Raw genomic sequence first — 56,912 nt, 5'->3', positions numbered from 1 at the left:
GAGGATTAAGGGGTTCAACTTTAGCTTTTCCTTTATAGAATATCTTAAACTTTACAGTGACCTTTGCCGTTGGATACAAAATGAACCATTTATGAAAAAGAAGATCTTAACCCTGACCCTGGCGTTTTCGGCCGGCTTGCTTGCCGTTACCGAAGCACAGGCGCAAAATGGCAAAGCTTTTTACAAAACGCCGTATAAAAGCCGTAACAGCGGCTCTTTCGACCGCAGTGCCAGTCTGCTGTCCTTTGGCATTGGCTTTCCGAACAACTCGGGTACCGGTTTCGATTATTGGGGGGGAAATGAGAAACGCCTGGGCATTGGTCCCGGCTATATCAAATATGAGCATGGCATTACCGATGAGATCGGTATCGGCGGCTATGTGGCCGGTGCGGCAGCCCGCTATAAATATGGCCCCGACAGGCGCTACACCGATCACATCTTCTCGGTTAGCATCGGCGCTATGGGCTATTATCACTTTAACAAGCTGATCCCTGTGCGCAAGCTCGATGTGTATGCCGGCGCCGGCGTGGGTTTCCGCAACATCAGCTATAGCTATGATGATGATTACAACGGCAAATTCAGCGACGACCGTTCCGATTTTGATGTGATGCCGCTGTTCAAGGTAGGCGCCCGATATTATTTTACCCGCATGTTCGGTGTGTATGCTGAAGGCGGTTACGATAATATGAGCGATGTGAACCTGGGCATTACGCTGCGGTTCTGAATATCCTGTACATCAAGTCGGGCAAAATAGCCGGCCGGAAATCCCGGCCGGCTATTTTGCTCTGCTATGGTGTAATATCCGGTCAGTGCTGACTTTGGATATGACATAAAGTGGCATACATCTTCACTATATTCACCAATAAGATCAAGTTGGGATCAAGCGGCAAATCCGGGGAATTACAGAGACATATAGAGTGATGTTATGAGAACTTCCATCAGGAAATGGGAAGCACAGTCGGAGGCAGCATCACTTGTACGCAAGCTTTCCTGGTCAGACAGTGACCGGGAAGGTTGCAGATTCCCATAGCTATCCGCGCTACAGGGCTCCGTAGGAGTCGAACGTTTGTAGGACCCACCAGAGAACAAACAGAACTTTGCTCCGTAGGAGCAAAACGCAATTCTCTGGGTGCCGGGCCGATGCTTCACCAGAACACACATAATTGCGTCCCCAACTTTACCGCTTGACCAAAGTCTATTAGTGGCTGGCAATGAAAAAGAGCGACCCCTGGCGGCCGCTCTTTATAGGAAACGCATAGCGTTTAGATGCTGGGGAAAGTCGTCTGTGCTTTTTCTCCGATCAGTGGTATCGGCTTCTTCTGGCCGTTAATGGCTCCGATCAGGCCGATCAGCCAGAGAATAAAGAATGCGAGGTTGACCAGGCCGCTAACATAGAACATCGCGCCAATGGCCATAGAATAGTATAGGATATTCAGTATAATGCCAATAACAAAAGAGCTGATATGCAGAAGCAGGGTTTGCCTGAGCTGGTAACTGCCGATGTCGGTCTTTTTGTCTTTGTGCATGGCAAAATAAGCGACCAGCCAGCCGATAATGGTCAGGTAACTGACGATGCCAGCCGTCTTACCTTCCGCTTCGGAAGCCGTTTGTTGTACAGGGTTGTAGTTTTCCATAAGATGAACGTTTTGAAAGAGGTTTGTTGATATTTCAAAAATAACAATTATTGGGAAATAAGCACCTCTTCAGCCGCGAATTACGTTTTTTATCGTAAACTTAACGTTCCCCGAAATGCCTCCTTTACAGGCTCTTCTTCGTACACGTGGATCTCGTTGTACAGCGTATCCCGCTCTACGGGCAGCCTTTTTACAGAACGGATCAGCTCGCACAGTTGCTCCGTGCTCATAGAGGGAACCTGCTCTTCGCTGCCGGCCATCGAGTAGATCTTGGTCGTGTCGTCGATGGTACCATCCAGGTCGTTTACGCCATAATCCAGCGTCAGCTGAGCCGTTTGGCGACCCAGCATAGGCCAGTAAGCTTTAAGGTTGGCGATATTGTCCATGAAGATACGGGCTACGGCATACAGCTTGAGGTCCTCTACAATGGAGGACTCGGGCAGGTGAGCCATATCATTATCCTTGTTGCGGAATTTGAGCGGGATGAAGCAGTTGAAGCCGCCGGTCTTGTCCTGCAGGGTACGCAGGCGGCTCATATGGTCGATGCGCTGTGCATAGTTCTCTATATGGCCATACAGCATGGTAGCATTGCTGTGCATGCCCAGGTTGTGAGCCGTTTCATGTATGTGCAGCCAGCCATCGGCATCTACTTTATCGGGGCATATTTCATCACGTATCGCTTGGTCGAAAATCTCGGCGCCACCACCGGGCAGCGACTGCAGGCCGGCCTCTTTCAGTTTGGCCATGCCTTCTTCTATGCTCAGCTTTGCTTTCCTGATCATATAATCCAGCTCTACGGCGGTAAAGCCTTTCCGGTGCAGCTCGGGACGATGGGCTTTGATGCGTTCCAGCAGGTCGCAGAAGAACTGCAGGTTCATTTTGGGATGCACACCCCCTACGATATGGACTTCGGTAACCGGTTCCCCATCATACTTCCGCACGATATCCATCATCTGTTCCAGGCTTAGTTCCCAGCCGTCCTCTTTGTTCTTGTACGTGCGGGAATAAGAGCAAAAGCCGCAGGTAAAGATGCAGACGTTGGTGGGCTCGATATGGAAATTACGGTTGAAATAGGTTTTGTTGCCGTGCAGACGCTCTCTTACAAAATTAGCCAGGGCGCCCAGGAAATTCAGCTCTCCGCGTTCAAACAAGGCCAGGCCTTCTGCTTCTGTGATGCGTTCCCTGCGGATCACTTTTTCTGCTATCTGCTGTAGTTCCGGGTCGTGCTTTACCTGTGCGATAAGGCTTTCCGGGAATTGCTGGTTGGATTCCATATGGGTATCGTTTTTGGAGTATCGCCCGGCGGCAATACCGTTGGCAAATGTACACCTGTTTGGGCTAAACCCGCAGGGAAGACTATAGTTTTTTCCTATCCGACGAAGACCTTGCAGCGAAGCCGGAATTGCATTAAAAAATAAAGCCCGCTGAGAACAGCGGGCTCTTTCCTCTAAAACTTACAGCCATGAAAAAGCTATTTTTGAACGGCCTTCAGGTTGATGTCCAGTTCAAAATCTTTGCTGATGAGCCAATTGGCAGGATCGCCCTCAGCTTTATAGTTTAAGCCCCATGAAGTCCTGTCTACAGTGAATTTGGCTTCAACGGTAACACCGTTGTCAGCAACAGTGATCTTAGCGGGGAATTTAATGTTCAGAGTGCTGTCTTTGAGTGTCAGGTTGCCGCTAACGATATTGGTAGCGCCTTCCAGCAGGCTCTTGTCTTTTGCAGCGTCGAAAGCCTCTACGCCGGTAATGGCAAATTTAGCAGTAGGATACTTGGCAGCATCGAAGAAGTCGGGACTCTTCAGATGGCCTTCCAGATCGGCAGGTTTTTTGCCCTCGCCGGAGCCTACAGACGCACTGTCTACTTTAAGCGTGTTCAGGTCCACTACAAAAGAACCGCCGGTTACTTTGCCGTTGTCTACGGAAACAGTGCCGTTGGTAATGTTGAGGGTACCGTAGCGGGGATTCATACCGCCTTTGTGTACGCCGCGCCATTTGATCACGGTGGCAGCAACATCGGCAGTATATTCTTTACCGGTGGCTACAGCCTCCGTTTTCGCGGTATCCGTCTGAGCCGTGTCAGAGGAAGAAGAGTTGTTGCAGGACGTAGCTGCAAATAACAAGGCAGCGGCTGCTGCGGTCAAAGTCAATTTTCTCATGTTTCGATGATGCTTTGATTTTTTTGCAAAGTTAGAAAATAAATGTAGATACAATAATTGGATATTAAATCTATTCATAAGAAAAACCAATCAGCGTCTCTTATACTTGCACCAGGCCTGCTTTGGGGCTGAGGTTTACCTTGTTGTCCGATACTTCCAGCACATACCGCGTGCCCAGCGCCAGGCTGTAATTAACATCCTGGTGACCTGCCGGAAAATCGAAGCATACCGGGTAATCATATTCGGCTACTTTCTCCTTTATGATCTCATAAATGTCTTGTCCGAAAGGTCTTTCTGTATCCTTCATGTCGGTAAAACCGCCGCAGATCAGCCCTTTGAGCCCGGCCAGCAGCCCGGCCCGTTTCAGGTTGAGCAGCATGCGGTCTATATTGTACAGGTATTCGCCAATGTCTTCGATAAACAGGATCTTGCCCTGGGTGTCCATTTGCGAGACAGAGCCCGAGAGATGCGCCAGTATCGCCAGGTTGCCGCCCACCACAATGCCTTCGGCTGTTCCGCTGCGGTTGTGCTCGTTGGGCGCTACCGGGTAGCTGAAAGGCTGGCCCGTCCAGGAACGCAGTACAGAAAGGATATCCGGGCTGCCGGCATTGTCTTCCTTAAAGGCGCCGCACATAGGACCATGCAGGGTGGCGATCCCGTAACGGGCCTGTATATGGCTGTGCAGCACGGTGATGTCGCTGAAACCGCAGATCCATTTAGGCTGCCGGCAGAAGGCGGTAAAATCGACCTGGTCGATAATGCGGCTGAGGCCATAGCCGCCGCGCCCCATCAATATGGCCTTAATGTCCGGGTTGTCCAGCATGCTTTGCAAATCGAAGAGCCTGCGGTCGTCGTTGTCGGAAAAATAATAATGGCCGCTGCCCACGGTGCTGCCCACAATCACCTTAAAGCCCCAGGCCTCGAGGGTCTTGCGGGCAAATACAGTACGTGCCGCCGGAAGGTATCCCGAAGGGCAGGTGATGCCGATTGTGTCGCCGGGCTGAAGATAGGGCGGAATGATCTCCTGGTTCATATCAATGTAAAAGGTAGCGCTTTTTGGTACGGTAAAAATAATTTTCTTTTGCAGAATAATCCGCGTTTGCCTTTTATGAGCTATCGTACCTTCCTGTTTTGCTGTCTGCTATCGCTGGCAGCTTGTTCCGGCACTGCAACTGATCCCGCTTCACCAAAGACAACTATGGCCACGGCTCCCTGGCAGCCACCCGCTGCGGGAGCTGAGGTCGCCCGCTACAAAGAACGCGTGAAGGAGGATCAGCTGAACGAAAAATATTTCCGCGTTACGGTGATCGCTACGGAAGCCAGCGCAGAAGGGCTTTTTCGCGTCAAACTGGAATATGGCTTTAATATTAACGAAACGGACGTTCAGCTGCCCGAATGGACGCCGGGCGTAGTGCTGAAACCAGTGTTGCAGAAGGCTGCCGGCGATTACCACTGCCTGCTGGGCTTCGATGCCGGCGATGGCATTTTCCACGAGCTTTACGAGATCCGGGCAGAGAATGGCAATGTGCGCCTGAAGCAGACCAAAGGCTACTTCAAAGCCCGATAGCCGAAACCGGTAAGATCATCATTAGCTGATACGGGTGATGATCAATTCGATGGGGATCACCGGCGTTTCCAGGTAGGCGTACTGCAGCCAGGTGCTATCGTGGCACAGCAGGGAATCCAGGTTTGTTTCTTTTACCTTGCGGCTTTGCAGCACCTTCTTTTTATCGTTCAGGCTCCACGTTTTGATCTTACTGAGATCGACATCGTACCGGTCCCCGTTCAGGCCCGGGTCCAGTGTCGTATCGATGCAAAACCCGATCAGCTGTTGTATGCTCTGGTCCCGGGCAGACTGCTGATCAGCCGGAACCTGCACATTGCAAGCCCCGGCGACCAAGAAGCTTATCGTTAACATCAGCAGCCTCATAACATAAGGTATTGCGCCGTCGTTTATTTTCCTGTGAACACCGGCTGGCGCTTTTCCAGGAAAGCGGCGATGCCTTCGTTGAAATCGGCGGTAGCGCCGCAGATAGCCTGGTATTCTTCTTCCTGCTGCAACTGCTCCGTAAGGGAATGGCTGAAGCTGAGGTTCAGGGCGGCCTTGGTATAAGCCAGGGCTTTGGTCGGCATCTTCGCAAGGCTCTCTGCTATCTTTTGGCTCTCCGTTTCAAAGCTGTCGTCGGCAAAAGCTTTATAGATCATGCCCAGGCGCTCGGCCTCGGCGGCGCTTACCTTATCGCCCAGCATCATCAGCGCAGAGGCCTTCTGGAAGCCGACCAGGCGGGGCAGGAACCAGGTGCCGCCGCTATCGGGAATAAGACCGATTTTGCTGAAGGCCTGGATGAAAGCGGCGCTTTCTTTGGCCAACACGATATCGCAGGCCAGGGCAATATTGGCGCCGGCGCCGGCAGCTACGCCGTTTACAGCAGCAACCACAGGCTTTTCAATATTGCGGATGCGTTCGATGATGGGGTTATAATGATCGCGTACGATTGCACGCAGCTCGGGGCCGGCGGGATCTACTGCTTCGCCCAGGTCCTGGCCGGCGCAGAAAGCTTTGCCTTCGCCGCTGAGATGAATGGCGCGCACCGAATCATCGTCGGCGCAGCGGTCCAGCTCTTGTTGCAGGGCCAGCGCCATTTCGCGGTTAAAGCTGTTGAATTTATCCGGCCGGTTCATGACGATATAGGCAACGCCGTTTTCTGTGCGGGCAGTGATTGTGCTCATCTATTCTTTTTTTTGAGGGGGTAAAAGTACAAATTTAGCAGTAGGTAAAAGCGGCTGTCCTGAAAGGTCTCAAGCCTGTCACATTGAGCATAGTCGAAATGTAAACAGGCTGAGATGTTGTTCCTGTTGTATTCGGACTCGCTGCCGACGACAACAATATAGGAACAGTTTTTCGCGGCCTGACAAAAATTTTGATCACAATCCTAAATGGACGACCCTACAAACCAGGAGCTTTATGACCGGCGTCACCCTGAGCATAGTCGAAGGGTGGAAAGCCTGGTCTATCTCATGACCGCTTCTTCTGCTTTACAGACTGGCAATAAAAGGTGCAGTCCTCAGGTATTGTTCCTGTTCCAATAGCCCGGCCAGGAAGCCGGCCAGGTCGCAGGCATGCACCTGTTGTCCCGGGCAATCGTTGAGGCTTACCTTGATATCCTTTCGCTCATGGGTGAGGACAATGCGCGGAAGGCGTACCAGGGTCCAGTGCAGCGGCGAACTTTGCAATAGCTCATACTCTGCTTGCTTATCCGCTGTGGTCGCGGGATAATGGGCATGCATCCAGCCGCTGGCTTCCTGCACCCAGGGGCTTTTATGGTCCTGGGGACTGTCGACACTAAGGCCTGTAGCCACGATATAGCGGCTGAGCCCCTGCAGGTTCATGGCCCGGAGTACATGGCCTGTGGCTGTACTGAAGATCGGCGGTTCGCCGGCCGGTTGGCCCAGTGTGCTGATCACTGCGCTGCAGCCTTCCAGCAATTGAAGTATCGCGGCCTCATCGCGGGCGTCGCCTTTGATCACCCTTACGGCGGGTGGAAAATGGAGAAGGTTTTCCGGGTGACGATGCAGCAGGCGCAGGGAATAGCCGCGCTGTAATAAAGCCTGCACGAGGTATTGCCCGGACTTGCCGGTGCCGCCGATAATGGCAATAAGATTGTTGTTCATTATAAATGCTCTTTCAGAGAATGGAAAATAAAATAACCTGCCGGGCAAATAGGCCGGCTTTGAAGGGCAGGGGAGCGCTTCGTTTAAGGATCACTGTTATTTAATCAGGAGCGTTTAATGCTACGAAAATAGCTAATTTTAGCCGATGCAAGTGGATAAAAAAGAAGCAGAGCTGATTGAAAAGGCCATCGCACATTGGCAAGAGCAGGGTATCGTGGACGAGTCCACGGCTTCAAAAATGAAGAACAGCTATAACCTTGAAGATACAGATACCGGAATCTTGTCGACCTACGCCCTCATCGCTTGCGTGTCCTGTGGCCTGCTCGCATTTGGCGCCCTGGTAATGGATGAGAAATGGATCGAGCTGATGCGCCGGCGTTTCGGCTTTTCGGAGATCGTGGTAGGTATCGGTTTTATCCTGCTCAGTGCGGGTCTTGTTTATCTCAGCTACCGGCGCAAGCGGCGCACACCAGGCTTGTATGCAGCCAACGAAGCCTTTAATATTACCATTGTGCTGGGCCTGGCAGTAGGGATGGCCTATATCGGCCGCAGCATCGGCTACCAGAACGGCAATTACGCTCCTGTTCTTTTTATAGCGGCGGTGCTGTACGGCACTATAGCGGTATTCCTGCGCTCTCAATTATTATGGGTAACCCAGCTGCTCGCGCTGGCCGGCTGGTGGGGAGCGCAGACCTATTACTGGAGCCATGGCAATGATTATTTTCTGCATATGAATTACGCCATGAGGATGTCCTTGTTCGGGGTGCTCATATTGCTGTTGCAGCAACTTACGCTGAGAGTAGCTGTACTGGCGACCTTTGCCCGTATTACACGCATTATGGGCTGGGTCTTTTTCCTGGTAGCGGCATGGAGCCTGTCGATCCTGGGCAACAGCAGTAATTTTGATGTCTGGCTGCAGATACGGCAGGGCCGGCTCTGGTTCTGGGCGCTGGCCTTTTCGCTGATGCTGCTCGGGCTTATCGTTTATGCTTTCCGTAAGAAAGATGCTTTTCTCCGGGATATCTGCCTGGTCTTCTTCCTGATCAATATTTATACGCGCTATTTCGAATACTTCTGGGACAAGACGAACAAAGGATTGTTCTTCGTGATCCTGGCCTTCTCTTTCTGGTGGATTGGCCGGGCGGCCGAGCGCTGGCGGAAGAAACGGGCGTTGCAGGGGAAGGAATAGAGAATCCTGCGCCGGTGCATTGGAAATATAAGCTGCGTTAATTATCTTTGGAAAATCTCTTGTAAACTTTACAGCAATGAAGCAACGTTTTACTTCTTTTTTATTGGCATCGGCAGTGTTGGTATTATTGGCCGGAACAACTTCCTGTACCCGGAAGTACACCTGCCAGTGCAAAATGACCTATACCGGCGTTCCGGGCCTGCCCCAAGGCCAGACACGGGAATACCCGATTACCGATACGAAGAAAAATGCGGAGAATACCTGCAGGGCTGCTTCCGGTACCTACGACAACGGCGGTATCCATACTGTAGAGACCTGCGACCTGTTTTAGACCCTTTTCCTCTCTTAATATAAAAGCTTTTATCGAAGCGTGGACCTCCTGGTGCACGCTTCTTTTTATGCTGCTGCTTTAGCGGAACAGATCGGAGGCGATACGGTCGGCAAAGAGCTTACCTGCAGTTGTCAGGATCATTTTCCCCTCTTCGATCTGCATCCAGCCTTTGTCTGTAAAGGTTTCGCTTTCGGCCAGCAGCCGAGTCCGCGCATCAGCGCCGAAAACGGAGGCGATATGATCCAGATCGGCGCCCCACATGGTGCGCAGCGATGTCATCAGATACTCATTGAACTGGTCTTCTGGCGTAAGCACTTCTTTTTCAAAGGGCACTTTGCCTTCGGTCAGGATGCTTTTGAGATAGGTAGTATTGTTGGCAATATTCCACTGGCGGCTTCCCGTATTGAAGGAATGCGCCGATGGGCCCAGGCCAAGGTAATGTCTGCCCTTCCAGTAATTGGTATTGTGTACTGCGTATTTGCCCGGCAGGGCAAAATTGGAAATCTCGTAATGTTCGTAGCCGGCCGCACCGAGTCGTTCCACCAGCTGCTCAAACTGCGCCGCGGTCTGGCTGTTATCGGGTTCCCTGCTGCTGCCTTTGGCAATGGCATGTGCCAGGGCCGTACGGGGTTCTACGGTAAGCGCATAGGAGGAAATGTGGTACACCTGCAAAGTCACGGCAGCCGCTATATTTTCCAGCCATTCTTTGTCCGTCATGGTAGGTGTGCCGTAGATCAGGTCGATGCTGATGTTATCCAGCCCTGTATCCTGGGCCGCTTTGACCGCGTAGTCGGCTTCAGCGGCATTATGCGCCCGGTTCATATAGCGCAGGTCCTTATCGTGGAAAGACTGGATGCCGATGCTGAGGCGATTGACCGGCGTGTTTTTCAACGCGCGCAGGTAGGCCGGGCTCAGGTCGTCGGGATTGGCTTCCAGCGTAATTTCCTTCAGGTCCTGCTGCGGGAAATAATTTTCCAGCTTTTCCCAGAGCTGCATCAATTCCGTAGCGGAGAGCAGGGACGGGGTGCCGCCACCGAAATAAATGGTCTCGATCGTCTGTCCTTCCAGGTAATGCCGCTGCAATGCGATCTCCTTACCCAGGGCATCGATCATTTCCGCCTTCAGCCGCAGGGAGGTGGAAAAGTGAAAATTGCAGTAATTACAAGCTTGCTTGCAGAATGGGATGTGAAGGTAGATACCCGCCATGCTGCAAAGGTATTTGATCCCGCTCATTTTAACAGGATGACCTATACCCCTGAGAGGGGTAAATATAGTTATAGCACAGCGTGTTCTTCATTTTTTCCTTACTTTGCCGCTTATTCACAACGAATTTTATGAAGTACGAGCCCATTAATCCCGATTTATACCGGCACAACCGCGAACGGTTTGCCAAGCATATGAAATCCAACGCCATCGCTATCTTCCAGGCTAATCCTGTGGTGGCTGAAAATGGTGATGCCGTCTACACCTATAAAGCCAATTCCGATGTGGTATGGCTTTGCGGCGTGGTGCAGGAAAAGACCATGGTGATCCTGTATCCCGATAATCCCGATCCGAAAGCGAAGGAAGTGCTGGTGATCCAGCGGCCCAATGAGCTGCTGGAAAAATGGAACGGCCACCTGCTGCGTAAAGAAGAAGCGACTGCCATCAGCGGTATCGCCAATGTACAATATGTGGACAGCATCGAGGACCAGATCCAGCTGTGGATGCACCATGCAGATACCGTTTATCTTGACACCAACGAGAACGACCGCCGGGGCGCGGTATTGCGCACCGATCTGCTGTTTGTGCACGACTTCATGCGCCAGTTCCCCCTGCACCGTTACGAGCGTGCTGCACGCATTATTAAGGAAGTAAGAGCGATCAAGACTAAAGAGGAAGTAGCAGTATTGCAGCAGGCGGTGGACATTACCCACAAAGCTTTCCTGAGGGTATGCCGGTTTGTGCAGCCAGGTGTAATGGAATACGAGATCGAAGCGGAGATCACGCATGAGTTCCTGCGCAACAGGGCCACCCGTCATGCTTATGGCGCCATTATCGCCAGTGGCGACCGTGCGCGCACCCTGCACTACGTCGACAATAACCAGGAGTGCAAAAGCGGCGAGCTGCTGCTGATGGACTTCGGCGCGGAGTATGGCAATTATAATGCCGATCTTACCCGCACCATACCGGTGAACGGTAAATTTACCAAGCGCCAGAAAGAGGTGTACAATGCCTGCCTGAACGTGCACAATTTCTGCAAGGCGATCCTGAAGCCGGGCATGAACTATGCCGAATATATCGATAAGGTAAATAAGGAAATGGAAAAGCAGCTGGTAGACATCGGCCTGATCTCCAAATCGGATCTGAAGAACCAGGACCCGGCCAATCCCGCTTACCGTAAGTATTTTTATCATGGCATCGGCCACCACCTGGGACTTGACGTGCACGATGTAGGCACACGCAACCAGCCGGTAAAAGAAGGCATGCTCTTTACCATTGAGCCGGGCATCTATATTGAAGAAGAGCAGATCGGTATCCGCATCGAGAACAATTACTGGCTGACGAAAAACGGCAATAAGGACCTGTTCAAGGGTATACCCATCACCGTGGAAGAGATCGAGAAAGCCATGAAACCATAAGCCGAAGCCGCTTATCTGTAAATGAAATCAATCTTATGAGTCTATCCCCTAATCCCCATACCGGCTCACGGCCCTATAAAAAGAAAATAGGTCCCGACGCCGCGGCTTTCGGCCTGGTCATTGGCCTGCTGTTCCCTGCACTGGGGCTTATTGTGCTTTATTTCCTGTGGTCCCGCGACATCAGCTTCGGAAAATACCTGCAGATGTTCACCATGCTCAACAGCCCGATCATGATGAGCACGGCATCCAAGGCCTTGTCATTGTCGATGATTGCCAACCTAATCCCGTTTTATTTCTTCCTTAACCGGAAGCAATACCTTACTGTAAGAGGCATCCTGATCGCCATGGTGCTGATCGGCTTGATGGTGGTTTTGTACAAGTTTGTATGGCAGTAAAATTCTTCGATTTTTTACGGCAAAATTTTTTGCAGTTAAAAATTATTGATTACTTTTGCACCCCGCAAGGGAGTTAGTTCTATGGTGTAAAGGTAGCACAACTGATTTTGGTTCAGTTAGTCTAGGTTCGAATCCTGGTAGAACTACAAAGCAAAGTCCGCTCTCAGAGCGGGCTTTGTTGTTTTTACTCCCTCGGATAAGAGATCTGCATCCGGCCGCTGTTCAGGCCGTTGCACATTCCGCTCCATAAGTACTGATCCATCCTATAGCTATCCGCGCTATAGGGCTCCGTAGGAGCCTAACGTTTGTAGCACCAATAGGAACAAACACAAATTGCTCCGTAGGAGCAAAACCTGGGTTGCTAAGAAAGATACGGATTCAGCCCGCCGTTTAGGCCGGTGCATGTCCCGATCGGCCTGCCTGTGCAGCTGCGGTACAAACTCACCCATAAGTACTGAAGCATTCCATCCTCTGGAGGGCTGAACCGGTGTCCCGGATTTTCAACAGGGCATACCTAAATTGTACCCTCCAGCTTCTACGCTTGATCCTTAAATATTGCTGTTGGTGAAAACACCAACAGTGGCGGGAGAACCACTTTGAAAAGCTCTTCAGGCTGCTTTTAGCGGCATTTTCATACCTATGCTGTGCGTTAGCAGCAGGAACGGCAGCTGAAGTACCTTAATAAATCAAGCTAAAATAAATGCAATCATGAGGTCTAAGAAGTAAACGGGAACGCACGTCTGAATAGGCATACACCTCTTATTTACCATCCAAGCCGAATTGTATTTATGAAACGTAGACTCCTGCTCCTGCTTTCCTTCCCTGCACTTATTCATGCGCAGCCTGTATCTTTAGACCCCGGCTTTGGTCATAACGGCGCCGCCGTCAGCCAAACGGAAGGATGGGGTAAAGAAGCCTCTAATATCATACGTCAGCCCGACGGCAAGCTCGTAGTAGCAGGAGTAGAATGGAAAAAGGGTGACATGATCATCCAGCAGTCGATCATTACCCGCTTCCTGCCCGACGGACAGCTCGACAACAGCTTCGGCGCCCAGGGTACAGCAAAGCTCATTACCGGCAATAAAAACGGCGCGCAGGCGATCAGCCTGCAAACCGATGGGAAGATCGTGGTCGCGGCTAACGAGACCATTATTCAGCAGCAAGGCAATTCCGTCACCCTACTTTCCCGGCCTTTCATAGCCCGGCTCAATGCCGACGGCAGCCCCGACGCTGGCTTCGGCACTAACGGTATCCTTAGCCTGGAACTGCTGGATGCCCATTTTATGGATAAAGACCTGGCGGCTATTGCTGTGTTACCCAACGGGAAGATCCTTGCAGGCGGCAGCGGCCTTACAGCCGCAGGATCAAAAATGATCGTGCTCCGCCTGAATGCCGACGGCAGCTACGACAATAGCTTTGGGGTATCGGGCCTGGGTCAGTATACAATTGAAAATGGCATGAATGCCGGGTTGTGGGATATGGCAGTGCAGGATGACGGTAAGGTAATACTGGCCGGAACTTCCGGCAGCAGCAGCCTGCCCACACACGACGACCTGAGCTTTGCCCTGGCCCGGATCCATGCGGATGGAACGCCCGACGTTACTTTCGGCACGCAGGGTATGGTGACCACCCGGCTATCCGGGCCCTTCGGCCTTGAGATCCTTGATATTGCCCATAGGGTGCTTGTACAGGCAGATGGCAGGATTTACCTGGCCGGCGCCGCCGGCAGGGTATTGGGCCTGGCCCGCTACCTGCCCGACGGTTCACCTGATCCCACCTTTGGTCAGAACGGCAAAATAGTGCATCCTGCGCATCCTGCGGCTACTGGTATCGCCTTGCGCAATGGCAAGCTGTATGCCTGCGGAATGCTGCCTGTAGCAGATTACGTGCTCGACATCAGCCTTTCGGCATTCAATGCCGATGGCAGCGCCGACAATACATTTGCGCCTGATGGCCTGCTTACTACTCATATTTACGATGAGAACTATGCTCACGCCTTACTCATCCAGCCGGATGGCAAGCTGGTAACGGCAGGCGCGTTAAGTCATGGCCCCGGAAGCGGGGAAGGCGGCCTGTTGCTTACCCGTCTCATGTCAGGCGCCACTACCGGTATCGTCTCCCAGACAGGTAAGCAGGCGTCCATAACGCTATATCCCAATCCGGCCGATGAAGAGCTGACGCTTGCCTTCAATACTTCATCGGGCATGCCGCAGTGTGATATTATAATCACCAGTGCTACGGGCCAGATCGTATATACCGGCAGCTTCACGGCAGCTAAGATAAAGATACCGGTAGATCACCTGGCTGCCGGCATTTATGCCGTACGCGTCAATACCGGCACCGGCGTACAAACGCTGCGCTTTACCAAAAAATAAGCGCTGACCGAACTTGATAAAGCAGAGACGGAAAAGTCAGGTTTTTAAAAACTTGACTTTTCCGTCTCTGTCGTCTTGTTCACATCAGCCGGGATAGCACTCAGGGTAAGTCAGCGGGCAGCAATGCGTATTCTTCGCTACCACAGTGGCATTACAGCAAATGGGCGTCGTGTAAGGTGCAGTGATGCAAGCTGAAGGGTCAGCTGTAGGGCCGGCGCCACCGGCAAGCTGTTGCTGTGCGCCGCCGTCAAGCAAGCTCACCTGCTGCTTGGCAAGCAGCAATTTCTTTTTCAATGCCAGGTTCTTCTTTTTCATACGAATTGGTTTTAAAAAGAAAGTTTACCCTCAAATTTAAGCGCTCCCACTGCAGCAGTGGTGCAGTGGGAGCGTCTTTTGCATTAAATAAAAAGGGAACCTGGAAAGGCTCCCTCCAAAAACATGATTGCGGAAGAAACATCCGGCGCCACGGCAGGGGCTATAGCTCCTGCCCGAAAGGCTTGATGCCGATGAAGCTTGCTCTTCGAAGTTAATCAGGATACCGGTGCGGTTTCCGGCTTTTATACCAAGGGCCGCAGCCATTATATCAGCTCCGGGTTTCCTTCTACAGGAAAGAAAGGTCATCCGAAGCGTTGGCTAACGGGCGCCGGTGTCGGCAGGAACCGGTTGCGTATCGGCGATCGGCGGCTGAACAGGGACAGACTGTGTATCGGCGCCGCTCATCGGGATGCCCTCAGGGTTGCCTTCCTTACCTTCACAGGAATAGAGCGCTACCGAGGCGAGGAGTATCGTTGTATACAATAGCTTGGTCATACTATCGGGCTTTAAGGACCACAACAGCAGGAATGTGATAAAGTTCACCGGCAGCGGGATGAAATAGTAGAAAAAATTGCCCGGGTGTGGCCACACCCTTGACCGTCAATAGCGCTGTTCGAATGAATACCAGGCATTTCTTAAGATGCCTTCAGGAGTTGCGGTCGAACCAACAGGTATTGTTGCGGCGGCAATCGTATATAGAGAAACGGGCCTCATTTGTTACACAAAGATAGAAGAGCGCTACGCCGGCAGGAGGCGTAGGCATAAAACAGTTCTTTTCAGAAAAACTTCACTCATAGCTTCACCTGGCGGATAACCCGCTTCAGGTTCAGCTCGAGGATATCGGCCATATTGCGGCAGCGGAGATAATGCGGGTCTTTGTAGTGCGCTGCGAGGCCTTCGCGCAGCTCGGCGGTCTTTTCGGGAGAAGAGATGTTATCCCGCTGCAGCACATCGCGCAGATCGGTAATGCGATGGCGTTCGCTGCGCAGGCGATGTACTATGGAAGAAGACTCTTCCTGCTGGTATTGGGTAAAGGTCTTTTCGGTAAGATAAGCAATGCCCAGCTTGACAAAGGGATAGTTCTCCTTGAAAAACTGCGGCAGGTAAACCTTTTTGTTGCCTTCGTAAAACTGCTGATCGAAGTCGATACAACGGATGCGGAACTGGAAGTCGTCAAAGTCGGGCGTGATCTGCATCACGAAGTTATAGGCCCGCATATCGCCCAGGAGGGTAATAAAGCAACGTTCGTTGAACTTGACAAATTCTTTTGCTATGCGTTTGGGGTTATATTCAGGATGGTCCAGGTAATGCTGAACAAATACATCGCCCGGGATACCGGGGATATGCTCTTCCACCAGGGTTGTATTGTCGACCAGGTAGTTGAGCTGGTTGGGAGAAAGCAGGTGCTCCACCTCCATACCATAGACACGTGAAGCGTCTGCAATTTTAATATAGAAGTAATCGTAGACATCGTTAAGCCGGTTGACGATCCTTATCCTGAAGGGATGTGTATTTCCGAAAGTGCAATAGTCAACGCGGTCGATGTATTTATGCTCGACAATACGCAGGTTGCCTGACGCCTTCAGCATGGCGTAGACTTTTTTCAACCCGGTATGCAGCCTTTCGATCTCGTTCGGCGGATAAATAGGGCATTCCCAAAGGGTGTCCCTGCCTTTCTTATCCATAAGCGGAACTGCTTCCCTGAACTGGCGCAGGTCGGCATACGAGACCGGCAGCCGGGCTTCCCGCTGGTAATGCTTCAGGTACTTATACAAGGGGTCGCTGATAGGATAAACAGGCTTCTTGCGCGATATTTTTACATCTTCTGCCATAATACGGATACAGGACATAAAAATAAGAAAAGGAGGATTGTCCATCCTCCTTTTTTAAAAATCGTAATGATAGCTTACAGATCCTGGTTGTACAAGGTTTCGTCAGTGCTACGCTTGATACCATAGTACTGGAATGTCTTCCGGCGGTAGCCTTTTTTGTAGTAGGCATCGGTTTCTCCTTCTTCCGGAACGGTAACCCAGTCGCGGGTTTTAGGCACATACCAACGGTATACCGCCACACGGTTTTCACCACGACGGATGGGCGCATAGAACTGGATGTGCTTTTCCTTGTAGCCCATTTTCAGCAGCGCATCATCGGTATACTCATCTTCAGCTACGCTGATAATATCTTTTGTTGTGGGATTGAACCAGCGATACACCGCGATACGGTTTGGTCCGGGTTCACGAAATGCGTAAAAGATCAGGGTCTTATTATTGTATTTCCAATTAAGCAGCTGACCTTCCTGGTATTCACCTTCGGCCACTGTTACGTAATTTCTATCAACCTGGCTGAACCAGCGATAAACGGGGACCATTTCATCGCTATCTTGTGCCTGTGCAGTGGTTTGGTTTCCCAGGAACATGCCCGCTACAATTGCAGACACAAATAATAATTTTTTGTTCATAGTTAAATGCTATTTTTACGAAATCGCTTCCAAAATACATAAAAATTTTTCGGACTTGCAACAGTTTGGAAATATTTTTTTTGAAGGCCGTTTTCCATGCCCGCCGGCTCATTTTTTCGTGCCGGCTTCTTTTTTATCTTCGCAAATAATATTTTAGCTAAAAATCAGTTATTCAATTATAATATTGTGCCTAAAGGAAAGGAAAATTTGAAACGGGTTAATAATTTTTTATCAGGGTTATTTGTATTATTAATAATATTAGTAAGTCACCTGCCGGCCTTCTCCCAAACCAGGGCCGACAGCCTGAAGGCCGCGCAAAAAAGACAAACAGACAGCATACAAGCCGAACGCAGGCACAGGGCCGACAGCCTTAACTTTATGCGCAACTACCGGCAAAGCAAACATTACCTTGACAGCGTTGAAAATGCCCGGCAGGAAAGGATGACCCGGCAGAAAGAAGAGCAAAAAGCGGCAGCTGCCGCCCAGATCGCCGAGCGAAAACGTATTGCAGATAGTGTGATGAGCTATCGCCGCCGGCACAGCGACAGCATCCGGCTTTACAACGACAGCATCCGACAGGCCCAGCAAAGGGAGCTGGAAAGAGTTAAGCTGGAACGCAAACGGGTTAGCGACAGCCTGGCGGCCCTGCGTGCCTATAAAGAAAGCAAGCATTATAAAGACAGTGTTATCAATGCCAGGGAAACCCGGAAAACGGCACAGATCGCGGCGCGCAAACGCACCACGGACAGTCTCAGGGCTATTACCAAAGCCCGGACAGACAGCCTGACGGCCATCAGGAAGGCTTACTCCGATAGCATGAAGACAGCTTTGGCTGAAGCAAAGGCCATACGAATGCAGCTGATGGATAGCCTGAAAACGGTAAGAGCTGCAAGAGCCGATAGCCTGGCCAAGGTACGCGAGGCCAGGGCTGCCCTGCGAAAACAGAAGGCAGAAGAGAAAGAAAAGGCTAAGGAAGACAAGAAAAAGCTTGCCCTGGAGATCAAGATCAAGAAGAAGCAGGATAAGTATACCAACGAGGACATGCGGAAAAAGAAATGGACCCTGCCCAGGAAAGTTGTCCAGAATACCTTTACGCGATACAACTACTATTTTAACGCGAACAAGAAGATGGAAGAGGCCATTGGCAATATGGTCCGATCGCATACCGACAACTTCGACAGCCTCATTACCCTGTTCCCTTTCAATCCCGACAAAGATTCGACGAAGCTGCTTTCGGATATGGACACCATTATCCGCAAAGCCTCCGTAGGCATACAGATCCACGATCCGCGCGCCAAATGGCAGGATGACCTCTACCTGCTTGTCGGAGAAGCTTACTATTATAAAGGCGATTACCAGAATGCCGGTGCGGCCTTCAAGCAGATCGTCAGCCAGGCCGAGATCGCCAAGAAGGATGAAGCCAAGAAAAAAGGAACAACCAAACAGGATAAAAATAAACCGACCACTTACAGTGAGCCGGAAAAGACCGGCCTGGCCGGCGCTTTAGAGCACAAGTCGGCCAAGAACGACGCCATGCTCTGGCTTTCCCGCACACTCGCACAATCGGGTAAGGAAGGCCATGCCCAGACCCTGCTCGACATGCTGCGTAATGACGCGCTCTTTCCCGAACGGCTGAAAGGCAAGCTGGCCCTGGAGCAGGCTTTTATCGATCTTAACCGGAACGATGAAAGCAAAGCGGCGCAATCCCTTACCGTGGTATCGGCTGATAAAGAACTTCCGAAATGGCTGCGCCTGCGCGCCAATTACCTGAACGGGCAGATCATGCAGCAGCAGCTGCACTATATTGAATCGGACCAGTATTTCAAAGAAGTGCTGCGCCTGAATCCCGACCTGGAAATGGAATTTTATGCCCGGAAAAATATCGTGTCCAACAGCATCAATTATGGAAGCAATACCCTGAACGCTTCGGATATGCTGGACAAAATGGCGACAGATGGTAAGTTCAGGCCCTACTACGACCAGATCTATTACGCCATGGGCAAAACGGCCTTAAAGAACAAACAGAATGACAAAGCCCTGGAACATTTCCGCAAGAGCGTGAGCGTGAGCCAGAGCAATAAAAAGCAAAAAGGACTATCCTTTGCCGCGCTGGGTGATGAATACTACGCCCGCAGCGATTATAACAATGCCAAGCGTTCTTACGACAGCGCGTCGATGTTCCTTACTGCAGCGCAGGACCCGGTATACAGCCTGGCGCGGCAGCGCGCCGCAGCGCTCGACCGTGTGGCCATACCCGGCGTCGAGGTGAAAGAGCAGGATAGCCTGATCCGGCTGGCTGCGATGAGTGAGAAAGAGCAGCGCAATGTGATCCGCGATTATGTCCGCGACCTCGAGCGCAAAATGCGTGATAGCGCCTTCCGTGCAGAGAACGGCAATACGGCATCGATGGCCAATACCAATATGTCGAATAACCAGGGCAACCAGGCCTGGTACTTTGCCAACCCCAACCTGATGCGGCAGGGCGAGAATGACTTCAAGCAAAAATGGGGTAACCGTACCCTGAAGGACAACTGGCGCCGCAGCAGCGCCTCCAGCGATTTCGCCTCCGGTGATAACGACCAGCAGGAAACCCAGGCCGGTGACAATCTTCCTGATGAAGACAGCCTGTATGCCGCTATTCCGCATAGTCCCGAAGCCCTGAAGAAAACGAACGACCGGCTGAAAGAGGGCCTCTTTAACCTCGGCAAAGCTTACTACACTCACCTTGAAGACTATGGTAAAGCTACTGCCACCTTCGATACCCTCGACCGTCGCTTCCCCGGCCATGACCACCAGGCCGAAGTGCTGTATACCCGCTACCTCATGAGCCTGCGCCAGAACCAGCCTTCGGTAGCGGCGCAATACAATGCGCAGCTGCAAAGCAAATATCCAGATTCGGAATGGGCCAGGCTGCTGAAAGGCGCCGCAGCTGCCTCGAACGACGTCGATCCTTTTGCCCACGTGAGCAACCTGCCGAAAGAAAACCTGTCCAATTTTTACGATGAAACTTATGGTCTGCTGATCCAGCGCCAGTATACCGATGTGTTGCAACGTGTGAGGGAAGCGGATGAGACCTTTAAGAACCAGGGCGGCTTCCGTAAAAAATTTGACCTCATGAAAGCCATTGCCACTGCGGGTAACGGCAACTATCCTGAAGCGGACACGCTGCTGAAACAGTTCGTTTCGGCCAATCCGCTCGATTCGCTCACCAGCTGGGCCAATGCCGTGCTCGAATACATCCACAAGAACCCTCAGCCCGGCGGCATGAGCAACCTGCAGGCCGGCAACAGCAGCAAACCCGATACCAGCACGCTTAGCGGCGGCAACCTGCAGTACGACTATAAGCCGGCAACTCCGCACTATGTTATCTTCTCGGCGCAGCAGGATGCCAAATTCTCGGGCTTCCGCTCGGGCTTGTCCGATTACAACCTGATGAAGCAAGGCAATGAGCACATAACCGTAACCATGTCTACCCTCGATGCCGGCAGGAGCCTGATCGTATGCAAAGAGTTTCCCAATGCGGCGGCAGCGAAGAAGTATATGAACGAGATCAGGGGTATCAATATCCTGTTCCGCGAGTTTAAGCCGGGAGAGTACGATCTGCTGCTGATCTCGGCCGACAATTTCCCCAAGCTTTTCCTGAAAAAGGATTACGCTGCTTATAAAGCATTTTACAATAAAAATTATAAATAAGATAACGCTTCCGCTTCCTGCGATAAAGTAAGCGGAAACGTTATCCGATTATCCTGCAGGTTCGCCCTGCAGGATTTTTTTGCCCGGTATACAGGAAGGGTGGAGCGGTTCGGTCTGTCCTTGATCTCTCGCCCGGCTTCCGCCCTATCCGTACATACTTTTTTTTATTTATCTTCAACCCGCTTTTTATATTACGGCGCCATGATGGAGACTCCCCGATACCTGCAACTGAAAGAGAAATACAACCAGGCCACCACCGAAAAGGAAAAGATCGACCTGCTGGTCGACATGACGCTGGAAGTGCGTAACGACAACCCTGAAGAAGCCATGCTGATGGCCGAGGATATCATAGAGCGTTCCGAAGCGATCCACTACGCCGCTGGTATCGGCAACGGCCTCAACCACAAAGGCGCCTGCTACTGGCTGATGGGCGAATATGAAGACGGGCTTGACGAGCTTACCGAAGCCTACATCATTGCCCGTGAGATCAAAGACAAGACCCTAGAGGCCAAGGTGCTCAACAACTTCGGCCGCATCTACCGTAACCTCGGCGATCTTGACAGCGCCCTCAGGGACTTCGAGGCCGCGCTGGATATTAATGAAAGGCTGGGCAATGAGCTCAACCTTACCATTAACCTGACCAATATCTCCAACCTGTATTATGACCTGGGCGATTACGACACAGCATTGGAGTATGCTTTGAAATGCCAGCCTATATTCGAAAAATACAACGACAACAGCCGGCTGGTCAGCATTTACAATACCCTGGGCGATATTTATTTTAAAAAAGAATACTTCGCCGAAGCGCTGAAATATTTTCAGAAATGCCAGGAGCTCACGGAAGAGGAGACCCAGGGCCGTTCGCTGGCCGACAGCGGCGTCGGAAAGGTGTACTATCGTCTGAACGACTTTGATAACGCCAAGAAATACCTAGACCGCGCGCTGGTCCAGGCCAAGGAGTTGAACAACCCCGAAGCCGAGATCGTGGCCGAATTCTATAAAGGCCGGCTATACCTGCACCAGGGCAATTTCAGAAAGGCGCTGGAATTCCTGGAGCATGCCTATGACCTTGCTAAAGATTCGTTGCGCCGCCACGACCTGATGAGCATTCATGAGTTTCTCAGCGACCTGTACGATAAGATGGGCAATATCCCTAAAGCCTTCTACCATCTTAAAGCCTATGAAAAGCTGAAGGAAGAGATTTTCCAGCAAGCGACGCTGAACAAACTGCGCAACCTGCAGATCAAAAACCAGATAGAGGTAGCCAAGAAAGAAAAAGAGGTAGCCGAACGCACCGCGGAGCTGAAGCAGCAATTCATGGCCAATATGAGCCACGAGATCCGTACGCCGATGAACGCCATCGTGGGCATTACCCGCCTCCTGCTGGAAAAGGACCCGCGGCCGGAGCAGCTGAAATACCTGAACGTAATCAGGCAATCGGCCGACAACCTCCTGGTCATCATCAACGACATTCTTGATCTTTCCAAGATCGAGGCGGGCAAGATCATGATCGAAAAGATCGACTTTTCGATCAGGGATATGCTCCAGAGCATACAGGAAATTATGCAGCTGAAGGCTGAACAGAAAGGCCTTGAGCTGCGCATCAAAGTAGACGACAATATCCCCGACCGGCTGATCGGTGATCCTACCCGCCTCAACCAGATACTGATCAACCTGGTAGGCAATGCCGTGAAATTTACCGACAAAGGCTATATCGCGCTCCAGTGCGAAGCAAAGCAACAGTGGGAGAAAGAAGTGGTTATCCAGTTCCGGATCGCCGATACGGGCATCGGCATTTCCAGGGATTATGTTGATAAGATATTTGAGAGCTTCACGCAGGCGGGTACCGATACCGCGCGTAAATTCGGCGGCACGGGCCTGGGGCTCACCATCTCCAAGCAGCTGGTGGAGCTGATGCAGGGCACGATAACGGTCGAAAGCGAAGAAGGCCAGGGTACTGTATTTACCGTAACCATTACGCTGCAGGTGGCCAGCGAGCAGGTAGCGAAGATCAAGCCCAGCCAGGTAACGGAAGAGGTATATGACCGCCTGAAGCACCTGTCGCTGCTGCTGGTGGAAGACAATGAGTTTAACCGGCTGGTGGCTGAGGATACCCTCAAGGAGCTGCTGCCCGATGTCCATATCGCCATTGCCGATAACGGAGCCATTGCGGTAGATAAAGTACGCAACAACGACTACGACCTCGTTCTGATGGACATACAGATGCCGGTAATGAACGGTCTCGACGCTACAAGGACCATCCGCAGCGAGCTTTCTGAAGACAAGCGGCACATTCCTATTATTGCCATGACGGCCAATGTGCTGCAGGAAGATGTGCAACGCTACCTGGGAGCAGGCATGAATGCTTATATCAGCAAACCTTTTCAAACGGATGATCTTTTACTGAAGATGTCTTCGGTGCTGGGCCCCAAAAACCGTCAGGCCGCTACTGTAGAAACAGCTTCGCCGTCGGGTGTGGGTAACCTTCAGGCCCTGCCCGAAAAAGTGACCGACATGAGTTTTCTCAACCAGTTTACCGGTGGCAACCCTGAGAAAAAGAAGAAGTACATCGGCATGTTCCTCGACAATGGTCCCAAGCTGCTGGAAAAGATCAGACAGGCCCTGCAGGAGCAGGATTACGAAGGCCTGAAAGTGGCCGCGCATTCAATGAAACCCCAGCTTTCCTATATGGGTGTTAAAGAGGAGGTCAGCAATATTTTCCTTATCGAGCAATCGGCCGGCCAGACAGCCCACAGGGAGAATCTGCCCCAGCTGGTCGACCACCTGGAACGCCTTTGTCTTAAAGCATTTGAAGAATTGGGACAAGTAATTGTTTAGCCCGGCTTTGACGAATCGAAAACAATCATTATCTTTCGCCATCCATACTAAAATCTTATTCTTTCTATGGCAAATGCTACCAAACGCTATCTGTTCCTCGTTGACGACGAGCCCATTCAGAACGAAATGTTGAAAGACTACCTGAATGAGCGCTTCCTGTATGAGATCAAAATCTTTGATAACGGAGAAGAAGCGTTACAGAATATGCATCTGAACCCCGAGATTGTGATCCTCGACTATCACCTGAATGCCCACAATGCTACAGCCAGGAATGGTGTTGAGATCCTGAAAGCCATGAAAGACCAGTATCCTGCCGCCCAGATCATCGTGCTTTCGGGCCAGGATAAAATAGATGTGGCGATCGATACCATGAAATATGGCGCCTACGACTACGTGGTAAAAGGGGAAAGCGCCTTTTCCCGCATCGAGAATGTGATCAACAATGCCAGCGAGCTGCATAAGATGCGGGCTATCAACAAAGGTTACCGCAATACCATCACTATGCTGAGTGTGGTGATCGGCCTTATTATCCTGGGCGCCATTTACTTCCTGGTGATCAAGCCCCGTATGTAACCGCTGCTTATCTTTTTATGATCCCGGCTGCTCCTGTAAAGAGCAGCTTTTTTTATCTCATAGTATAGCCTCCTGTTTTGAAACTGTACTGGTATAAATAAACGAAATTGTATCTGTATTGGTATTGGTTTTCTGCTCAACTTTGTTGTCAGCTGCGCCGGAACAGCTGCATCAGCAATCTCCGCAAAAGCGCAGCGCTATGGACATATGCCTACAGTAACAACCATACCGGTTACCCGTACCAGGAACAGCCGGCTCCCGGATTTCGATCCCGACCATATCGTTTTCGGCAACAATCCCACCGATCATATGTTTATCGCCAGCTACCGGGATGGCAGCTGGAACGATGCGCGTGTAGAACCGTTGCAGCAGCTTACGCTAAGCCCCCTGGCGCTATGCCTGCACTATGGCCAAACGGTATTCGAAGGCCTGAAAGCTTACCGGCTGGAAAATGGCGATATCAGCATTTTCCGTCCTTACAAGCACCACAGCAGGCTGAACAGATCGCTGGAGCGCCTTTGCATGCCGGAAGTGCCCGAGGAATTGTTTATGGAAGCGCTGCATACCCTGGTATCGCTCGACAGGGACTGGATACCGGCCCGTGCCGACAGCTCACTGTACCTGCGCCCCTTTGTCATTGCTACCGAACCCAGGATAGGCGTTAAGGTTTCTGACGACTATCTTTTTATCATCCTGGCCCTGCCCATGTCCAGCTACTATGCCGGTAACCTGAAAGTGAAAGTGGAAACGGAATTTGTACGGGCTGTGGAAGGCGGCACCGGCGCGGCCAAGTGCGGTGGTAACTATGGCGCGGCTTTTTATCCCACACAAAAAGCCAAGGAGCAGGGCTACGACCAGATCCTGTGGACCGATGGCAAGCACAATGAGTTCCTTGAAGAATCGGGTACGATGAACCTGATGTTCCTTATCGACGATGTGCTCATCACGCCACCCCTGGCGGGCTCCATTCTTGACGGTGTTACCCGCGACTCACTGATCGCGATTGCCCGCGAGATGGGTATCGTGGTGGCAGAAAGGTCTTTCAGCTATCATGAGCTCGAAGCTGCCCTCCTGACCGGCAAAAAGGTAGAAGCTTTCGGGGTGGGTACCGCCGCGGTGATCTCTCCTATTGAGCTGATCGGCATCGGCGCCAATCAATACAAGCTGCCGGTTACGGACAATGCTGTTTTATTCCAATTGAAAAAAAGGCTGCAGGATATCCGCCTGGGCAAGGTACCCGATACCTTCGGCTGGAACGATATTATCCAGTCGGAAGCATAGTCTAAACAAGTTTCCGATAAATAAAAAGCAAATCCCCGGCCATTCCGCCGGGGGATTTGCTTTTTAACGCGACACACACTGCAGCTTTCTTTGAGCGCAGAGTCAGGTGTGTGTCTTAAAATTCAGCTATTGTACAATGCACTTCGGGCGAAGTAGGACACATATTGCTGGTTGTCGGACAACCATCCGTATTCTTGATGAAACAGATGCCCAGCGTGCATTGTGGCTGAAAAGTAGGACTCGTGGTGGCGCATCCTACCGCAATGGACTCGCAGGTGGCTGATCCTCCTTTAATGTTACCGGCGCTGTCCGCAACCAGGGAGGTAATAATCTTTTTCTTCAGGTGCAGTTTTGCTGAAAGGTTTTTCTTCTTCATATAAAGCGTGTTTTAATGAATGAAGTTATCGTTTCCCGGCAGCACAAAGAATAGATGTAAACCATGATTGTTGCCTGTGCCGCCTCTCAATCCCGGAAGGGATATCGGGCAGGAGCAGCACCGGCATGCCATAGCAAAGCATGAAAAAAGCCGCTAAGAGCGGTTTGAAGAGACTTCCCGCCGCTGTTGGTGTTTTCACCAACAGCAAAATGATGAATCCCCCAACATTATTGCTCGATCCTTGATCCCGTGCAAGGGCTCGGGCCGATCACAAAAAGCAAAACGCCCGGAAAACCGGGCGTTTTTGTAGCGAGGCTAGGGATCGAACCTAGGACCTTCGGGTTATGAGCCCGACGAGCTACCGCTGCTCTACCTCGCGATGAGGGTGCGAAATTATAACCTTTATTTCAACTGGCAAAATTTTTTTCAAAAAAAATGAAAGCCCCCGATTGTTTACCTTTGTTGCCCTATGGAAACAGCGCATAAAGCCGGTTTTGTCAATATTTTCGGCCCGCCCAATGCGGGTAAGTCTACTTTAATGAATGCCTTGCTGGGCGAGCGCCTGGCTATTGTTTCACCGAAAGTGCAAACGACAAGGCACCGTATATTGGGTATTCTTACGGAAGAGAACTACCAGATCATTTTTTCGGATACGCCGGGTATTATCGATCCGCAATATAAGCTGCACAGCCGCATGATGCAGCAGGTGCGCAGCGCGGTCGAAGATGCCGATGTTGCCCTGCTGATGACGGATATTACAGATGATCCTGCTGAATTTGCTACGCTGATTGGCGCCCTGGACCTGAAGACACCGAAGATACTCCTGCTCAATAAGGTCGACCTGGTGACCGATAAAGAGCGGCAGGCAGAGCTGGTCAAAGGTTTTGAAGAAAAGATCAGGCCAGAAAAAACCATGCTGATCTCCGCGCTGAAAAAGATCAATACGAAGAAGATCGTTCCCGCCATATTAAAGCTTTTGCCCGAGGCGCCTGCCTTTTACCCCGATGAAGATATTTCGGACAGGCCTATGCGCTTCTTTGTTTCCGAAATGATCCGCGAAAAGATCTATGCGCTCTACGAGCAGGAGATTCCCTACCATACCGCTGTGCTGGTGCAAACTTACGAAGAGCTGCCGCATGTAACCAGGATCCGGGCCGACATCATCGCCACCCGTGAAACCCAGAAAATGATCCTCCTGGGGCAGGGCGGCAGCATGATCAAAAAGCTGGGCATGCAGGCCCGGGAAAGCATTGAGACCTTCCTGGGTAAAAAGGTATACCTGGAACTTTTTATCAAGGTTCGGCCCAAATGGCGCGAAAACGATAATTACCTTAAGGAGTATGGCTATTGAGCTGCGGGAGCAGCTGCGTATAGATTACCTGGAGGATGAACGGCTCCGGCAGGCCGGAGTTGCTTTAGGCATACTGCGCCTGGATGAGTTGCATCCCCTGGTATCGGGCAATAAATGGTTCAAGCTGAAAGAGAACCTGAAAGCTGCCAGGGACGCAGGTTGCAATCGCTTGCTGACTTTTGGCGGGGCTTATTCCAATCACTTGCTGGCTACGGCTGCTGCAGCAAAATATTTTTCCTTTGCGGCAACGGGTATCGTGCGGGGCCTGCATGCCCAGGCATTGCTTAGCGATACTTTACAGGAATGCATGACGTTGGGCATGGACCTGGTTTTCGTTAGCCGTGAAGTATACAGCCGAAAGGGAGATGACGTATACCTGGATGCTTTGCAGCAGCGCTATCCCGACGCCTGGATCGTCCCGGAAGGAGGGAGCAACGCAGCAGGGCTTAGCGGGGCCGCGGGTATTGCTGCCTATATACCATCCGATAGCAGCCACGTGGCCCTGGCCCTGGGTACCGGCACAACCTTTGCAGGCATACGCACTGCGCTGGACAATCGTATTGCTATGACCGGTTTTCCTGTGATGAAAGGCGGCGCTTACCTGGAAACCCCGCTGGGCGTGCTGATCCCACCGGCGCAGAACAATTGGCTTTTAAGCAACGATTATCATTTTGGCGGCTTCGGGCGGCATACGGACACGTTGATTACCTTTATGAATGATTTTTACGAGCAGCATAGTATCCCGCTGGATTTTGTCTATACCGGTAAGATGATGTATGGTATCTTCGACAGGATACGTACAGGCCAGATCCCTGCCGGCAGCCGCGTGATCTGCGTTCATACCGGGGGCTTGCAGGGCAATCGTTCCATCGCGCAACGATTGTGCTACGGGCCTTCCTATAGCTAAATTTTCACATCCGGGTGCTCCCGGATTTTCGCATTATTAACGTAAGTTTGAGGCATGAATGTTATGAAAAGAATCGTTGCTGTTATTTTCCTTTTGTGTTCCTTCAATGCTTACCTCCGGGCCCAGCCCGAATTGCCCGCGATCGCGGTGGCGACACAAGGCGGCATTAGTGTTATCAGCTGGACAAATCCTTACGAAAGCGGTTTGAAGTCCATTGCAGTGCAACGTTCGGCCGACAGCAATTATAATTTTGCAACCCTGGGTTATGTTACCAATCTGAAGAAAGGTGTACAAAGCTTTGTCGATGCGCATCCCGCAGTAGGCAAAAACTGGTATCGGCTTGTTATCCTGTTCAGCTCCGATATGGAATGGAAAAGCAGCCTGGGCAAAGTGATCGTGGACAGCTCAGCCATTGCCAACCGTAAGCCGTTGCCGCCCAGTGATTCCCTGCAGAAGCTGATCAGCCAGTCGGGTAATGCTGCGGCCCTCAATAGCGTCAATACGGTTTCTTACCCCAAATCGCAATATGTATTTACCAATCCCTTTACGGGGAACATCAATATTGAAATACAGGATGCGCTGAAGGAAAACTATTCGCTCATCTTTTACGACCAGCAGGACCGTGTAGTGCTGCAGGTACCCCGGATCAACGATAAGGTGGTGATCCTGGATAAACGCAACTTCCAGGCTACCGGCCTTTTCAAGTTCAAGCTCCTCAAGAATAAAGAAGAATTTGACAAGGGTTATGTTACGATCTATTAGCGGCCCGGTGGCTGACAACTTATCTCATAATAAAAAATATCCGCGCCTTATAAGCGCGGATATTTTTTATAGCCGAAGCTGCCGTATACTATAATGGTATATTATCATGCTTCTTCCTGGGCATACGTGCAACCTTGTTCTCCAGCATGCGGAAGCCGCGGATCAGCTTCTCTCTTGTGGTGTCGGGTACGATGACCTCGTCAATAAAGCCACGGGCAGCGGCTCCGTAAGGATTGGCAAACTTTTCGGTGTACTCCAGCTCTTTTTCTTTCCATTTGGCATCATGGTCTTCGGCTTCGGCGATCTCTTTCTTGAAGATGATCTCCGCCGCACCTTTTGCACCCATAACGGCAATTTCAGCTGTAGGCCAGGCGTAGTTAAGGTCGGCGCCGATATGCTTGGAGTTCATGACGTCGTAAGCACCGCCGTAAGCTTTGCGGGTAATTACCGTTACTTTGGGTACTGTAGCTTCGCTCAGGGCAAACAACAGTTTTGCACCATTGGTAATGATACCGTTCCATTCCTGGTCGGTTCCCGGCAGGAACCCCGGAACGTCTACCAGCACCAGTAAGGGGATATTGAAGGCATCGCAGAAGCGCACGAAACGAGCGCCTTTTTTGGAGGAATTAATGTCCAGCACACCGGCCATAGCGGCGGGTTGGTTGGCTACGATGCCAATGCTGCGGCCAGCCAGGCGGGCAAAGCCGACCACGATATTTTCGGCATAATCCTTATGCACTTCGAGGAAGCTGTCGCTGTCGGCCACTGCTTCGATCACTTCTTTGATATCGTAAGGCTGGTTGGGATTTTCAGGGATGATATCATTCAGGCCCGGGCGGCTTTCGTTGCCCACCTCGTAAGGATATACCGGCGCATCTTCTTCGCAGTTCTGCGGCATATAGCTCAGCAGCTGCTTCAGGTGCTCGATGCAGGCGACTTCGTTCTCGCAGGAAAAATGAGTAACCCCCGATTTCTGGGCATGGGTCTGCGCACCGCCCAGTTCTTCGCTGGTAACGGTTTCGTGGGTCACGGTCTTCACTACATTGGGCCCCGTAACGAACATATAGGAGCTATGCTCGACCATCAGAATGAAATCGGTAATGGCAGGAGAATATACGGCGCCGCCGGCGCAGGGGCCCATAACGGCGCTCAGCTGAGGGATCACGCCGCTGGCCTGTACGTTGCGGTAAAAGATGTCGGCATAGCCGCCCAACGATACCACGCCCTCCTGTATACGGGCGCCGCCGCTGTCATTAAGGCCGATCACCGGCGCCCCGTTCTGCATCGCCAGGTCCATGATCTTGCAGATTTTTTCGGCATGCGTTTCAGAAAGGCTGCCACCGAATACCGTGAAATCCTGTGAAAAAACATAGACCAGCCGGCCGTTTACCGTGCCATAGCCCGTAACGACGCCGTCACCCGGGTATTGCTCCTTTTCCATGCCGAAATCGCGGCTGCGGTGCGTGACCAGCATCCCGATCTCTTCAAAGGAACCTTCGTCCATCAGCAGCTGTATCCTTTCCCTGGCGGTAAGCTTGCCTTTGCTGTGCTGGCTGTCGATCCGTTTCTGTCCGCCGCCCAGCTGGGCCTGCGCCATTTTTTCCTTAAGTATATGCAGTTTGTCCATTGTATTGTTTTGCGTCAAAAACGGGGCAAGATACAAAATGAACAGGAATTAAGCCTGCTGGATGAATGGGATGGAATAAGGAAGAAGGAAAAAGCGCTGTTTGATCTTTCAAACAGCGCTTTGGATGATAAAGGTCCCAGTCCTACTTTTTCAGAAAAGTTTGTCGCCAGGCAGGGCCGACCTCTGTGCTGCAATTAAGGATGTAGGTCCCCGGCGCCAGTAAGGACAAGTCGATCTCTTCCCGGAAGGGCATTGCAGCGATTTGCCTTCCCCGGATATCGTAGAGTGTTGATCGCGCGAAGACCGCATTGGTCTTTATCCGTAGCCGATCGGCTACTGGGTTGGGATAAAGGGTGGCCTGGAAGCCTTGTTTCCCTGTCGATGGAATATTTGTGCCGGTATTGCTGCTGATCCGGATGTTGTCAAACCGCACATCGAGCCAGTTCGCCATGGTCCTGTACTGGAGGGCAATATAGCAGGTGCCGCTTGTGGCAGGTATATTGATATCGGTAAGGTTGCTCCAGACATTGTCATTACTGTAGTTGGGACCCCTAAAGTCGTACAGCAAGGTACGGGAAGTGGCCGCAGCCGGGTCGGGGCCGCCTTTTAATAAATACACTGCAATAGTATCGCCCGCGCCAGGCACACCGAAGCCGGTAAAGGCATAGCGAAGCGAGTCCAGCTTACCGCCGGCGCTCAGGTTAAATGGCGGAGAGACAAACCAATCATTGGTGGTGTCGGTTCCGCCGACAGGGTAGCCGTGGGCGAGACAACCTGGTGCTGAAAAAGCGTCTGTCATGGCATAGCTCCATTGGGAAGGAGAAGAAACCCCTTTGCGGAACTGTTGCCAGCCATTCTTCTGGGCATCGTTATCGAATCCGCTGAAATAAGGCAAGGTGGTCTGGGCCTTGCTCTGCGCGGCAAGCAGGAGGAAAACGCTGCATAGTGCAGCTGCAGGTAGCTTTTTGTGCATATGGTATCGTTTTATTGGTTACGGACGTGTTGCTTCGCCCGGCACGGGAAATGGAGATGCCCTGCCGGCGCTGGAAAAGAGGTCTTCGCTACTCATGCATGCCATGGAAGACCAATCTGTATTGATCATTGTAGCCGATATCCAGCACCTGGCTGAAAGAAGGTCCATCGGTAATCCTGATCTCGGATTGCGGCGGGTAGGTTTCAATGCCATTGTAGTGCAAAACACTGGCCCCAAAGCCACATTGGCTGCTCAACCGGCCGGCCAGCACATGAAGGTTGTCCTGCTGCCCGATCTGATCGGCGGTCGTGGGCGAGGGGGCCAGGTCAGCGGCCAGGCTGTTGATTTCCTGGGCTACTATACTGTGGTCCTGTGCCTGTAAGCCGCTGCGCAGCAGTACACAATCGCAGGCTGAGGCCTGCTCTTTCTTTTGACAGCCGGTAGTAAGAATGCCCAGTGTCAGGCAGGTAGTGAGTATGCTTGTAATGCAGTACCCGCGCGCTTTTGCGGGGGTGAATGTTTTTCTCATGGTCATCTTGTCGATTAGTCCTTTTCTATATCAGACGTTGCCCGGCTGGCAGTTCTTAGAGGAAAATACGAGGCGCTAAACTTAATTTTCATTGCCGGGAAAAATACCCGACTTTTGCGCAAAATTTAAATATTTACCAGCAAATACAGACTGCTCCTCTATTATGGAAAGGAATATCGAAACCATTATCGAAGAAACCGAACTGCTGATCGGGCGTAATGACGATCAGGCGCTCCACGATCTCCTGGAGGAGCTGAACATTTCGGAAGTTAAGGACCTGATCGACGAATTGCCCGAGTATGGTCCGAAGTTCATCGAATTGCTGTCGCTCAGCCGATCGGTCCATGTGTTTCGTATATTGGATTTCCCCGTACAGGAGCGGATCATAAAAAAGCTGTCGGGTGTTAAGATCACCGAGCTGATCAATGAGCTGCCTCCCGATGACCGTACCTCTTTCTTCAGCGAGCTGCATGGCGACGTGGTGAAGAAGCTGATCATACTGTTGCCTGCCGAAGACCGTAAAGAAGCGCTGGCCCTGCTGGGCTATAAAGAAGATAGCGTAGGCCGCCTGATGACCCCGGATTATGTTGCGGTGAAGAAGCATTGGAATGTTGCCCGCGTACTGGAGCATATCCGTCGCTATGGGGTCAACTCGGAGACGATCGATGTGATCTACGTGATCGACGATAAGGGGGCGCTGCTCGATGACCTTCGTATCCGGAAGGTGCTCCTGGCTTCGCCCGAGGCTATGGTAAGCGACCTTACCGACGACCGGCTGATCTCGCTCAATGCCTATGATCCCCAGGAAGAAGCTATCGAAGTATTCCGTATGAACAACCGCGTGGCCTTGCCGGTGGTCGATCATGACAATATCCTTTTAGGTATTGTTACGGTCGATGATATCCTGTGGCTGGCGAAAGAAGAGTACACCGAGGATATCCAGAAGATCGGTGGTACGGAAGCCCTGGACGAGCCTTATCTTGATACTTCCATTTTTGAGCTGGTCAAGAAGAGGGTGGGCTGGCTGGCCGTCCTGATGGTAGGCGAAATGCTGACGGCCACAGCCATGGGCTTTTTTGAAGATCAGATCCACAAAGCTACCGTGCTGGCGTTGTTTATTCCGCTCATTATTTCCTGTGGTGGCAACAGCGGTTCCCAGGCTTCAACGCTCATTATCCAGGCCATGGCCCTGGGTGAGGTAACAATACGTGACTGGTGGCGGGTTATGCGCCGCGAGATCATTTCCGGTTTTATGCTGGGAGTTTGCCTGGCCGTGGTGGGTTTTCTGCGCATCTTTATCTGGCACCTGATCGCACCGAATATTTATGGCGAGCATTGGTTGCTGATCGCCGGCACCATCAGCGTTTCGCTGATCTTTGTTGTGCTGTGGGGATCCCTGAGCGGGTCTATGCTACCGATCCTGCTGAAGCGGCTGGGGGCCGACCCTGCCACGTCTTCGGCACCCTTCGTGGCTACCCTGGTGGATGTGACCGGCCTGCTGATCTACTTCATCTGTGCGGTACTTTTCCTTAGTGGTACTTTGCTTTAAGTGCCGAGCTTTTTCAGCACCTTCTCAATACGCTTTCTTTTACTTTCTTGTTCCATATCGTCCAGGCGGGTGTGTAGCACCTGCCTGAATTTTTCTTTATCTGCAGGTCCGATAACCGGCAAAGCCTGCTCGGCATAAGAAGGCGCCTGGTTCGCCGGCGCCTGCAATAGCTGCTCCAGCAATAAGGGAACGGCATCGGCGGCATAGGCAGTCTTGCCTGCAAGGCTGACCAGGATCCGCACCAGGTGATCGCGCGTGATCACCGAGCCGGCATCAGCTACAGCAACGAGGCGGGGTAAGGCTTCATATAATAAGGGCAGTACCAGTGGTGCGATAGCCGAAAGGACCGTCATGGCCCCCCATTGCAGGCGATTGTCCTTATTGTCCAGCAGCTGCAGGAACTGTTGCGTATAGGGGCTGATGAGCTCCGGTGCGAGCGCGGCAGTTTCATAGAGCGTTTTGATACAGTCGTGGCGCAGCGCTTTGGTCTTGTGCTCCAGGCCTTCGATCAACGTTTTCACTGCTTTTTTATCCTTTGCTGCAGCGATCTGCTGCGCCATTGCTATATTCCTGTCCTGCTCTCTTTGGCCGGAAGCGGCAGCCAGCTGTTCCAGTATATTGCTCATATCATCGCTTTGTTTAGATGGCCAAAGATAAATATTTGCCGGTGCAGCCCGTTTGCGCCGGCCGATTATTCACCGAAAGCGCCCGGACAATAGCGAAATGGGTAGTACCTTTGCCTCAATTTTTGAGCTTATGGATAACAGATTGCTGAATCGTTTCTGCTTTATCGCCTTGCTGGAGGGTATATCTTACCTGCTGCTGCTGGGTGTGGCGATGCCCCTGAAGTATGGATTGAAGCTGTCTTGGGCGGTGGAGTTCAGTCTTTATGCCGGTTGGGCGCATGGCCTGCTGTTTGTGCTGTACGGCGTTTTCCTCGTGGCTTGCTGGGCTAAGTATAAATGGAGCTTTGGCCGCGCTGCGCTGGTATTCTTTGCCTCCCTTCTGCCCTTCGCTCCTTTTTTTGTTGAAAGGAAGCTGAAGCGTGAAGCGGCTGCTAAAGCGGCCTTAGCCTGATTTCTCTGCTCTTTAAACCTGTTTCATGCGTTATTTCCTGGAAGTAAGCTACGAAGGCACGGCTTTTCATGGTTCACAGGTACAGGGCGATCTGCTTACCGTTCAGGGTACGCTCAATAAAGCCTTGTCTACCTTGCTGCGCCGGCCGGTGGAGACCTTCGGGGCCAGCCGCACCGATGAAGGGGTGCATGCCCATTGTAATTTTTATCATTTCGACGAAGCGGAGCCCTTGCATCCGCAGTTCCGTTATAAGCTCAACGCTATCCTGCCTTTCAGCATGGCGGTGCGGGCCATTTATACCAGCAGCAAGTCCGGGGCCAATGCCCGCTTTGACGCGGTCAGCAGGCTTTACCGCTACCGCATTTATACCCGTAAAGATCCGTTCCGTCACCAACGTGCGCTTTATTATCCTTTTACCCTCAATCGGGAATTGCTGGAACGTACGGCCCCGATGCTGATGGAATACCGCAATTTTGAGACCTTTTCAAAGCGCAATACACAATCGCATACTTTCCTCTGCACGATCTTTCAATCCCGCTGGGAGACGGTAGGAGAGGAGCTGCATTACGTGGTCGAGGCCAATCGCTTTCTGAGGGGTATGGTGCGCGGCCTGGTAGGCACCCAGCTACAGGTTGCCCGCGGCAGGCACAGCCTGGAAAATTTCCGCCGTATTATCGAAGCGCAGGATTGTACCCTGGCTGATTTCAGCGTGGCCGGCCACGGACTGTACCTCGAAGCCGTCAACTATCCCGAAGGTTATTTGCAGGAGCTGTCTTTAAGGTAGCTGGTGATACATAGTGTTCCGGGACAGATAAGCTGGGAAGTGCCGGTCAGCGGCATGCTACCTTTTCCACGCGGAGGATACGCCTCTGTCTGTCACTGATAATAAGGATCGCCATAGCGACCCTTGGCAGCCTGACGGTCATCTCCTTTTGTGTTAAACTTTGTGCGCCTAATGTCCTGCCGGTATAATCCGTTATTTTTAGCTGCAGACCATCTGTAGGGTCAATATTTTCGATCCGGATCTCCTGGTTCATCGCCGGGTTGGGATATATCCTGAACCGGCTGAGGCTTATGGGTGAGATCGCGTTGGGCTGGGCAGGCCGGCCTTCGCAATTCTCGTAAAGAGGATTGAGATAAAGCATGTTCCCGTTTTGCCTGAAGCAAACGGCGCGCATCTGTTGCGAGACGCATTCGACCGTGGGCGTAAGGTTTAAGAGAGAGATCAGGCCGGTACCCATGCTGCCGATACCCTCTATCCAATCATCTGTAGTATTGAGCGGGGAGCTTACGCGGATTCTTTTCCTGTAGCTGCCGCCTATTAGTACCGTGTCTGTACTGGTAACCTGCGATGAAGTAACACCGGGCCAGGAAGCGGAAGTATCATGATAGACGATCTGGCCGGCCCCGCTAACACCGAAATCATACAGCAGAAATTCTTTCTCCGGAGCCAGCCTCGGGCCCAGGGGGTGGGTATTAGGCGTATACCGGTAATAGATCTTTTTACCGTCTTCCCGCAGGCCACCGATAAACACCGGAGGCAGGGCAGGGCCTTCTTGTACGGTCAGCTTGTGGTAGGTATTCCCGGCCAGGGTGGTGTCGCCATCCAGCCGGTATTGGTATCGAAAAGTATCTACCGGGGCATTGTCGCAAGGGAAATAATAATAAGCTACGGTCCATTCGGCGCCGGTCGAAGGAAAAGGGAAATAAGTCTGGGCCTGCGAAGAGCATGCGGCGAACAGGAGTAATGTGCGGAGAAAAGCTTTTTTCATAGCAGGGAACATTATACCGTCTAATACAAAAAGACGGTATAACGCGCTCCGGCATTTGGTAGCGTAGTATACAAACTCTTATTGCTAATAAAAGCTATTCAGGTAAGGGTAGCGTTCTTCATACAGGCGCTTCACCCTTTCCAGTATGGTTTCGCGCAGCAGGTCGATATTGGAGCGTTCGGTAGCAGAAACAAAAATGGCATTGCCATGTGTTTCGTTGTCCCAGCGGCGGTGCAATTGCTTCAGCAGGTCCTGCTTCACACTTTCTTCGAGCCACTCATCAAAAGTGCGCTGTTCGTACTGGTCCATTTTATTGAAGATCATCAGGATGGGCTTTTCGAAAGCGCCGATATCCTGCAGGGTGCTGTTCACGACAGCGATCTGGTCTTCATATTGCGGATGCGACACGTCGATCACATGGAGCAGGATGTCGGCCTCGCGCACCTCGTCCAGCGTGGATTTGAAGCTTTCTACCAGGTGGTGGGGCAGCTTTCGGATGAACCCGACCGTGTCGCTCAGCAGGAAGGGCGTACGTTCGAACACCACTTTGCGCGTGGTGGTTTCCAGTGTGGCAAAGAGCTTGTTCTCCGCAAATACATCCGACTTGCTCAGCACCTGCATCAGCGTGCTTTTGCCCACATTGGTATAGCCCACCAGCGCCACACGGATAAAGGTGCCGCGTTCTTTTCTTTGTGTGGAGGATTGCTTGTCTATCTCGCTCAGCCGTTTGCGCAGCAAGGTGATCTTGTCCTTGACGATACGCCTGTCGGTCTCGATCTCGGTTTCACCGGGACCGCGCGAGCCGATGCCGCCTCCCTGCCGTTCCAGGTGGCTCCACATGCCTTTCAGGCGGGGCAGGATGTATTGGTATTGTGCCAGCTCTACCTGGGTTTTGGCCTGCGCGGTCTTGGCCCTGCGGGCAAAGATGTCCAGGATCAGGTCAGAGCGGTCGATGGTCTTTATACCCACCTCTTTTTCAATATTGCTGATCTGCGAACCGGTCAGCTCATCGTCGAAAATGATGAGCGTGGCATTGTGCCGGATCGCATATTGCTTAATCTCCTCCAGCTTGCCTTTGCCTACGAAAGTGCGGCTGTCGGGATGCGGTAATTTTTGAAAAAAACTTTTGATGGCTGTAGCTCCGGCCGTCTCGGCCAGGAATGCCAGCTCATCCAGATACTCCAATACCTGCGCCTCGGTGGTGGTCTTCTGGATCAGGCCTACCAGCACTGCACGTTCCTCGTTGGAGATAATATTCTTGTTATCGATCATATGGTTACTGCACAAAAACCTGCAAATATACCAATGTGTTGCCGAATAAACGCCGAATGCCTGTAACCGGCTGTAAGACAATAAACCAGGGCTTTTCGGATTTATTTTGTTTCTTTTGCAGAAGAAACCCGCGACCTGATCTGCCCTACGGATGATAAGAAAGATAAAACTTACGGATTTTGTACGTAATGTGCTCACATTGACTACAGGAACCACTGTTGCGCAGGCCATTCCGGTATTGATCACGCCTATACTGACCCGGCTCTATACACCGGATGATTTCGGGTTGCTGACCCTCTTCGTTTCCCTGTGCTCCTTGTTGACCCTTATCGCTACGGGCCAATACGAAATGTCGGTCGTGCTGCCCGGCGCCGACAGGGACGCCCGCAAGCTGGTGCGCTTTGCCCTGATGCTGACGCTAGGCGTCTCGGTACTGCTGCTGCTGCTCATCCTGACGCTGCATGGACCGCTTGTAAGCCTGCTCAAAGACGGGCGCATCGGCTTCTGGCTGTACCTGCTGCCCCTGGCCGTATTGTTTTCCGGAGCTTTTGAGATATTGCGTTATTACAGTGTGCGGCAGAAGGCTTACAGGGGCATAGCTGCGGCTTCTGTAATACGGTCGGGTATTGCAGGCGGTGTACAAGTAGGTGCGGGCGCAGCGGGCGGACAAGCCGCCGGTTTATTATGGGGCAACCTGGTTTCCTTGCTGGGCGGCAACCTGGGCGTGATCAGCGTTTACCTGAAAAACAGGCAGGAGGGAGAGACTTTCCGGCTTACACCCGGTATGAAACGTATGGCCTGGCGCTATCGTAATTTTCCCCGCTTTACTTTGCCTTCGCTCTTGCTGAATACGGCTTCCCAGCAATTGCCCGTTTATATTTTCGCTACCTTCTTTTCCAATACCATCGTCGGTTTCTATGCCATGTCCCAGCGGGTGCTGAACGCACCCATGGCGCTGGTGGGTGCTGCGATAGGGCAAGTGTATTTTCAAAAAGCTGCGGCTGCAAAGGGAGATCAGCAGCAAATAAAACAGCTCACCTGGGCATTGTACCGCCACCTGCTGCTGCTGGGCGTTTTCCCTATAGCGGCTTTGCTGTTCTGGGGCGACAAGCTCTTCGCCTGGTTCTTCGGCAGCGGCTGGATCGTGGCCGGTCAGTATGCACAGTCGCTGAGCCTTTGGTTCCTGTTTGTATTTATTTCTTCGCCTTTATCCAATTTATTCTTTGTGCAGGGTAAGCAGAAGCAGGGATTGCTGCTGCAGATCATTATCTTTTCGTCCCGGGCGCTGGTTATGCTGCTCTGTCTGTGGTTGCGCTATGATGCCGCTGTTACGGTCATGTGGTTTGGTGCGGTGGGCGCCCTGATCTTTTTCTGCTTTATCTTTTACCTGCTGTCTTCGGCCGGCATATCAAAATGGCAGATCCTGGGCTATACGCTGGCGGTGCTGGCTGCCGCTATTGTTCCTTTTTTCTTGATCGATCAATGGCTTTTATGAAAGTAGATATTACGCTCGGATACAATTATGGTTATTCCTGGTATACCGAAAAGGGTATCTCCGTAAAGGGCTTTATCTATGACCCTGGTGGTACGCCAATGCGCCGGACCGCACTGGCAGCCTATTTCAGGGATGCGGATACCGAAACCGCATTGCTGGCCCGCCTGCAGCAGGCCAACGGAATTTTTGCGGTGGTGATCCACCGGGAAGATATTGTTTATTGCGCCACCGACCGTACCAGGACTTTTCCGCTTTTTTACTCCCTGGATCAGGACGTGCTCCGGATCAGCGATGTTGTGGAGCTGGCTGCACCGGGAACATTGCAGCTGGATCAGGAAGCAAAGGAGGAATTTTTATATACCGGTTATGTAACCGGCGCCCGAACCTTGCTGCAAGGGGTGCGCCAGGTGCAGGCCGGCGCCTGCCTGGTTGCAGCGCAGGGACAGCTGAACGAACATTCCTATCACTATTATATCGCAGAAGTGGCGCTTGAAGGGTCCTTCGATACACTGTCGGTGCAATTGGCCGGATTGCTCGACGAAGTGGGGCAGCGCCTGGTGAAAGCGCTGGACGGCCGCACGGCCGTATTGCCTTTGAGCGGTGGCTACGACTCCCGCCTGATTGCAGTATTGCTGAAGAAGCAGGGCTATACTAAAGTGATCTGCTTTACCTACGGGATACCTTCCAGTCCCGATGTGCGGATGTCGGCCAGGGTAGCGGCGCAGCTGCAGTTCCCCTGGCATTTTATCGCCTATACGCCGCAGCTGGTGGGCGATTTCCTGCATACGCCGGAGTTCGGCGCCTATCTGCCTTTTGTGGTTAACGGAACTTCAGCTTTGTTCACGCAGGATTATTTCGCCGTAAGACACCTGGTAAAAGAAAGCCTTATCCCGCAGGATGCGGTGATCGTTCCGGGCCATACAGGTGATTTTATTGCAGGAGGCCATCTGGAGGCAGGTCTTACAGAAGACAATGTGGCGCCGCGTTTGCTGCAGCGACACTACGCTTTCCGCGCTGGTAATAAGCAATCCTTTTTGCCGCGGATCCACCTGCCGGTTGTACCGGCTCAACCTTATGAATATTTTGAGAACTGGAACCTGAAAGAGCGGCAATCCAAGTTTATCATTAATTCCAACCGGATATACGAGTTCTGGGGCAAGGAGCACCTGATCCCTTTATGGGACAAGGAATTGATCCTGTTCTTTCAGAACCTGTCCTGGGAGCATAAATGGGGAAGAAAGCTCTTCGACCATATAGTATTTCGCCATTTTTTCGAGCCTTTCGGAGTCGCTTTCCCCAAAAAGCATTATCCTTTCCTGCTGCAGAAAATGGCGGGAGCACGCAACCGGATGCGCAGGGTGGTCTTTTCGGACCCGGTCAACTTCAAGCTGATCGCCCGCAGCTTTTTAAAGGACCGGAGGCTGGCCCTGGGCTGGAGCAATAAAGAGGTAAACATCAACAGCATTCAAACTGCCTGGTATATTGCCTGGCTGGAAGAGCAGCTCGGTCGCCAGGATTGAATCAAGATTTGGTTGCTGCAAAAGCCGCACAGGTTTCGCGGTCGAGGGTCCGGATCACCTTTGCAGGGTTGCCGGCCAGCACACAATAACCTTCTTCCGCGCTTTTGGTAACGATGGCCCCGGCGCCGACCATGGTGAAATCGCCGAGCTTTACCCCGGGCAGGATTACTGCCCCGGCGCCTATCCAGCAATATTTGCCGATCTCGATGGGGGATGCCGCTACATGTATTTCGTTGTTGATGAAATCGTGGTTGGCCGATATGACCGCCACATTGGGACCGATATTGGTATAGTCGCCGATAATGATCCCGTTGAGGGCATTGATATAAACGCCGGGAGAATCGCCGGGCCAGGTGTGCCGGCCGCGCACCAGCTTCCCGGGGCTGTGGATGGTGCTGGTATGATGGATGGCCCATTTCACATCGGCATTCTGTCGCAGAAGCTTGCGGAAGACAAAATCAGCCATGTAGAAGTTGAAGCCCATTTCGGGCCTGAGCTTCAGCTTCCTTTTAATGGCTTGGATCATGGGCAGGCTTGCTGTTTACTTATTCTTGAGCACGGACAAGCCGCCGCAAGCTTCCTGTTGTCCTTTTACTTTCTGCGATACGATGACCATATAAGTTCCTGTATAGGGAGCGGCAAAGCTTTCCGAGAGCTGCCGGTTGCCGCCTTGCCTGATCTTTTTATCGACCAGTTTATTGCGATCCTTGTCCATTACAGTAAGGTGGTATTGCTGGAAATTTTTGCTGGCAATGAAATTGATCTGGTACATTTTGCCTTCCTGCATATTGACCGTTACCGGTACATAAGAGCCGGAGGGCATATTCATCATCTTAAATTGTTCGAGGCCGAATCCGCGTTCTTCCAGCGATTTGTCGAGAGAAACCAGTTCGGAGTGCATCGCTTTATCAGAGCATACCGATACATTTTGCTGTTGCTGTGCTTGAGCGGCGAAAGAAAAGGCAGAAGCAACGAAAGCCATTACTATCTTGTTGCGCATAAAATTGTAAAATGGATTAGATGTTGCGAAAATAACCTTAAAAAACTATTTATAACACTAATTAATTTGCCTTATATCTTTCCTGGAAAAGGCGTTTCCCATTGCTTTTCCTCCTTGTGCTTGTCCACTATCTTCTGGCCGTCGGGACCGTTTGCTGACTAAAATAAGGGTATATTTTAAAATTCGGAAAAAAATCTGTTTATTGCATCGCCTCAATAAACAACGATAGTTTTCCCTGATGCGTTACCTGGCTTTATTTTTGGTTCTTTGCTGCAGTACAATAATGCTGAATGCGCAGGGGATCGTAACGCCAAAAGGACAGCGGCTGTACAGCCGCGCCCAGGAACAGATCCGGCTTCACCGCAATGAGGAAGCAGCCGGTCTGCTTGAGAAATGTATCCGGGAAGCGCCCCATTTTACAGATGCTTATCTGGCGCTGGGCATGTTATATTGCGATACCCGACAATTCAGCAGGGCCGCAGATGTATTCCGGCAGGCTTCGACCGCCTGCCCTGCCTGCACACAAGCTTTCGCGCTGCCGCTGGCCCGTACGCTATGCCAGGCACAACAATACGAGCACGCTTCTTCGGTGTTGGATCAATGGGCGAAGCCCGCTGTACTGCATCCTGCGATGAAAGCGGAATATGAGCGCATCAGGCAAAATATACAGTTTGGGAAATATGCGGTTAATGCCCGACGGACCGATACGCTCGTCAATATGGGACCACGGATCAACTCGCAATATGACGAGTACTTTCCTTCCATCAGCCACGACGATAGCACCCTCGTTTTTACGCGCCGTACCAATGGTGTGGATGAGGATTTTTATATAGCGCAGCGGGACTCTTGTGGTGGATGGTTCATTGCCCGGGATATGGGCAGCCCGCCCAATTCGGGCATGCAGGAAGGGGCGCAAATGCTCTCTGCCGACGGACACTATCTTTTCTTCATGCGCTGCGGCAATCGCAGCGAGAACGGGTGGGAAGCCGGGGGCTGCGATCTCTATTTCTCTTTTACCAAGGACGGCGGCTGGTCGCAGCCGGTGCCTTTTGGCGCCACGATCAATACCCCTGCCTATGAAGGCATGCCTTCCCTCTCCAGCGATAATAAAGAATTGTATTTCGTAAGCGACCGGCCGGGAGGTTATGGCGGCAAGGATTTATGGATGTCCCGCTTTGAAGATGGCTTATGGCAGGTACCTGTTAACCTTGGGCCGGAAGTCAACACACCTTTTGATGAAACCGCTCCTTTCATTGCTTCCGACAACCAGACGCTTTACTTTGCTTCAGACGGACACCCGGGTTTAGGCGGCAACGATGTCTTCTACAGCCGGAAAAAACAGGGTAAATGGCAGCGCCCTGAAAATATGGGCTATCCCTTCAATAGTGTTTTCGACGACGTGAGCCTTTGCCTGAGTGCCGATGGCCGGAAGGGTTACCTGGCGTCCAACAGGAATGGCGGGCTTGGCAATATGGATCTCTATGAAGCGAAGATACCGGAAGCAGCACGGCCGGAGCCTTATACTTATGTTTTTGGCATTGCCTACGACAGCCTGGATAAAAGAAGGTTGAACTATGCGCAGATCGAATGGCGCGACGCGGAGACCGGCGAAAAGTTATACCATTACCAGAGCAACCGGGGTGATGCCAGCTATATGGCCTCTGTATCGCTGAACCGCAAGTACAGCCTGCATGTTTATCGTGTGGGCTACGCCGATTACAACGATACGGTCTCCTTTACCACAACACATGTCCAGCCGCCCGATACGCTTAATTTTCCTTTGCTGGACTTTAACTACAGTCCGCCGCTGCACGATACGCTGCTGGCACGGTTTTATTTCCTGCGCAGCAATGTGCTGCTCAACGACAGCGACCAGGTACAGCTGAAAGCGATGATTGCTCCGTACCTGGACCAGCCACATACCGAATTTTTTGTGAATGGCTATACCGACGATTCCGGTACACCTGCGATCAATGAAGAGTTGTCCTATGCCCGGGCCCGGACGGTGACCGATCTGCTAGGCAGCCTGGGGGTGAGCGACGATAAGATCCATACGCAAGGCTGGGCCGATGCCAATCCCATCGCACCCAACGATACAGAAGAGCACCGCCAGCAGAACCGGAGGGTAGAACTGGTGCTGCGCAAGCCCTGAGCCTAGCCCTTGGTTTGGCTATAGCCCCACTCCTTAAGCCAGGCGATCACTTTGTCCTTGTAATCGCCTTGTATCAGTATTTCACCATCTTTGGCGCTGCCGCCTGCGCCGCATTTGGTTTTCAGTTTTTTGCCCAGTCCAGCCAGGTCCTCCTCGCTGCCGGAGAAGCCATCCACGAGCGTGACCGTTTTACCGGCCCTGTGCTTCTTCTCGATCCGTACCCGCAGTTTCTGGGCTTTGGGCTCCGGTGTTTCGGTCAGCTCCGGCGCTTCCTCCCTCATCATATCCGGGTTGGTAGAAAACACCAGCCCGCTGAAACTGTTCAGCTTTTTCTTCGTCATCGTATTATTGTTTGATCAGCCCAGGAGCTTCTTCTTTACTTTCCACAACAGAGAGCGGTTCCTGGAAGCACAAAGGTAAGTTTTTTGGCTGCCGCCGAAGCGGCGGAAGAAGGCGGCGATGCCCGGATCCATGCTGCCTTCGAAGTCGAAGACAGAAAGTCCCTTTTGCCGGGCGGCTTTGATCGCATGCCAGATCAGCAGCCGCACGGCGCCGGGATGCGCAGCCTCCGGATCGGTGGCGCTGAGCAGCAGGTACATTTTTTGCCGGTCCCATACCGTAAAGATCGCTGCGGTGATTCGTCCTTGTGCATCCTGCAGGTGCCATAAGCTGCCGCTGTCCTGTTCGTGGCTGCATTGTACGAGGCGGTCGATCATCGCCGGCACGAAAGGGTAAGGTTTGTTTTTCCTGCTGAAGGTTTCCCGGTGCAGCTGAAGCAGGCGGGTGGTCTGCCCCGGATTTTCGATTATGGTATGGCTGGCCTCCGCCTGGCGGATCAGGTTGCGGTGATTGCTGCTCATGGCGCGCCAGAGAGCATCTTCCCCGGGTGCAAGCGCGATTTCAAAAGTGATCTTTTCGGATACCCCGATCTCCTTCTGCTGCAGCAGATCGGCCCGGTCAAAAGAGACGGTGGTTTCCATATCGAAGCTATCCCAGCGGGGAAACTGCTGCCAGAGGGTCTCGAACACTCTTGCCTGCTGTTCTGTCGTAAGGGATTGCAGGAAGAATGGCCCGAGATAGGGTGTAAGAAGGGGATTGCGGATTATAGACAGGCCCAGCTTGCTTTCCAGGGCCACCGGCCATACGCCGGCGATCGTACCGGCAGGGCCGGGCGCCATGGTGATATGCCAGTTGTCGCTGACAATATCCAGCCACCAGGGCTGGAAAAATACCGGCAGCTGCAGCAGCAGCTGCGACGACTTTAAATATTGTTCTTTATTCATAAAGAAGGCGCAGGAAAGGCGCCTGTCCGGTTTCCGGCAATAATACGAAAATCTGAACAAGCGCCCTGTAATATCCTATATACGGTCACAGCAGGAAGGCTTCTATGGCCCGCACCACCTGGGCAGCATTGTCGCCGTAGAGCATCGTCTGGTGATTGCCGTCCACAGCAACGTAATGACAACTGGCCATCAGCCCGACCGTTTCCTTTGCCTTGAAGTCGGGCAGCAGGGGCTCATCCATTGTGTAGTTATCTTGTCCGTTGATGAGCACTGCAGGTTGGGTGACGCACTCAAAGGTTTGCGTCCAGGGCTGCTGCGCCACGCCGGTAGCCACTTCTATGATATTGGAAAGGTTGGGGTAGGGGTTTGCGGTACCATCTTCCCTTACATGGGCATCCGCTTTGTAATAGCTTTCCATATCCTTATCCCAGAAAGTGTTCTGGGGTGCGGCTTTCATCTCTTCAAGGAAAGAAGCATAAGAAGGGAAGGTCTTGTCCAGGCGGCTGAGCGTAGGACCCAGCATCGCAGGCGCATTGGGATTCATTTCTGCAGCAGCATCCAGTATCACCAGCTTCTCTACCCGTTCGGGATAGTTGGCCGCTATGTAGACACTGAGCAATGCGCCGTAGGAATGGCCGCCCAGCAATGCTTTCTCAATGCCCAGGTGGTCCAGCAGGCCGAGAATGTCCCGGGCATGGTCTTCCAGCCCATAGTGAAAAGCCGGCTTGCTGCTGAGACCGCGGCCGCGAAGGTCGGGCGAAATGAGCCGGAAGTGCTTAGTCAGCCCGTGGCTTACCAGGCCGTCGAAAGCATGTGCATTGGCGGTCAGCCCATGCATCAATACGAGAGTCGGCTTTCCTTTCGGATGATATTCGACATAATGAAGCTCAATATTGTTGGTGGCAATGGTGTAATCAGTCACTATAGGATCGTTTTGATGAACAATAAGCTTAATGCGCGGTCCATCCGGCGTCCAGCGGCATGGCAATACCCGTAATGGTCGCCGCAGCCTCGCTGTCGGCCAGGTAAAGGATCGTCTGTGCGATGGTGTCGAGCGAAATAAAATCCTTAATGGCATGCTCGGCCAGGAATACTTTTTCGATCACTTCTTCGCGGGTCATGTCGTGTGCTTTCATCTGGTCGGGGATCTGCTTGTCCACGATAGGGGTATGCACATAACCGGGGCAGATGGCGTTGGCAGTAATACCGAATTCACCGCCTTCCAGGGCCAGCACTTTGGTAAAGCCGATGATGCCGTGCTTGGCAGCTACATAGGCACTTTTGAAAGGGGAGGCAATGAGCCCATGTGCCGACGAGATATTGATCACGCGGCCGTATTTACGGGCCTTCATCGAAGGCAGTATTGCCTTGGTAAGGTGGAAAGCCGCGCTGAGATTGATGGCGATGATCGCATCCCATTTGTCTTCGGGGAAATCTTCGATTGGAGAAACGAACTGTATGCCGGCGTTATTGATCAGCACTTCGACTGATCCGAACTTATCCAGCGCTTCTTTTGCAAGGCCCCTGATGGCTTCCGGCTGCATCATATTGGCCGGGGAAAAGAGGTAGCCCACGCCGTATTCCTGCGCCACATCGGCAGCGATCTCTGCGCCGTTCTCTTCCAGGCCGTTGAAGACAATGTTGTATCCTTTTGCTGCAAAGGCTTTGGCGGTGGCGAGGCCTATGCCGCTGGTGCTGCCGGTAATCAATGCTGTTTTTGCCATAAAAATATTTTTATTGTTTACCCGGTAAATTTCAGGGAATAAAACAGTTTATACTGTAAAACAATTGTTATGCACCGTGGCTACTGCAAAAAGGGACTGTCGAATGTGTCCAGGCGGGGAAAAGAAAGATCCCGTTCGGAAAGCACCGGCCGGTTGCAGGCCCAGTCAAAGCCGAAGGAATCGTAGCGGATGCCGGTATCGTGTTCCTTGCTATGCTCCGACGAAACGAGGTAGCAGGTCATCGCGCCCTCGCTCAGTGATTTGAAGCCATGGGCAAAGCCTTTGGGTATATAATAAGCCAGGTGATTGGCAGCAGACAGCTCTGTCGCATAATGCTGCCCGTAGGTAGCACTGTCCTTTCTCAGGTCGACCAGCACATCCAGGATAGCGCCCGAAGGGCAATAAACGATCTTGGCATGGTCGTATGGCGGCAGCTGGAAATGCATGCCGCGGATCACCTCTTTGCCCGACAGGGAAAAATAGCTCTCCTGCAGGTCGAAGGTGATCTCTTCCCGCGCAAAAATACTGTGCTGAAAGGCTTTGATAAAGCTGCCGCGATTGTCGGTAAAGGCGGGCAGCGTAATGAGAAAGGCGCCTTGCAGGGGCAAAGGATTGAAATGGAACATTGTTTTAACGTATAACCGGTAGGGATTCAAAAGTACGACTTCTGTTAACACATTTTTGTATTTCCAGAACAATGTTGTCGATAAACCTTTCTTTCCCGTCTCCGTCTTACTAGCGCATCCTGATTACAGGCGGCCATTAATAAAAACGACACGATCTCTGCGCAGGAACGTAAGCATCATTAACCGAATAAAAGCCATTTTATGAAAAAGTATCTTTTGACAGCAGTCCTTTTCGCGTTCTTCGGATTATTCATGAGTTATGACGCCGGCGCGCAAGGCTGGCACAAGGGGCATTACAAACATCGCTATAAAGAGCAACGGAGAGTCGAAAGAGCTTACCGTCATGGCTATGACCAGGGTGCAAGGCAGGCCTATCGTTACGACAGGCGCTATGTACCGCACTATTACAGCTATGACAGGCCCTACCGCAGGCATTATCGCCGTCCTTATTATCGTCCGGCCTACTATGCGCCGCCCAGGCCTTATGTGAGCGGCGGTGTAAGCATCAACATTCCTTTACCTCCTCATCCACCCCTGCCACCGCACCCGCCGCTGCCCTGGTAAACGAGGAGCACCTCATTGCTGAAAACAAAATGTTCTGATGTGGCTACAGGTCAGAACATTTTTGTTTTCAGCTTGTCATCATTGCAGCGCCGGGAAAGAACTCGTATCTTTCTGCGGTGATAAAACGGAACGACATGAGAAAATTCATCTGGTACATCATTCTGGTGCTGACGCTGGCGCTCTTTACTGCGCCGGAAAGCAGCTATGCGCAGCGGCATCATCGTCCGCATCGCGGCTATTACAAGCACCATAAGAAAAAAGGGTACCGCGGGTACCATCCCCGCCGCCATCGCTATTACCGGCAGCATCCGCGGCCTCATGTAAGGCATGCGCCGCCGCGTCCGCCACTGCCCCAGCATCATCCGCCTTTGCCGCCGCGTCCACCTTTGCCACCGCACCCGCCTTTGCCCGGCAAGTAAAGCGATAAGCAAAAACGTTCCGATCCTTTGGCCGGAACGTTTTTCTTTATATGTCTATCAGGGCGGCACATTTGCTCATTTTATTAATTTCGGCTTAACTTTGCGTCCTCATGTCAGATGCTTTAAAACACGAATGCGGGCTTGCCTACATTCGGCTGCTCAAGCCCATTTCTTACTACCACCGTAAATACGGTACTTCCTTCTACGCATTGAATAAGCTTTATCTCCTGATGGAGAAGCAGCATAACCGGGGCCAGGATGGCGCGGGCATCGCTACGCTTAAGCTTAATGTGGAGCCTGGCTACCAGTTCATGCACCGCCTGCGCATTGCCGGTCCGGGAGCGATCAAGGAGATCTTCACCTCCGTACAGAACGAAGTGACGGAGCTGGAACGTATGTATCCCAACCTGCGCGACTATCCCGGCCTTATGAAGGGCTATCTGCGTTTTATGGGAGAAGTGATGCTGGGTCATCTACGCTACGGAACACAGGGTAAGAACAGTGTGAAATTCTGCCATCCCTTCGTGAAGTCGGATATCAACCCGGCCCGCAACCTGACCATGGCCGGCAACTTCAACCTGGTGAACACAGATGAGCTGTTTGCCTTGCTGAAAGAGAATCCCGACGAGACCATGCGGGCCAGCGACCTGGGCGCTATGATCGATACGGTACACCATTTTCTCTGTGAAGAGGAGGTCAAGTCTCCCGAGAACCCTGATGTAGAGGCCATGCTGCGGCAGGCCGCCAGCCGTTTCGACGGCGGTTATGTCTGCGGCGGGCTGATCGGTAACGGCGACAGCTTTGTGCTGCGCGATAAGCATGGTATCCGCCCGGCTTATTATTACCACGACGATGAGATCGTAATCGTGGCCTCAGAACGGCCTGCGATACAAACCAGCTTCAATGTGCAGCAGCATGAGATCAAGGAGCTGCCGCCGGGCTGCGCCGTGATCGTAAAGGCAGATGGTACCTTGAGCGTACCGCAGATACTGGAGCCGGCAGAGAAAAAGGCCTGCAGTTTCGAACGGATCTATTTCAGCCGGGGCAGCGATGCCGATATCTACCGTGAGCGGATCCGCCTGGGCACCAACCTTGCGCCGAAAGTGCTTGAAGCGCTGGATAACGATCTTAAGAATGCGATCATTTCCTTTATCCCCAATACCGCTGAAACAGCCTTCTATGGCCTCATTAAAGGCCTGGAGGACTACCTGAAGGACCTGAAAGTGCAGCGTATTATCCGTAACAGGAATACCATGACCGACGCGGAGATCAGCGAATTGATCCATCGTCGCGTGCGTATCGAGAAGATCGCGATCAAGGATGTTAAGCTGCGTACTTTTATTACCGCCGATTCAGCGCGCGATGAAATGGTGCAGCACGTGTACGATATTACTTACGGAACCGTTAACCCGCACCAGGATACACTCGTCGTTATCGACGACAGTATCGTAAGGGGGACCACGTTGCGCCAGAGCATCATCAAAATGCTCGACCGGCTGAAGCCTAAAAAGATCATTGTCGTTTCTTCCGCGCCACAGATCCGCTACCCTGACTGCTACGGTATCGATATGAGCCGGATGGCAGATTTCATTGCCTTCCAGGCTGCTGTTGAGCTGCTGAAAGAGCGCGACATGAACCACGTGCTTACCGAGGCCTATATCAAATGCAATACGGCCAGGGAACACAACCGGCTGGATGAAGAGAACTTTGTAAAAGAAGTATACGCACCGTTCACGCCTGACGAGATCAGCGATAAGATCGGTCAGCTGCTGCGTCCCGACGATGTACAGGCCGATGTGCAGATCATTTATCAGTCTATTGAAGGCCTGCACGAAGCCTGCCCTCACAATAAGGGCGACTGGTACTTTACCGGTAATTATCCCACGCCGGGCGGCAACAAGGTGGCCAACCGGGCGTTCATGAATTATATGGAAAATAAAGCGGGCCGTGGTTATTAAGCCGCGATGATTCCGTACGATCTGATAAGGCAGGGCCATTCCGCAAGGACGGCCCTGTTCCTGTATTGTCAGTACGTGTTATCGCTGGGTATCGTTGGCCGGTGTTCTGACCTGGAGCTGCAGCTGATGGACTGTATCGGGGAGCGCAGGCTTACCTTCGTCGCCGGGAAAAACCGGTACGGGGCCTATGTCGTGCGTGACCTTCAGGATAGAATCGATTTTCGGTTTGAGCTCGATGGGCAGCCGGCGTTCGAGGTCTTCTTTGGCCTGTTTGCGTAGTTTATTCATCCGGCTGTTGACAATACTGTCCGCAATGGCATTGATCCGGGCAGGGCTGAGCTCCTTTTCTTTTTTGCCGCAGGCTGCCAGCATCAGCAGCGAAAGCAGCAGCGGCATTATATTTTTTACAGATACCTTCATAGAGAAGCCAATCGGGCAAAGTTAAGCAATGCGGCTTGCATTGTTGTACCTTTGCGGCGGTTTTCACATTTGGAAAACAACGGCGGGCCGTGGTTTTTCCGAATTTCGGTTTCAAATCCAATAAGCTTTGCGGCATCTTTCTGTACTGAATAAATATTTCCTCCGGTATAAATGGCACCTGCTGCTGGGGACCATCTTTATCATCATCTCCAATATTTTTGCGGTACTCTCGCCGCAGATCGTACGCAATACGCTGGACGATGTATACCGGAATGTAGACCGGTATCACCTGCTGGGCAGCAGCCCTGAGGCGCAGACCCTTCGCGGGCACCTGATGCACCTGGTAATGACAGCCGGGTTATGGCTGCTGGCCTATGCCTTGCTGCGCGGCGTTTTTATGTTTCTGATGCGCCAGACGATCATTGTAATGTCGCGGCATGTGGAATATGATCAGAAGAATGAAGTGTTTGCACATTACCAGAAGCTGAGCACGGCTTTTTATAAAAGCAATGCTACGGGAGACCTGATGAGCCGCATCTCTGAAGATGTGTCGCGGGTGAGGATGTATACCGGACCCGCGCTGATGTACGTGATCAACCTGGTGATCCTGATCGCGCTTTGCTTCTGGAAAATGATCACGGTGAGCCCTTCGCTTACCCTTTACGTGGTGGCCCCATTGCCTTTCCTGGCCTTTTCTATTTTTTATGTAAATAAGATCGTTAACCGCAAGAGCGAGCAGATACAGGCCGAGCTTTCTTCGCTGACTTCCCAGGCCCAGGAATCCTATTCGGGTATCAGGGTCATCAAGTCGTTTGTGCAGGAACATAGCGCCATCAGCACTTTTGCACGCATCTCGAAAGCTTACCGGAAAAGCACCATCAACCTTTCGCTTACAGAATCGATCTATTTTCCGGCAATGAACCTGTTCATCGGGCTCAGCATGCTGCTTACCGTGCTGGTCGGTGGCTGGCAGGCGATAGAGGGAAAAGTAACACCTGGTAATATTGCCGAATTCGTGTTCTATATCAACCTGCTTATGTTCCCTATATCTGCTATCGGCTGGACGGCCAATATGATCCAGCGGGCGGCAGTATCGCAGCGGCGCATCAATGAGTTCCTCTTGTCGGAGCCCGATATTTTCGATGAGCCGGATGCTGTAGCACAATCGCTGAAGGGCAAGATAACCCTCCGGGACGTCACTTTCGTTTATCCGCACACAGGGATCAAAGCGTTGGAGCATTTCAACCTGGAGATACTGCCCGGCGAAAAGATTGCAGTGATTGGCAAGACAGGCTCGGGAAAGTCGACGCTGGTGCATTTGCTGCTCCGTATGTATGACGTTACTGAGGGCGAGATCCTGATCGATGATGTGCCTATACGGCAATGGCAGCTCGAAAACCTGCGCGGGCAGATAAGCTATGTGCCGCAGGATGTCTTCCTCTTTTCAGATACGGTAGCCAACAATATCGGGCTGGGCCAGGAAGTGAAAGATATGTCCGCGATACAAGAGGCAGCGGTTATGGCTGCTGTCGACGCAGACATCAGGCAGCTGGCCGATGGCTATGAAACGATCACAGGAGAGAGAGGCGTTATGCTTTCCGGTGGGCAGAAGCAACGGATATCCCTGGCCCGCGCCCTGGTCAAAGAGCCATCAGTGCTGATCCTGGACGAAAGCCTGTCGGCAGTTGATACCCGCACGGAACAAACGATACAGCGTAACCTGGGGCAATACCTGGAAGGTAGGACAGCGATCGTGATCACGCACCGCATTTTTAAAGGCTGGAATTTTGACAAGATCATTGTGCTGGAAGATGGCCATATTGCCGAGGCCGGAAACCATGAAGCGTTGATGAAGCAGGAAGGTCAATATGCTAAATTATACCTATATCAAACTCAAGTAGAGGAATAGGCTAATATATTCATTTGCAATTAAATAGCCCTTAATTAACCTTAAGGGTTTTTTTTATCGCCCATGCGTAATGAATATTTGTTAACATAATTTTTGGTATTAATGCATATGACTGAAATATGGTTCGCAAATAGATGATCTTCTGTTGTTTAGAAATACCGCAAATGTGCTTTATCACTCTTTTGTTAATAAATTATTACGGGGGGATGTCATAATGCTTTGATTTATCATACTGTGCGAGTATATTTGGTTAACAAAATATACTCGTGTATGAAAAAACTACTACTCATGCTTGCAGTCTTTTTATGGTCAGGATTGCAGCTAGCCATGGCACAGGGGCGGCCTGTCAAAGGACAGGTTTTAGACGACAAAGGGGAGGGTATCCCCGGTGCAAGCGTCCAGGTAAAAGGGACGAGCACCGGTACGATAACCGATATTGACGGGAACTTTGCGTTGGAAGTACCGGATGAATCCAATACTCTGGTCATCAATGCAGTTGGATTTGCCCCGCAGGAGGTGAAAGCCGGCGATGGCGACCAAACGATTACGATTAAAATGTCGGCTTCCAATACAACACTGGATGAAACGGTAGTGACGGGTAACGCGATCAGGCGTGAGAAGAGAGCCCTGGGTTATTCGACGACGACTATCGGCGCCGATGAGCTGGGCAAAGGTGGAAGCACCAGTCCTATCAACTCACTGGCGGGTAAAGTAGCCGGTGTGAATATCACAACGACTTCCAATTCTCCGGGCTCTTCTTCCCGTATCGTATTGCGCGGCGGTTCTTCTATCCTCGGTAACAACCAGGCGCTGATCGTAGTAGATGGTATTCCCATCAGCAACGGTAACTTCGGCACCGGCGGTAATATCGGCAATCTGAGCAACCAGGTAGATTTCGGTAACCGTGGCAATGATATCAATCCCGACGATATTGAATCAGTAACTGTGCTGAAAGGTCCTGCTGCTACCGTTATCTACGGTTCTGCTGCTTCCAACGGCGCGCTCATGATCACCACCAAGAAAGGTCGCAGAAGGCCCGATGGCGCCAAGAAAACAGAAGTGGAAGTCAACACCGGTGTCAGCTTTTCCAGCATTCTGAAATATCCCGACTTCCAGAATACCTACGGACAGGGCAACCTGCACGATATTGCCGATGACCGCAGGGAGAACTTCTCCTGGGGTCTGCCTTTTGATAATCAACCCAGACCCTGGGGACAGATCATCGATGGCAAGCAAAAAGTAAAGCCCTATTCAGCTCTGCCCAACAACGTAAGGGATTTCTTCGACCTGGGTAAGATCTATACCAACAGCGTTTCTGTAAACTCCGGTAATGAAGACATGGCCTTCCGCCTGGGCTTCAATACACTGAACAGTAATTCTATTTTCCCCGGAAAAGGATATGACAAGTACAATGTTACCTTCAACGGTAATGCTAACCTGACAAACAAATTCTACGCCAGCATTTCCCTGAACTACACCAAATCGATCGCCGACCTGGTGGGTGGCGGACAGGGTGCTGCCTCTCTGATGGACAACCTGTACCAGATGCCGCGGGATATTCCCCTGCGCGATCTGCGTAACCTGGACGACCGTTTTAATTCTATGGATTACATCGATGAGGATGGCGTTCACCGCTATGGCTACTATGGCGCTTATGCCATTAACCCCTATTACACCCTCGAAAAATTCAAGAATGAGAACAGGGTGGACCGTGTGCTGGGAAGCTTCACCATCGGCTACAAACCTTTCAGCTGGCTGAAAATAGAGAACCGCCTCGGTACCGATGTGTATTCCGACCGCCGTTACCAGAGCGCCCCGCTGTATAACTCTCAGCCGGCCGACCAGGCTACCGGAAGGGGTGATGGTTATGATCTTGCCGGCCCCCAGGCGGGTGTTGGCCGTTATGCAGAAGATATCTATAACCTTGCCAATATCTACAACGACCTGATGGTTACTTTCAGCAAAGAAGTAGCCAAGGACATTAATCTGAATGTGCTGCTGGGTCACAGCATGATCCAGCAAAGGCTGAACAACAGTTTCTCCAGCACAAACGAGGATGGCGGCCTGATTGTTCCCGATTATTATAACCTGACCAACTCCAATGGTAAGGTCCTGGCGACCAATACACTCACCCTGGTACGCAGGGTAGGTCTGTATGGCAACGCTGACATCAGCTATAAGAATATGCTGTTTGCCGGTATCACTGCCCGTAACGACTGGTCTTCCACAGTACCTAAGTCCTACTTTTACTACGGTGGTAACGCTTCATTCGTATTCACTGAACTGTTTGACGAATCATTGAAGCGGATATGGAACTATGGTAAGCTGCGTATTTCTTACGGTAAAGTGGGTAACGATGCGCCGGCTTACAGCTCCACCACGGTATACGGTGCGACCACTGTTGCCGGTGATTTTGGCAGCACGGTTTTCCCGCTGAATAATGTACCCGGATTTACTTATGGTAATATCATCGGTAATCCCAACCTGACGCCTGAGTTCTCCAGCGAGTTTGAGATCGGTACAGAGCAATCCTTCCTGGACAGCCGCATTACTGTAGACTTCTCTTATTACAACAAGCGTTCCACTAACCAGATCGTTAACGTAAGTCTTCCGGCTTCTTCCGGCTTCCTTGCCGGTACCATCAACACCGGTTTGCTTACCAATAACGGTATTGAGATTGCTGCTAAATTTACACCTGTGCTTACCCGTACCGGCTTCCGCTGGGATCTGTTCGGTACCTTTACCAAGAATAACAGCATGGTGAAAGAGATCTATCCAGGAACCGACCAGATCAATACCGGTAACGGTATTAACGGTATGACCGTGGTAGCAGCAGTAGGTAAACCTTACGGTACCTTCTACACCAATGCTTACCAGAGAGATCCCAATGGAAATATCGTGGTCAATGCTCGCACTGGTCTGCCGGTTATCGATCCTACAGGCAGCAAGTTCTTCGGCAGCTACCAGCCTAAGTTCCAGGCTTCTTGGGGTACCACAGTGAGCTACAAGGGCATCTCCCTATATGTGATGTTCGATATGAAGCACGGTGGTCAGTTCTTCTCCCGCACCAGGGACATCCTGGCCTTCACCGGCACTTCTGCGGAGACAGAAAAGCGAGATCCTTATATCTGGCCAAATTCTGTGATCCAGAACGCCGATGGTTCTTATTCGCCAAACACCACTCCGTTTGATCCCTATCGCTTTTACACCTCACAAACAGGACGCCCCAATGAATTCCTGCTGGTGGATGCTTCTTACGTGAAGTTGAGAGAAGCCCGTATTTCTTATACACTGCCTTCAAAATGGGTAAACAAAACACCTTTCGGAAGCGCTACAGTAAGCGTGTTCGGTAATAACCTGTTTATCTGGACGCCCAAAGAGAACCAGTTTGCTGATCCTGAGCTGAGCTCCAACGGTGCTGCCAATGCGCAGGGCTTTGAATTCAGCGCAGCGCCCTCTTTAAGAAACTACGGATTCAACCTCAGGTTTACTTTCTAATCTCCTTAAATTCGCAATTCATGAAATCGTTATATAAAATTTTCCTGGGCGTATCCGCAGTGTCGCTGCTGATCTTCACGGGATGTAAAAAATGGCGGGACGTCAACAAGAACCCCAACAATCCCGAACAGGTATCCATACCCTTACTGTTACCTTCAGCCCAGGCGGGTATAGCCCAGCAGCTGGGTGGTAAGTTCCAGATCGCCGGCGGCTTCTGGTCCCAGTACTGGACACAGTTTCCTTCCGCTTCCCAATACCAGTCCTTCGATCAGTATATACCGGATGGCACCGATATCGACAATGCCTGGACGGGCCTCTATAGCGATGCCCTCACCGACCTGGAACAGATCATCAGGAAAGGTGGCAATGAAAAGAACTATATTGCCATTGCCAAAATTCTGAAAGGTTATACCTATCAGCTGCTCACCGACCAGTTTGATGATATCCCGTTCACAGAAGCCCTGCAGGGTGAGTCCGGCGGCATTACCAGTCCCCACTACGACAAGCAGGAAGTAGTATACAACGGTATTATTGCTATGGTAAAAGAGGGTATGAGCGAAATTGACCCTGCTGCTGCCCATCCCGGTAAAGACGACCTGATCTACGGCGGGGATAT

53 protein-coding genes and 2 tRNA genes (1 of these 55 cut by a window edge) are annotated in these 56,912 nt (G+C 51.7%); 27 read left to right on the top strand and 28 right to left on the bottom strand.

Features of this window, described 5'->3' with window-relative positions; genetic code table 11:
* Nucleotides 1–91: 91 nt before the first annotated feature.
* A complete protein-coding gene (locus tag DZC79_RS10140) occupies nt 92–724 on the top strand; it encodes a porin family protein (protein WP_118951437.1) in 633 nt (210 codons plus the stop codon).
* A gap of 538 nt (nt 725–1,262) precedes the next feature.
* On the opposite strand, the gene DZC79_RS10135 is transcribed toward DZC79_RS10140, so the two are convergent.
* The 4 genes from DZC79_RS10135 to DZC79_RS10120 all read right to left on the bottom strand — a co-directional run bounded on the left by DZC79_RS10135 (nt 1,263) and on the right by DZC79_RS10120 (nt 4,825).
* Nucleotides 1,263–1,634: a DUF4870 domain-containing protein gene (locus tag DZC79_RS10135; RefSeq protein ID WP_118951436.1), complete on the bottom strand. Its 372-nt coding sequence runs from the start codon at nt 1,632–1,634 to the stop codon at nt 1,263–1,265.
* An 89-nt stretch (nt 1,635–1,723) separates the two neighbouring features.
* Nucleotides 1,724–2,908, bottom strand: a complete 1,185-nt coding sequence (gene mqnE / locus DZC79_RS10130) for an aminofutalosine synthase MqnE (RefSeq protein ID WP_118951435.1) — start codon at nt 2,906–2,908, stop codon at nt 1,724–1,726.
* Nucleotides 2,909–3,105: 197 nt separating this feature from the next.
* Entirely contained in the window at nt 3,106–3,792 is a 687-nt protein-coding gene (locus tag DZC79_RS10125) for a YceI family protein (RefSeq protein WP_118951434.1), read from the bottom strand.
* Between the two features lie 100 nt (nt 3,793–3,892).
* Nucleotides 3,893–4,825, bottom strand: coding sequence for a S66 peptidase family protein (locus DZC79_RS10120; protein ID WP_118951433.1), 933 nt, complete (start codon nt 4,823–4,825; stop codon nt 3,893–3,895).
* A gap of 75 nt (nt 4,826–4,900) precedes the next feature.
* Between DZC79_RS10120 and DZC79_RS10115 the strand changes: the two genes are divergently transcribed.
* Nucleotides 4,901–5,359, top strand: coding sequence for a hypothetical protein (locus tag DZC79_RS10115; RefSeq protein ID WP_118951432.1), 459 nt, complete (start codon nt 4,901–4,903; stop codon nt 5,357–5,359).
* A 21-nt stretch (nt 5,360–5,380) separates the two neighbouring features.
* On the opposite strand, the gene DZC79_RS10110 is transcribed toward DZC79_RS10115, so the two are convergent.
* From DZC79_RS10110 to DZC79_RS10100, 3 genes are all read right to left on the bottom strand, one after another.
* Nucleotides 5,381–5,722, bottom strand: a complete 342-nt coding sequence (locus tag DZC79_RS10110) for a hypothetical protein (RefSeq protein ID WP_118951431.1) — start codon at nt 5,720–5,722, stop codon at nt 5,381–5,383.
* A gap of 23 nt (nt 5,723–5,745) precedes the next feature.
* Complete coding sequence (locus DZC79_RS10105) at nt 5,746–6,522, bottom strand: enoyl-CoA hydratase-related protein (protein WP_118951430.1); 777 nt, start codon at nt 6,520–6,522, stop codon at nt 5,746–5,748.
* 306 nt (nt 6,523–6,828) lie between these two features.
* Nucleotides 6,829–7,464, bottom strand: coding sequence for an NAD(P)-dependent oxidoreductase (locus tag DZC79_RS10100; protein ID WP_118951429.1), 636 nt, complete (start codon nt 7,462–7,464; stop codon nt 6,829–6,831).
* A 145-nt stretch (nt 7,465–7,609) separates the two neighbouring features.
* Between DZC79_RS10100 and DZC79_RS10095 the strand changes: the two genes are divergently transcribed.
* Both DZC79_RS10095 and DZC79_RS10090 read left to right on the top strand, forming a co-directional pair.
* Nucleotides 7,610–8,653: a hypothetical protein gene (locus DZC79_RS10095; RefSeq protein WP_118951428.1), complete on the top strand. Its 1,044-nt coding sequence runs from the start codon at nt 7,610–7,612 to the stop codon at nt 8,651–8,653.
* 76 nt (nt 8,654–8,729) lie between these two features.
* The gene (locus DZC79_RS10090) at nt 8,730–8,984 is read left to right on the top strand and encodes a hypothetical protein (protein ID WP_118951427.1); all 255 of its coding nucleotides are present in this window, start codon (nt 8,730–8,732) and stop codon (nt 8,982–8,984) included.
* Nucleotides 8,985–9,062: 78 nt separating this feature from the next.
* On the opposite strand, the gene hemW is transcribed toward DZC79_RS10090, so the two are convergent.
* The gene (gene hemW, locus DZC79_RS10085) at nt 9,063–10,217 is read right to left on the bottom strand and encodes a radical SAM family heme chaperone HemW (protein ID WP_232831806.1); all 1,155 of its coding nucleotides are present in this window, start codon (nt 10,215–10,217) and stop codon (nt 9,063–9,065) included.
* A gap of 101 nt (nt 10,218–10,318) precedes the next feature.
* On the opposite strand from hemW, the gene DZC79_RS10080 reads away from it, so the two are divergent.
* The 4 genes from DZC79_RS10080 to DZC79_RS10065 all read left to right on the top strand — a co-directional run bounded on the left by DZC79_RS10080 (nt 10,319) and on the right by DZC79_RS10065 (nt 14,375).
* Nucleotides 10,319–11,605, top strand: a complete 1,287-nt coding sequence (locus DZC79_RS10080) for an aminopeptidase P family protein (RefSeq protein WP_118951426.1) — start codon at nt 10,319–10,321, stop codon at nt 11,603–11,605.
* Nucleotides 11,606–11,640: 35 nt separating this feature from the next.
* Complete coding sequence (locus tag DZC79_RS10075) at nt 11,641–12,000, top strand: hypothetical protein (protein ID WP_118951425.1); 360 nt, start codon at nt 11,641–11,643, stop codon at nt 11,998–12,000.
* A gap of 75 nt (nt 12,001–12,075) precedes the next feature.
* A tRNA-Gln gene (locus DZC79_RS10070) sits at nt 12,076–12,146 on the top strand.
* Nucleotides 12,147–12,788: 642 nt separating this feature from the next.
* A complete protein-coding gene (locus tag DZC79_RS10065) occupies nt 12,789–14,375 on the top strand; it encodes a T9SS type A sorting domain-containing protein (protein ID WP_118951424.1) in 1,587 nt (528 codons plus the stop codon).
* An 84-nt stretch (nt 14,376–14,459) separates the two neighbouring features.
* Here DZC79_RS10065 and DZC79_RS10060 read toward each other — a convergent pair whose 3' ends face one another.
* From DZC79_RS10060 to DZC79_RS10045, 4 genes are all read right to left on the bottom strand, one after another.
* Nucleotides 14,460–14,690, bottom strand: coding sequence for a hypothetical protein (locus DZC79_RS10060; RefSeq protein WP_118951423.1), 231 nt, complete (start codon nt 14,688–14,690; stop codon nt 14,460–14,462).
* 318 nt (nt 14,691–15,008) lie between these two features.
* Nucleotides 15,009–15,185 (bottom strand): hypothetical protein, encoded by a 177-nt coding sequence (locus tag DZC79_RS21185; protein ID WP_157977055.1) that lies wholly within the window; start codon nt 15,183–15,185, stop codon nt 15,009–15,011.
* A 296-nt stretch (nt 15,186–15,481) separates the two neighbouring features.
* Entirely contained in the window at nt 15,482–16,567 is a 1,086-nt protein-coding gene (locus DZC79_RS10050) for a hypothetical protein (protein ID WP_232831805.1), read from the bottom strand.
* Between the two features lie 29 nt (nt 16,568–16,596).
* Complete coding sequence (locus tag DZC79_RS10045; protein WP_157977054.1) at nt 16,597–17,148, bottom strand: hypothetical protein; 552 nt, start codon at nt 17,146–17,148, stop codon at nt 16,597–16,599.
* 207 nt (nt 17,149–17,355) lie between these two features.
* On the opposite strand from DZC79_RS10045, the gene porW reads away from it, so the two are divergent.
* The 4 genes from porW to DZC79_RS10025 all read left to right on the top strand — a co-directional run bounded on the left by porW (nt 17,356) and on the right by DZC79_RS10025 (nt 25,533).
* Nucleotides 17,356–20,841, top strand: a complete 3,486-nt coding sequence (porW, locus tag DZC79_RS10040; RefSeq protein ID WP_198666842.1) for a type IX secretion system periplasmic lipoprotein PorW/SprE — start codon at nt 17,356–17,358, stop codon at nt 20,839–20,841.
* Nucleotides 20,842–21,042: 201 nt separating this feature from the next.
* Nucleotides 21,043–23,679, top strand: coding sequence for a tetratricopeptide repeat protein (locus DZC79_RS10035; protein ID WP_118951419.1), 2,637 nt, complete (start codon nt 21,043–21,045; stop codon nt 23,677–23,679).
* 66 nt (nt 23,680–23,745) lie between these two features.
* The gene (locus DZC79_RS10030; protein ID WP_118951418.1) at nt 23,746–24,252 is read left to right on the top strand and encodes a response regulator; all 507 of its coding nucleotides are present in this window, start codon (nt 23,746–23,748) and stop codon (nt 24,250–24,252) included.
* A 207-nt stretch (nt 24,253–24,459) separates the two neighbouring features.
* Nucleotides 24,460–25,533, top strand: coding sequence for a branched-chain amino acid aminotransferase (locus DZC79_RS10025; protein WP_118951417.1), 1,074 nt, complete (start codon nt 24,460–24,462; stop codon nt 25,531–25,533).
* 115 nt (nt 25,534–25,648) lie between these two features.
* Here the strand turns inward: DZC79_RS10025 and DZC79_RS10020 are convergent, their stop codons facing one another.
* On the bottom strand, nt 25,649–25,909 hold the full coding sequence (locus tag DZC79_RS10020) for a class I lanthipeptide (RefSeq protein ID WP_118951416.1): 261 nt from the start codon (nt 25,907–25,909) through the stop codon (nt 25,649–25,651).
* Between the two features lie 307 nt (nt 25,910–26,216).
* Nucleotides 26,217–26,288, bottom strand: a tRNA-Met gene (locus DZC79_RS10015).
* Between the two features lie 90 nt (nt 26,289–26,378).
* Here DZC79_RS10015 and era point away from each other — a divergent pair.
* The 3 genes from era to DZC79_RS10000 all read left to right on the top strand — a co-directional run bounded on the left by era (nt 26,379) and on the right by DZC79_RS10000 (nt 28,929).
* Entirely contained in the window at nt 26,379–27,260 is an 882-nt protein-coding gene (era, locus tag DZC79_RS10010) for a GTPase Era (protein ID WP_118951415.1), read from the top strand.
* A complete protein-coding gene (locus tag DZC79_RS10005) occupies nt 27,250–28,167 on the top strand; it encodes a 1-aminocyclopropane-1-carboxylate deaminase/D-cysteine desulfhydrase (RefSeq protein ID WP_118951414.1) in 918 nt (305 codons plus the stop codon). The genes era and DZC79_RS10005 overlap by 11 nt, the downstream gene beginning before the upstream one ends.
* Nucleotides 28,168–28,230: 63 nt before the next feature.
* Complete coding sequence (locus DZC79_RS10000) at nt 28,231–28,929, top strand: hypothetical protein (protein ID WP_157977052.1); 699 nt, start codon at nt 28,231–28,233, stop codon at nt 28,927–28,929.
* Between the two features lie 88 nt (nt 28,930–29,017).
* On the opposite strand, the gene DZC79_RS09995 is transcribed toward DZC79_RS10000, so the two are convergent.
* The 3 genes from DZC79_RS09995 to DZC79_RS09985 form a co-directional block, all read right to left on the bottom strand.
* Nucleotides 29,018–30,556, bottom strand: a complete 1,539-nt coding sequence (locus tag DZC79_RS09995) for an acyl-CoA carboxylase subunit beta (RefSeq protein WP_118951412.1) — start codon at nt 30,554–30,556, stop codon at nt 29,018–29,020.
* Between the two features lie 142 nt (nt 30,557–30,698).
* The gene (locus DZC79_RS09990; RefSeq protein WP_118951411.1) at nt 30,699–31,529 is read right to left on the bottom strand and encodes a T9SS-dependent choice-of-anchor J family protein; all 831 of its coding nucleotides are present in this window, start codon (nt 31,527–31,529) and stop codon (nt 30,699–30,701) included.
* 88 nt (nt 31,530–31,617) lie between these two features.
* Nucleotides 31,618–32,058: a hypothetical protein gene (locus DZC79_RS09985; RefSeq protein WP_157977051.1), complete on the bottom strand. Its 441-nt coding sequence runs from the start codon at nt 32,056–32,058 to the stop codon at nt 31,618–31,620.
* 163 nt (nt 32,059–32,221) lie between these two features.
* Between DZC79_RS09985 and mgtE the strand changes: the two genes are divergently transcribed.
* Entirely contained in the window at nt 32,222–33,607 is a 1,386-nt protein-coding gene (mgtE, locus tag DZC79_RS09980) for a magnesium transporter (RefSeq protein WP_118951409.1), read from the top strand.
* Here mgtE and DZC79_RS09975 read toward each other — a convergent pair.
* On the bottom strand, nt 33,604–34,233 hold the full coding sequence (locus tag DZC79_RS09975) for a hypothetical protein (RefSeq protein WP_118951408.1): 630 nt from the start codon (nt 34,231–34,233) through the stop codon (nt 33,604–33,606). The genes mgtE and DZC79_RS09975 overlap by 4 nt on opposite strands.
* A 130-nt stretch (nt 34,234–34,363) precedes the next feature.
* On the opposite strand from DZC79_RS09975, the gene DZC79_RS09970 reads away from it, so the two are divergent.
* A complete protein-coding gene (locus tag DZC79_RS09970) occupies nt 34,364–34,684 on the top strand; it encodes a DUF3817 domain-containing protein (protein WP_118951407.1) in 321 nt (106 codons plus the stop codon).
* Nucleotides 34,685–34,709: 25 nt separating this feature from the next.
* Complete coding sequence (locus DZC79_RS09965; protein ID WP_118951406.1) at nt 34,710–35,468, top strand: tRNA pseudouridine synthase A; 759 nt, start codon at nt 34,710–34,712, stop codon at nt 35,466–35,468.
* A 46-nt stretch (nt 35,469–35,514) separates the two neighbouring features.
* Here the strand turns inward: DZC79_RS09965 and DZC79_RS09960 are convergent, their stop codons facing one another.
* Entirely contained in the window at nt 35,515–36,456 is a 942-nt protein-coding gene (locus tag DZC79_RS09960) for a hypothetical protein (RefSeq protein WP_118951405.1), read from the bottom strand.
* A gap of 84 nt (nt 36,457–36,540) precedes the next feature.
* The gene (gene hflX / locus DZC79_RS09955) at nt 36,541–37,728 is read right to left on the bottom strand and encodes a GTPase HflX (RefSeq protein WP_118951404.1); all 1,188 of its coding nucleotides are present in this window, start codon (nt 37,726–37,728) and stop codon (nt 36,541–36,543) included.
* Between the two features lie 151 nt (nt 37,729–37,879).
* Here hflX and DZC79_RS09950 point away from each other — a divergent pair, with 151 nt between their 5' ends.
* Nucleotides 37,880–39,223 (top strand): lipopolysaccharide biosynthesis protein, encoded by a 1,344-nt coding sequence (locus tag DZC79_RS09950; protein WP_118951403.1) that lies wholly within the window; start codon nt 37,880–37,882, stop codon nt 39,221–39,223.
* On the top strand, nt 39,220–40,743 hold the full coding sequence (locus DZC79_RS09945) for an asparagine synthase family protein (RefSeq protein WP_157977050.1): 1,524 nt from the start codon (nt 39,220–39,222) through the stop codon (nt 40,741–40,743). The genes DZC79_RS09950 and DZC79_RS09945 overlap by 4 nt, the downstream gene beginning before the upstream one ends.
* 1 nt (nt 40,744) lies before the next feature.
* Here the strand turns inward: DZC79_RS09945 and DZC79_RS09940 are convergent, their stop codons facing one another.
* Both DZC79_RS09940 and DZC79_RS09935 read right to left on the bottom strand, forming a co-directional pair.
* Nucleotides 40,745–41,269: an acyltransferase gene (locus tag DZC79_RS09940; protein ID WP_118951401.1), complete on the bottom strand. Its 525-nt coding sequence runs from the start codon at nt 41,267–41,269 to the stop codon at nt 40,745–40,747.
* A 15-nt stretch (nt 41,270–41,284) separates the two neighbouring features.
* Nucleotides 41,285–41,743, bottom strand: a complete 459-nt coding sequence (locus DZC79_RS09935; RefSeq protein ID WP_118951400.1) for a hypothetical protein — start codon at nt 41,741–41,743, stop codon at nt 41,285–41,287.
* Nucleotides 41,744–42,026: 283 nt separating this feature from the next.
* Here DZC79_RS09935 and DZC79_RS09930 point away from each other — a divergent pair, with 283 nt between their 5' ends.
* A complete protein-coding gene (locus DZC79_RS09930) occupies nt 42,027–43,895 on the top strand; it encodes an OmpA family protein (protein ID WP_198666840.1) in 1,869 nt (622 codons plus the stop codon).
* Between the two features lie 2 nt (nt 43,896–43,897).
* Here DZC79_RS09930 and DZC79_RS09925 read toward each other — a convergent pair whose 3' ends face one another.
* From DZC79_RS09925 to DZC79_RS09905, 5 genes are all read right to left on the bottom strand, one after another.
* Nucleotides 43,898–44,236 carry a translation initiation factor gene (locus DZC79_RS09925; RefSeq protein WP_118951398.1) on the bottom strand — a complete coding sequence of 113 codons (339 nt, stop codon included), beginning with the start codon at nt 44,234–44,236 and terminating at the stop codon, nt 43,898–43,900.
* Nucleotides 44,237–44,251: 15 nt separating this feature from the next.
* Complete coding sequence (locus DZC79_RS09920) at nt 44,252–45,178, bottom strand: GNAT family N-acetyltransferase (RefSeq protein ID WP_118951397.1); 927 nt, start codon at nt 45,176–45,178, stop codon at nt 44,252–44,254.
* Nucleotides 45,179–45,263: 85 nt separating this feature from the next.
* The gene (locus DZC79_RS09915) at nt 45,264–46,100 is read right to left on the bottom strand and encodes an alpha/beta fold hydrolase (RefSeq protein WP_118951396.1); all 837 of its coding nucleotides are present in this window, start codon (nt 46,098–46,100) and stop codon (nt 45,264–45,266) included.
* A 28-nt stretch (nt 46,101–46,128) separates the two neighbouring features.
* Nucleotides 46,129–46,902 carry a 3-hydroxybutyrate dehydrogenase gene (locus DZC79_RS09910; protein WP_118951395.1) on the bottom strand — a complete coding sequence of 258 codons (774 nt, stop codon included), beginning with the start codon at nt 46,900–46,902 and terminating at the stop codon, nt 46,129–46,131.
* 80 nt (nt 46,903–46,982) lie between these two features.
* Nucleotides 46,983–47,528: a dTDP-4-dehydrorhamnose 3,5-epimerase family protein gene (locus tag DZC79_RS09905; RefSeq protein WP_118951394.1), complete on the bottom strand. Its 546-nt coding sequence runs from the start codon at nt 47,526–47,528 to the stop codon at nt 46,983–46,985.
* 201 nt (nt 47,529–47,729) lie between these two features.
* Here DZC79_RS09905 and DZC79_RS09900 point away from each other — a divergent pair, with 201 nt between their 5' ends.
* The 3 genes from DZC79_RS09900 (at nt 47,730) to DZC79_RS09890 (ending at nt 50,469) form a co-directional block, all read left to right on the top strand.
* A complete protein-coding gene (locus tag DZC79_RS09900; protein ID WP_157977049.1) occupies nt 47,730–48,092 on the top strand; it encodes a hypothetical protein in 363 nt (120 codons plus the stop codon).
* A 134-nt stretch (nt 48,093–48,226) separates the two neighbouring features.
* On the top strand, nt 48,227–48,511 hold the full coding sequence (locus DZC79_RS21180) for a hypothetical protein (protein WP_157977048.1): 285 nt from the start codon (nt 48,227–48,229) through the stop codon (nt 48,509–48,511).
* A gap of 110 nt (nt 48,512–48,621) precedes the next feature.
* Nucleotides 48,622–50,469, top strand: a complete 1,848-nt coding sequence (locus DZC79_RS09890; RefSeq protein ID WP_118951391.1) for an amidophosphoribosyltransferase — start codon at nt 48,622–48,624, stop codon at nt 50,467–50,469.
* 78 nt (nt 50,470–50,547) lie between these two features.
* On the opposite strand, the gene DZC79_RS09885 is transcribed toward DZC79_RS09890, so the two are convergent.
* A complete protein-coding gene (locus DZC79_RS09885; protein WP_157977047.1) occupies nt 50,548–50,865 on the bottom strand; it encodes a hypothetical protein in 318 nt (105 codons plus the stop codon).
* A 151-nt stretch (nt 50,866–51,016) separates the two neighbouring features.
* Here DZC79_RS09885 and DZC79_RS09880 point away from each other — a divergent pair, with 151 nt between their 5' ends.
* The 3 genes from DZC79_RS09880 to DZC79_RS09870 all read left to right on the top strand — a co-directional run.
* Nucleotides 51,017–52,798 carry an ABC transporter ATP-binding protein gene (locus DZC79_RS09880; protein ID WP_118951389.1) on the top strand — a complete coding sequence of 594 codons (1,782 nt, stop codon included), beginning with the start codon at nt 51,017–51,019 and terminating at the stop codon, nt 52,796–52,798.
* 270 nt (nt 52,799–53,068) lie between these two features.
* Nucleotides 53,069–56,296 (top strand): SusC/RagA family TonB-linked outer membrane protein, encoded by a 3,228-nt coding sequence (locus DZC79_RS09875; protein WP_118951388.1) that lies wholly within the window; start codon nt 53,069–53,071, stop codon nt 56,294–56,296.
* Between the two features lie 20 nt (nt 56,297–56,316).
* Nucleotides 56,317–56,912: the start of a SusD/RagB family nutrient-binding outer membrane lipoprotein gene (locus DZC79_RS09870; RefSeq protein WP_118951387.1), read on the top strand. The gene runs 1,027 nt beyond the window's last position; only the first 596 of its 1,623 coding nucleotides appear in the window; the start codon lies at nt 56,317–56,319; its stop codon lies off the right edge, out of view.

The organism is Taibaiella helva, from assembly GCF_003545695.1.
GTDB classification, from domain to species: domain Bacteria; phylum Bacteroidota; class Bacteroidia; order Chitinophagales; family Chitinophagaceae; genus Taibaiella; species Taibaiella helva.
Note: the sequence above shows the minus strand (reverse complement) of the source record. Positions and strands in the feature narration are given on the sequence as shown.

What these genes read in the sequence shown, in the direction of transcription:
- DZC79_RS10140 (WP_118951437.1), top strand. Translation starts at nt 92, where the DNA reads ATGAAAAAGAAGATCTTAACCCTGACCCTGGCGTTTTCGGCCGGCTTG.
- DZC79_RS10135 (WP_118951436.1), bottom strand. Translation starts at nt 1,634, where the DNA reads ATGGAAAACTACAACCCTGTACAACAAACGGCTTCCGAAGCGGAAGGT.
- mqnE (WP_118951435.1), bottom strand. Translation starts at nt 2,908, where the DNA reads ATGGAATCCAACCAGCAATTCCCGGAAAGCCTTATCGCACAGGTAAAG.
- DZC79_RS10125 (WP_118951434.1), bottom strand. Translation starts at nt 3,792, where the DNA reads ATGAGAAAATTGACTTTGACCGCAGCAGCCGCTGCCTTGTTATTTGCA.
- DZC79_RS10120 (WP_118951433.1), bottom strand. Translation starts at nt 4,825, where the DNA reads ATGAACCAGGAGATCATTCCGCCCTATCTTCAGCCCGGCGACACAATC.
- DZC79_RS10115 (WP_118951432.1), top strand. Translation starts at nt 4,901, where the DNA reads ATGAGCTATCGTACCTTCCTGTTTTGCTGTCTGCTATCGCTGGCAGCT.
- DZC79_RS10110 (WP_118951431.1), bottom strand. Translation starts at nt 5,722, where the DNA reads ATGAGGCTGCTGATGTTAACGATAAGCTTCTTGGTCGCCGGGGCTTGC.
- DZC79_RS10105 (WP_118951430.1), bottom strand. Translation starts at nt 6,522, where the DNA reads ATGAGCACAATCACTGCCCGCACAGAAAACGGCGTTGCCTATATCGTC.
- DZC79_RS10100 (WP_118951429.1), bottom strand. Translation starts at nt 7,464, where the DNA reads ATGAACAACAATCTTATTGCCATTATCGGCGGCACCGGCAAGTCCGGG.
- DZC79_RS10095 (WP_118951428.1), top strand. Translation starts at nt 7,610, where the DNA reads ATGCAAGTGGATAAAAAAGAAGCAGAGCTGATTGAAAAGGCCATCGCA.
- DZC79_RS10090 (WP_118951427.1), top strand. Translation starts at nt 8,730, where the DNA reads ATGAAGCAACGTTTTACTTCTTTTTTATTGGCATCGGCAGTGTTGGTA.
- hemW (WP_232831806.1), bottom strand. Translation starts at nt 10,217, where the DNA reads ATGAGCGGGATCAAATACCTTTGCAGCATGGCGGGTATCTACCTTCAC.
- DZC79_RS10080 (WP_118951426.1), top strand. Translation starts at nt 10,319, where the DNA reads ATGAAGTACGAGCCCATTAATCCCGATTTATACCGGCACAACCGCGAA.
- DZC79_RS10075 (WP_118951425.1), top strand. Translation starts at nt 11,641, where the DNA reads ATGAGTCTATCCCCTAATCCCCATACCGGCTCACGGCCCTATAAAAAG.
- DZC79_RS10065 (WP_118951424.1), top strand. Translation starts at nt 12,789, where the DNA reads ATGAAACGTAGACTCCTGCTCCTGCTTTCCTTCCCTGCACTTATTCAT.
- DZC79_RS10060 (WP_118951423.1), bottom strand. Translation starts at nt 14,690, where the DNA reads ATGAAAAAGAAGAACCTGGCATTGAAAAAGAAATTGCTGCTTGCCAAG.
- DZC79_RS21185 (WP_157977055.1), bottom strand. Translation starts at nt 15,185, where the DNA reads ATGACCAAGCTATTGTATACAACGATACTCCTCGCCTCGGTAGCGCTC.
- DZC79_RS10050 (WP_232831805.1), bottom strand. Translation starts at nt 16,567, where the DNA reads ATGGACAATCCTCCTTTTCTTATTTTTATGTCCTGTATCCGTATTATG.
- DZC79_RS10045 (WP_157977054.1), bottom strand. Translation starts at nt 17,148, where the DNA reads ATGAACAAAAAATTATTATTTGTGTCTGCAATTGTAGCGGGCATGTTC.
- DZC79_RS10035 (WP_118951419.1), top strand. Translation starts at nt 21,043, where the DNA reads ATGATGGAGACTCCCCGATACCTGCAACTGAAAGAGAAATACAACCAG.
- DZC79_RS10030 (WP_118951418.1), top strand. Translation starts at nt 23,746, where the DNA reads ATGGCAAATGCTACCAAACGCTATCTGTTCCTCGTTGACGACGAGCCC.
- DZC79_RS10025 (WP_118951417.1), top strand. Translation starts at nt 24,460, where the DNA reads ATGCCTACAGTAACAACCATACCGGTTACCCGTACCAGGAACAGCCGG.
- DZC79_RS10020 (WP_118951416.1), bottom strand. Translation starts at nt 25,909, where the DNA reads ATGAAGAAGAAAAACCTTTCAGCAAAACTGCACCTGAAGAAAAAGATT.
- era (WP_118951415.1), top strand. Translation starts at nt 26,379, where the DNA reads ATGGAAACAGCGCATAAAGCCGGTTTTGTCAATATTTTCGGCCCGCCC.
- DZC79_RS10005 (WP_118951414.1), top strand. Translation starts at nt 27,250, where the DNA reads ATGGCTATTGAGCTGCGGGAGCAGCTGCGTATAGATTACCTGGAGGAT.
- DZC79_RS10000 (WP_157977052.1), top strand. Translation starts at nt 28,231, where the DNA reads ATGAAAAGAATCGTTGCTGTTATTTTCCTTTTGTGTTCCTTCAATGCT.
- DZC79_RS09995 (WP_118951412.1), bottom strand. Translation starts at nt 30,556, where the DNA reads ATGGACAAACTGCATATACTTAAGGAAAAAATGGCGCAGGCCCAGCTG.
- DZC79_RS09990 (WP_118951411.1), bottom strand. Translation starts at nt 31,529, where the DNA reads ATGCACAAAAAGCTACCTGCAGCTGCACTATGCAGCGTTTTCCTCCTG.
- DZC79_RS09985 (WP_157977051.1), bottom strand. Translation starts at nt 32,058, where the DNA reads ATGAGAAAAACATTCACCCCCGCAAAAGCGCGCGGGTACTGCATTACA.
- mgtE (WP_118951409.1), top strand. Translation starts at nt 32,222, where the DNA reads ATGGAAAGGAATATCGAAACCATTATCGAAGAAACCGAACTGCTGATC.
- DZC79_RS09975 (WP_118951408.1), bottom strand. Translation starts at nt 34,233, where the DNA reads ATGAGCAATATACTGGAACAGCTGGCTGCCGCTTCCGGCCAAAGAGAG.
- DZC79_RS09970 (WP_118951407.1), top strand. Translation starts at nt 34,364, where the DNA reads ATGGATAACAGATTGCTGAATCGTTTCTGCTTTATCGCCTTGCTGGAG.
- DZC79_RS09965 (WP_118951406.1), top strand. Translation starts at nt 34,710, where the DNA reads ATGCGTTATTTCCTGGAAGTAAGCTACGAAGGCACGGCTTTTCATGGT.
- DZC79_RS09960 (WP_118951405.1), bottom strand. Translation starts at nt 36,456, where the DNA reads ATGAAAAAAGCTTTTCTCCGCACATTACTCCTGTTCGCCGCATGCTCT.
- hflX (WP_118951404.1), bottom strand. Translation starts at nt 37,728, where the DNA reads ATGATCGATAACAAGAATATTATCTCCAACGAGGAACGTGCAGTGCTG.
- DZC79_RS09950 (WP_118951403.1), top strand. Translation starts at nt 37,880, where the DNA reads ATGATAAGAAAGATAAAACTTACGGATTTTGTACGTAATGTGCTCACA.
- DZC79_RS09945 (WP_157977050.1), top strand. Translation starts at nt 39,220, where the DNA reads ATGAAAGTAGATATTACGCTCGGATACAATTATGGTTATTCCTGGTAT.
- DZC79_RS09940 (WP_118951401.1), bottom strand. Translation starts at nt 41,269, where the DNA reads ATGATCCAAGCCATTAAAAGGAAGCTGAAGCTCAGGCCCGAAATGGGC.
- DZC79_RS09935 (WP_118951400.1), bottom strand. Translation starts at nt 41,743, where the DNA reads ATGCGCAACAAGATAGTAATGGCTTTCGTTGCTTCTGCCTTTTCTTTC.
- DZC79_RS09930 (WP_198666840.1), top strand. Translation starts at nt 42,027, where the DNA reads ATGCTGAATGCGCAGGGGATCGTAACGCCAAAAGGACAGCGGCTGTAC.
- DZC79_RS09925 (WP_118951398.1), bottom strand. Translation starts at nt 44,236, where the DNA reads ATGACGAAGAAAAAGCTGAACAGTTTCAGCGGGCTGGTGTTTTCTACC.
- DZC79_RS09920 (WP_118951397.1), bottom strand. Translation starts at nt 45,178, where the DNA reads ATGAATAAAGAACAATATTTAAAGTCGTCGCAGCTGCTGCTGCAGCTG.
- DZC79_RS09910 (WP_118951395.1), bottom strand. Translation starts at nt 46,902, where the DNA reads ATGGCAAAAACAGCATTGATTACCGGCAGCACCAGCGGCATAGGCCTC.
- DZC79_RS09905 (WP_118951394.1), bottom strand. Translation starts at nt 47,528, where the DNA reads ATGTTCCATTTCAATCCTTTGCCCCTGCAAGGCGCCTTTCTCATTACG.
- DZC79_RS09900 (WP_157977049.1), top strand. Translation starts at nt 47,730, where the DNA reads ATGAAAAAGTATCTTTTGACAGCAGTCCTTTTCGCGTTCTTCGGATTA.
- DZC79_RS21180 (WP_157977048.1), top strand. Translation starts at nt 48,227, where the DNA reads ATGAGAAAATTCATCTGGTACATCATTCTGGTGCTGACGCTGGCGCTC.
- DZC79_RS09890 (WP_118951391.1), top strand. Translation starts at nt 48,622, where the DNA reads ATGTCAGATGCTTTAAAACACGAATGCGGGCTTGCCTACATTCGGCTG.
- DZC79_RS09885 (WP_157977047.1), bottom strand. Translation starts at nt 50,865, where the DNA reads ATGCCGCTGCTGCTTTCGCTGCTGATGCTGGCAGCCTGCGGCAAAAAA.
- DZC79_RS09875 (WP_118951388.1), top strand. Translation starts at nt 53,069, where the DNA reads ATGAAAAAACTACTACTCATGCTTGCAGTCTTTTTATGGTCAGGATTG.